Annotated in this window: 54 protein-coding genes and 2 pseudogenes (1 of these 56 cut by a window edge); 31 read left to right on the forward strand and 25 right to left on the reverse strand. The window is 53.7% G+C overall.

Annotated elements, in window-relative coordinates:
- The 6 genes from IM282_RS03665 to IM282_RS03695 all read right to left on the reverse strand — a co-directional run.
- Positions 1–1,162, reverse strand: partial view of an IS1182 family transposase gene (locus IM282_RS03665; RefSeq protein ID WP_192970129.1) — the 5' portion only. 281 nt of this gene lie to the left of the window's left edge; the window shows 1,162 of its 1,443 coding nt (coding positions 1–1,162); it begins with the start codon at positions 1,160–1,162; its stop codon lies off the left edge, out of view.
- A gap of 294 nt (positions 1,163–1,456) precedes the next feature.
- Positions 1,457–3,085, reverse strand: a complete 1,629-nt coding sequence (locus IM282_RS03675; RefSeq protein ID WP_192970131.1) for a type I restriction-modification system subunit M — start codon at positions 3,083–3,085, stop codon at positions 1,457–1,459.
- Positions 3,086–3,089: 4 nt separating this feature from the next.
- Positions 3,090–4,232, reverse strand: coding sequence for an AAA family ATPase (locus tag IM282_RS03680; protein WP_192970132.1), 1,143 nt, complete (start codon positions 4,230–4,232; stop codon positions 3,090–3,092).
- Complete coding sequence (locus IM282_RS03685) at positions 4,229–5,494, reverse strand: restriction endonuclease subunit S (protein WP_192970133.1); 1,266 nt, start codon at positions 5,492–5,494, stop codon at positions 4,229–4,231. Before IM282_RS03685 ends, IM282_RS03680 begins: the two co-directional genes overlap by 4 nt.
- Positions 5,487–8,570: a type I restriction endonuclease subunit R gene (locus tag IM282_RS03690; protein ID WP_192970134.1), complete on the reverse strand. Its 3,084-nt coding sequence runs from the start codon at positions 8,568–8,570 to the stop codon at positions 5,487–5,489. The genes IM282_RS03685 and IM282_RS03690 overlap by 8 nt, the downstream gene beginning before the upstream one ends.
- Before the next feature lie 59 nt (positions 8,571–8,629).
- Positions 8,630–8,833, reverse strand: a complete 204-nt coding sequence (locus tag IM282_RS03695) for a helix-turn-helix transcriptional regulator (RefSeq protein WP_026027839.1) — start codon at positions 8,831–8,833, stop codon at positions 8,630–8,632.
- A gap of 274 nt (positions 8,834–9,107) precedes the next feature.
- Between IM282_RS03695 and IM282_RS03700 the strand changes: the two are divergent.
- Positions 9,108–9,269: pseudogene (locus tag IM282_RS03700) on the forward strand (transposase); the annotation flags it as partial.
- 101 nt (positions 9,270–9,370) lie between these two features.
- On the opposite strand, the pseudogene IM282_RS03705 reads toward IM282_RS03700, so the two are convergent.
- Positions 9,371–9,826 (reverse strand): annotated as a pseudogene (locus IM282_RS03705) (IS3 family transposase); the annotation flags it as partial.
- An 83-nt stretch (positions 9,827–9,909) separates the two neighbouring features.
- Positions 9,910–11,418: a group II intron reverse transcriptase/maturase gene (gene ltrA, locus IM282_RS03710; RefSeq protein WP_192970160.1), complete on the reverse strand. Its 1,509-nt coding sequence runs from the start codon at positions 11,416–11,418 to the stop codon at positions 9,910–9,912.
- Between the two features lie 282 nt (positions 11,419–11,700).
- Between ltrA and IM282_RS03715 the strand changes: the two genes are divergently transcribed.
- Positions 11,701–12,228 (forward strand): YbaK/EbsC family protein, encoded by a 528-nt coding sequence (locus IM282_RS03715; RefSeq protein WP_123629013.1) that lies wholly within the window; start codon positions 11,701–11,703, stop codon positions 12,226–12,228.
- Here the strand turns inward: IM282_RS03715 and IM282_RS03720 are convergent.
- Positions 12,199–12,405, reverse strand: coding sequence for an AlpA family transcriptional regulator (locus tag IM282_RS03720; protein ID WP_024360482.1), 207 nt, complete (start codon positions 12,403–12,405; stop codon positions 12,199–12,201). The two genes, IM282_RS03715 and IM282_RS03720, sit on opposite strands and share 30 nt — an antisense overlap.
- A 107-nt stretch (positions 12,406–12,512) precedes the next feature.
- Positions 12,513–13,091: an inovirus-type Gp2 protein gene (locus IM282_RS03725; RefSeq protein WP_192970135.1), complete on the reverse strand. Its 579-nt coding sequence runs from the start codon at positions 13,089–13,091 to the stop codon at positions 12,513–12,515.
- A 416-nt stretch (positions 13,092–13,507) separates the two neighbouring features.
- Between IM282_RS03725 and IM282_RS03730 the strand changes: the two genes are divergently transcribed.
- A complete protein-coding gene (locus IM282_RS03730; RefSeq protein ID WP_192970136.1) occupies positions 13,508–14,425 on the forward strand; it encodes a hypothetical protein in 918 nt (305 codons plus the stop codon).
- 72 nt (positions 14,426–14,497) lie between these two features.
- Here IM282_RS03730 and IM282_RS03735 read toward each other — a convergent pair whose 3' ends face one another.
- From IM282_RS03735 to IM282_RS03745, 3 genes are all read right to left on the reverse strand, one after another.
- Positions 14,498–15,157: a Qnr family pentapeptide repeat protein gene (locus IM282_RS03735; protein ID WP_192970137.1), complete on the reverse strand. Its 660-nt coding sequence runs from the start codon at positions 15,155–15,157 to the stop codon at positions 14,498–14,500.
- A 175-nt stretch (positions 15,158–15,332) separates the two neighbouring features.
- Positions 15,333–15,719, reverse strand: a complete 387-nt coding sequence (locus tag IM282_RS03740; RefSeq protein ID WP_192970138.1) for an SH3 domain-containing protein — start codon at positions 15,717–15,719, stop codon at positions 15,333–15,335.
- A 45-nt stretch (positions 15,720–15,764) separates the two neighbouring features.
- Complete coding sequence (locus tag IM282_RS03745) at positions 15,765–16,199, reverse strand: VOC family protein (protein WP_192970139.1); 435 nt, start codon at positions 16,197–16,199, stop codon at positions 15,765–15,767.
- 522 nt (positions 16,200–16,721) lie between these two features.
- Here IM282_RS03745 and IM282_RS03750 point away from each other — a divergent pair.
- The 9 genes from IM282_RS03750 (at position 16,722) to IM282_RS03790 (ending at position 22,893) form a co-directional block, all read left to right on the forward strand.
- The gene (locus IM282_RS03750) at positions 16,722–17,597 is read left to right on the forward strand and encodes a GTPase family protein (protein ID WP_192970140.1); all 876 of its coding nucleotides are present in this window, start codon (positions 16,722–16,724) and stop codon (positions 17,595–17,597) included.
- A 308-nt stretch (positions 17,598–17,905) separates the two neighbouring features.
- Positions 17,906–18,370 carry a hypothetical protein gene (locus IM282_RS03755; RefSeq protein WP_192970141.1) on the forward strand — a complete coding sequence of 155 codons (465 nt, stop codon included), beginning with the start codon at positions 17,906–17,908 and terminating at the stop codon, positions 18,368–18,370.
- A 101-nt stretch (positions 18,371–18,471) separates the two neighbouring features.
- Positions 18,472–18,945, forward strand: coding sequence for a hypothetical protein (locus tag IM282_RS03760; RefSeq protein ID WP_192970142.1), 474 nt, complete (start codon positions 18,472–18,474; stop codon positions 18,943–18,945).
- Between the two features lie 120 nt (positions 18,946–19,065).
- Entirely contained in the window at positions 19,066–19,887 is an 822-nt protein-coding gene (locus IM282_RS03765; protein ID WP_125275975.1) for a DUF932 domain-containing protein, read from the forward strand.
- A gap of 30 nt (positions 19,888–19,917) precedes the next feature.
- On the forward strand, positions 19,918–20,358 hold the full coding sequence (locus IM282_RS03770; protein ID WP_192970143.1) for an antirestriction protein: 441 nt from the start codon (positions 19,918–19,920) through the stop codon (positions 20,356–20,358).
- Positions 20,359–20,370: 12 nt separating this feature from the next.
- Positions 20,371–20,913: a DNA repair protein RadC gene (gene radC / locus IM282_RS03775; protein WP_192970144.1), complete on the forward strand. Its 543-nt coding sequence runs from the start codon at positions 20,371–20,373 to the stop codon at positions 20,911–20,913.
- A 10-nt stretch (positions 20,914–20,923) separates the two neighbouring features.
- Complete coding sequence (locus tag IM282_RS03780; RefSeq protein ID WP_192970145.1) at positions 20,924–21,265, forward strand: type IV toxin-antitoxin system YeeU family antitoxin; 342 nt, start codon at positions 20,924–20,926, stop codon at positions 21,263–21,265.
- A gap of 20 nt (positions 21,266–21,285) precedes the next feature.
- A complete protein-coding gene (locus IM282_RS03785) occupies positions 21,286–21,627 on the forward strand; it encodes a TA system toxin CbtA family protein (protein WP_109220856.1) in 342 nt (113 codons plus the stop codon).
- 258 nt (positions 21,628–21,885) lie between these two features.
- Positions 21,886–22,893, forward strand: a complete 1,008-nt coding sequence (locus IM282_RS03790) for a restriction endonuclease (RefSeq protein WP_032439165.1) — start codon at positions 21,886–21,888, stop codon at positions 22,891–22,893.
- 180 nt (positions 22,894–23,073) lie between these two features.
- Here IM282_RS03790 and IM282_RS03795 read toward each other — a convergent pair whose 3' ends face one another.
- Positions 23,074–23,943: a phosphorothioated DNA-binding restriction endonuclease gene (locus tag IM282_RS03795; RefSeq protein ID WP_192970146.1), complete on the reverse strand. Its 870-nt coding sequence runs from the start codon at positions 23,941–23,943 to the stop codon at positions 23,074–23,076.
- 300 nt (positions 23,944–24,243) lie between these two features.
- On the opposite strand from IM282_RS03795, the gene IM282_RS03800 reads away from it, so the two are divergent.
- Positions 24,244–24,711, forward strand: a complete 468-nt coding sequence (locus tag IM282_RS03800) for a SymE family type I addiction module toxin (RefSeq protein WP_072201014.1) — start codon at positions 24,244–24,246, stop codon at positions 24,709–24,711.
- Positions 24,712–24,769: 58 nt separating this feature from the next.
- Here IM282_RS03800 and IM282_RS03805 read toward each other — a convergent pair whose 3' ends face one another.
- Together IM282_RS03805 and trpS are read right to left on the reverse strand one after the other, a co-directional pair.
- The gene (locus IM282_RS03805) at positions 24,770–25,141 is read right to left on the reverse strand and encodes a hypothetical protein (protein ID WP_192970147.1); all 372 of its coding nucleotides are present in this window, start codon (positions 25,139–25,141) and stop codon (positions 24,770–24,772) included.
- Between the two features lie 574 nt (positions 25,142–25,715).
- Complete coding sequence (gene trpS / locus IM282_RS03810; protein WP_192970148.1) at positions 25,716–26,720, reverse strand: tryptophan--tRNA ligase; 1,005 nt, start codon at positions 26,718–26,720, stop codon at positions 25,716–25,718.
- A 199-nt stretch (positions 26,721–26,919) separates the two neighbouring features.
- Here trpS and fosA point away from each other — a divergent pair, with 199 nt between their 5' ends.
- Positions 26,920–27,345, forward strand: a complete 426-nt coding sequence (fosA, locus tag IM282_RS03815; RefSeq protein ID WP_192970149.1) for a FosA/FosA2 family fosfomycin resistance glutathione transferase — start codon at positions 26,920–26,922, stop codon at positions 27,343–27,345.
- On the opposite strand, the gene IM282_RS03820 is transcribed toward fosA, so the two are convergent.
- Complete coding sequence (locus IM282_RS03820) at positions 27,331–28,338, reverse strand: LacI family DNA-binding transcriptional regulator (protein ID WP_150312277.1); 1,008 nt, start codon at positions 28,336–28,338, stop codon at positions 27,331–27,333. The genes fosA and IM282_RS03820 overlap by 15 nt on opposite strands.
- A 185-nt stretch (positions 28,339–28,523) precedes the next feature.
- Between IM282_RS03820 and IM282_RS03825 the strand changes: the two genes are divergently transcribed.
- Entirely contained in the window at positions 28,524–29,612 is a 1,089-nt protein-coding gene (locus tag IM282_RS03825; protein WP_192970150.1) for a cellulase family glycosylhydrolase, read from the forward strand.
- Between the two features lie 45 nt (positions 29,613–29,657).
- The gene (locus IM282_RS03830) at positions 29,658–31,052 is read left to right on the forward strand and encodes an MFS transporter (protein WP_192970151.1); all 1,395 of its coding nucleotides are present in this window, start codon (positions 29,658–29,660) and stop codon (positions 31,050–31,052) included.
- A 39-nt stretch (positions 31,053–31,091) separates the two neighbouring features.
- Here the strand turns inward: IM282_RS03830 and IM282_RS03835 are convergent, their stop codons facing one another.
- From IM282_RS03835 to IM282_RS03850, 4 genes are read right to left on the reverse strand one after another with little or no spacing between them, the layout of a single operon-like run.
- Positions 31,092–31,913 carry an alpha/beta fold hydrolase gene (locus tag IM282_RS03835; protein WP_192970152.1) on the reverse strand — a complete coding sequence of 274 codons (822 nt, stop codon included), beginning with the start codon at positions 31,911–31,913 and terminating at the stop codon, positions 31,092–31,094.
- Between the two features lie 30 nt (positions 31,914–31,943).
- On the reverse strand, positions 31,944–33,563 hold the full coding sequence (locus tag IM282_RS03840; RefSeq protein WP_192970153.1) for an MFS transporter: 1,620 nt from the start codon (positions 33,561–33,563) through the stop codon (positions 31,944–31,946).
- On the reverse strand, positions 33,560–33,967 hold the full coding sequence (locus IM282_RS03845) for a DoxX family protein (RefSeq protein WP_063163175.1): 408 nt from the start codon (positions 33,965–33,967) through the stop codon (positions 33,560–33,562). The genes IM282_RS03840 and IM282_RS03845 overlap by 4 nt, the downstream gene beginning before the upstream one ends.
- Entirely contained in the window at positions 33,967–35,838 is a 1,872-nt protein-coding gene (locus IM282_RS03850) for an amidohydrolase (RefSeq protein ID WP_192970154.1), read from the reverse strand. The genes IM282_RS03845 and IM282_RS03850 overlap by 1 nt, the downstream gene beginning before the upstream one ends.
- A gap of 220 nt (positions 35,839–36,058) precedes the next feature.
- Between IM282_RS03850 and IM282_RS03855 the strand changes: the two genes are divergently transcribed.
- The 5 genes from IM282_RS03855 to IM282_RS03875 all read left to right on the forward strand — a co-directional run bounded on the left by IM282_RS03855 (position 36,059) and on the right by IM282_RS03875 (position 43,284).
- Positions 36,059–36,745, forward strand: a complete 687-nt coding sequence (locus IM282_RS03855) for a hydrolase (protein WP_022646922.1) — start codon at positions 36,059–36,061, stop codon at positions 36,743–36,745.
- Between the two features lie 61 nt (positions 36,746–36,806).
- Complete coding sequence (locus IM282_RS03860; RefSeq protein ID WP_022646923.1) at positions 36,807–37,028, forward strand: DUF1427 family protein; 222 nt, start codon at positions 36,807–36,809, stop codon at positions 37,026–37,028.
- Complete coding sequence (locus IM282_RS03865; RefSeq protein ID WP_006810276.1) at positions 37,025–37,285, forward strand: XapX domain-containing protein; 261 nt, start codon at positions 37,025–37,027, stop codon at positions 37,283–37,285. Before IM282_RS03860 ends, IM282_RS03865 begins: the two co-directional genes overlap by 4 nt.
- A gap of 23 nt (positions 37,286–37,308) precedes the next feature.
- Complete coding sequence (locus IM282_RS03870; protein WP_022646924.1) at positions 37,309–37,689, forward strand: response regulator transcription factor; 381 nt, start codon at positions 37,309–37,311, stop codon at positions 37,687–37,689.
- A gap of 9 nt (positions 37,690–37,698) precedes the next feature.
- On the forward strand, positions 37,699–43,284 hold the full coding sequence (locus tag IM282_RS03875; protein ID WP_192970155.1) for an ATP-binding sensor histidine kinase: 5,586 nt from the start codon (positions 37,699–37,701) through the stop codon (positions 43,282–43,284).
- 3 nt (positions 43,285–43,287) lie between these two features.
- On the opposite strand, the gene IM282_RS03880 is transcribed toward IM282_RS03875, so the two are convergent.
- Entirely contained in the window at positions 43,288–43,905 is a 618-nt protein-coding gene (locus IM282_RS03880) for a response regulator transcription factor (protein ID WP_022646926.1), read from the reverse strand.
- Between the two features lie 318 nt (positions 43,906–44,223).
- On the opposite strand from IM282_RS03880, the gene IM282_RS03885 reads away from it, so the two are divergent.
- On the forward strand, positions 44,224–44,829 hold the full coding sequence (locus IM282_RS03885; protein WP_022646928.1) for an ATP-dependent Clp protease proteolytic subunit: 606 nt from the start codon (positions 44,224–44,226) through the stop codon (positions 44,827–44,829).
- 134 nt (positions 44,830–44,963) lie between these two features.
- Complete coding sequence (locus IM282_RS03890) at positions 44,964–46,085, forward strand: cupin domain-containing protein (protein ID WP_192970156.1); 1,122 nt, start codon at positions 44,964–44,966, stop codon at positions 46,083–46,085.
- Between the two features lie 38 nt (positions 46,086–46,123).
- Here IM282_RS03890 and IM282_RS03895 read toward each other — a convergent pair whose 3' ends face one another.
- Positions 46,124–46,309 carry a hypothetical protein gene (locus IM282_RS03895; protein ID WP_010427252.1) on the reverse strand — a complete coding sequence of 62 codons (186 nt, stop codon included), beginning with the start codon at positions 46,307–46,309 and terminating at the stop codon, positions 46,124–46,126.
- Positions 46,310–46,528: 219 nt separating this feature from the next.
- Between IM282_RS03895 and IM282_RS03900 the strand changes: the two genes are divergently transcribed.
- From IM282_RS03900 to foxA, 3 genes are all read left to right on the forward strand, one after another.
- On the forward strand, positions 46,529–46,762 hold the full coding sequence (locus IM282_RS03900; protein ID WP_003863067.1) for a DUF2171 domain-containing protein: 234 nt from the start codon (positions 46,529–46,531) through the stop codon (positions 46,760–46,762).
- A gap of 138 nt (positions 46,763–46,900) precedes the next feature.
- A complete protein-coding gene (locus IM282_RS03905; protein ID WP_022646930.1) occupies positions 46,901–47,854 on the forward strand; it encodes an AraC family transcriptional regulator in 954 nt (317 codons plus the stop codon).
- Between the two features lie 121 nt (positions 47,855–47,975).
- The gene (foxA, locus tag IM282_RS03910) at positions 47,976–50,084 is read left to right on the forward strand and encodes a ferrioxamine B receptor FoxA (RefSeq protein WP_192970161.1); all 2,109 of its coding nucleotides are present in this window, start codon (positions 47,976–47,978) and stop codon (positions 50,082–50,084) included.
- A gap of 102 nt (positions 50,085–50,186) precedes the next feature.
- On the opposite strand, the gene IM282_RS03915 is transcribed toward foxA, so the two are convergent.
- Positions 50,187–51,602, reverse strand: a complete 1,416-nt coding sequence (locus tag IM282_RS03915) for a PLP-dependent aminotransferase family protein (protein ID WP_023305386.1) — start codon at positions 51,600–51,602, stop codon at positions 50,187–50,189.
- Positions 51,603–51,778: 176 nt separating this feature from the next.
- Between IM282_RS03915 and IM282_RS03920 the strand changes: the two genes are divergently transcribed.
- Complete coding sequence (locus tag IM282_RS03920; protein WP_003863073.1) at positions 51,779–51,940, forward strand: DUF1127 domain-containing protein; 162 nt, start codon at positions 51,779–51,781, stop codon at positions 51,938–51,940.
- An 85-nt stretch (positions 51,941–52,025) separates the two neighbouring features.
- Here the strand turns inward: IM282_RS03920 and IM282_RS03925 are convergent, their stop codons facing one another.
- The gene (locus tag IM282_RS03925; protein WP_154051873.1) at positions 52,026–53,414 is read right to left on the reverse strand and encodes a PLP-dependent aminotransferase family protein; all 1,389 of its coding nucleotides are present in this window, start codon (positions 53,412–53,414) and stop codon (positions 52,026–52,028) included.
- A 101-nt stretch (positions 53,415–53,515) separates the two neighbouring features.
- Here IM282_RS03925 and IM282_RS03930 point away from each other — a divergent pair, with 101 nt between their 5' ends.
- The 4 genes from IM282_RS03930 to IM282_RS03945 all read left to right on the forward strand — a co-directional run bounded on the left by IM282_RS03930 (position 53,516) and on the right by IM282_RS03945 (position 55,620).
- Positions 53,516–53,995 (forward strand): carboxymuconolactone decarboxylase family protein, encoded by a 480-nt coding sequence (locus IM282_RS03930; RefSeq protein ID WP_022646934.1) that lies wholly within the window; start codon positions 53,516–53,518, stop codon positions 53,993–53,995.
- A 243-nt stretch (positions 53,996–54,238) separates the two neighbouring features.
- A complete protein-coding gene (locus IM282_RS03935) occupies positions 54,239–54,562 on the forward strand; it encodes an antibiotic biosynthesis monooxygenase (RefSeq protein WP_192970157.1) in 324 nt (107 codons plus the stop codon).
- Complete coding sequence (locus IM282_RS03940) at positions 54,555–54,950, forward strand: amino acid-binding protein (protein WP_048966087.1); 396 nt, start codon at positions 54,555–54,557, stop codon at positions 54,948–54,950. Before IM282_RS03935 ends, IM282_RS03940 begins: the two co-directional genes overlap by 8 nt.
- The gene (locus tag IM282_RS03945) at positions 54,925–55,620 is read left to right on the forward strand and encodes a helix-turn-helix transcriptional regulator (RefSeq protein ID WP_063202092.1); all 696 of its coding nucleotides are present in this window, start codon (positions 54,925–54,927) and stop codon (positions 55,618–55,620) included. The genes IM282_RS03940 and IM282_RS03945 overlap by 26 nt, the downstream gene beginning before the upstream one ends.
- The last annotated feature ends 119 nt before the right edge of the window (positions 55,621–55,739 follow it).

Below are 55,739 nucleotides of genomic sequence, written 5' to 3' on the forward strand. Positions count from 1 at the left end.
CGCGTTTTGATGTGGTACACTTGGAGCGCTGGCTGCAATCGCGACAGGCAATATTGTTAAAGTATAATTGTTGCTCCAGACCGTCCTCTATTGAGGTAAATCGATTCTGAAGCTCGTTGCCCATTGGGCATACATAAACATCTTTTTCCCTGTTATATCTGAACATTGAGCGGTTATAGAGCCCTTTACGTTCAGCACCAGAGGTATCTCCCTTTGGCACCAAAGCCACGGCTCCGCTATCCAGAACTGTTTTAATATCGCTGCGACTGTAATACCCTTTATCGGCAAGTACTGTTATGTCCTTCCGGCCAACAGCTTTCTGAGCCAGTGTTGCCACTGAACCAAGTTGCCCCCGATCTGTTGTATTGGTGACTTCATGCGCAACAATCAAATGGTTCTTCGTATCCACAGCTGTCTGAACGTTGTAGCAAACTTGCCGGTTCATATTATTTGTTTTCATCAACCGAGAGTCAGGGTCGGTTAAAGAGAGTTGTTTATCTGGCTGTTGTGCGACTGCGTGTTGGATTGCCTGAAGTTCACGTAAACGCTTTTGTAGCCAGGCCAGTTTAGTGGCTGTTAACTTTGTGCTTGCATCGGGCCCGGTATTCTTGTCGGCTTCATCCAGCTTGTTTAAATAATAAGTAATACTTTGCTCAACGCGCTCAATATGGTCTTTGGCTTTCTGGGATGTAAAGTTGTTCGGTTTGCTGTTTACTGCTTTGAATTTGCTGCCGTCAATAGCAACAACAACATCAGTGAACATTTGCATTTGCCGGCACAGGCCAATAAAGGCCCGACAAGCATTCCTGATACCTTCACCGTTATCTTTCCTAAAGTCTGCAATGGTTTTAAAGTCAGGCGTTAATCGTTCAAGTAACCACATCAGTTCAACGTTCCGATGGGCCTCTTTTTCCAGTCTTCGGGAGGACTGAATTCGGTTGAGATATCCGTAAATGTACAGCTTCAGTAGGGTGGCAGGGTGATATCCGGGCCGTCCGGTTCGCTTTGCGTTAACTCTTCTGAAACCAAGAGAATCAAGCTGTAACCCATCTACAAATATATCAACTACTCTGACTGGGTTATCTTCAGTGACAAAATCATCCAGTGCATCTGGGAGCAATGTCATCTGGTGCCTGCCATGTCCTTGAATGTGATTGGTCATGTCGGTACCCGCAGTGTTCACTTGTATGTTTATAATTTTAATAGAAAAGTAAGTCCGCGGCATGGGTTTATAAAGAATGGTTGATCGTATGAAACCATCGCTTAGACCAAAAAGTGCTCAGGTGTTTTCACACAGCCTGAGCGTGAAGCGGACGCTCATTCTTTACATAATATTGGCAGTACCTTTCTTGTGCAGATCAATAACATTGCCTTACTGAAGGCTAAATTGATAAAAAGAGCCCGAATACTGATGATTTGGGCTCTATATTTCACCTATAAGTTACATCACTCCAGATTAGTCTTTTTCGGCTAATGGAAGTGGTGGTAATCCTAGTTCTTCGAGGAAAGTGTTATGAGTGAGAGTTGCACTCTTAATACTTTCTTCTAATGACACTAGCTTACTGTGGATATCTTTCAGATCTATTCTTTTTTCTGCCTGTGCTGTACTGACATAACGTGAGATATTCAGATTGAAACCGTTTCTCTCAATCTCTTCCATCGACACACGACGGGAATATCGATCTTCTTCTTTGCGGAATTGATAGCTCTCAACGATTTTGTTGATGTGTTCTGGCAGCAGATAATTCTGGCGTTTGCCTTTCTCGAAGTGTTCTGCGGCATTGATAAACAATACGTCATCTGACTTCTTGCAGCGTTTGAGCACCAGAATACAAACAGGTATGCCAGTCGAGAAGAACAGATTGGCAGGAAGACCAATGACTGTATCGATATGTCCATCTTTTAACAATTTGGTACGGATACGCTCTTCTGCACCGCCACGGAACAAAACGCCGTGCGGCAGAATAATAGCCATAACGCCATCATCACTGAGGAAGTGAAATCCGTGCAGAAGGAAGGCGAAATCAGCCGCTGATTTAGGAGCAAGACCATAGTTCTTGAAGCGGAAATCTTCACCTAATGCCTCAGTAGGCTCCCAGCGTAAACTGAAAGGCGGATTGGCTACGATGGCGTCGAACTGCATTTTCTTTGCAGGATTCATCTCATTGAGAATATTCCAATCATTCTCTAACGTATCACCGTGATGGATTTCAAACTCGGTATCTTTTACCCCATGCAACAGCATGTTCATTCGCGCAAGGTTATAGGTAGTGATATTTTTCTCTTGGCCAAATATTTTACCTATAGAGCCTCCTTTATCACTTAACCTGTTTCGTACATTCAATAGCAACGAGCCTGAGCCACAGGCGAAGTCCATCACTTGTTTAATTTTTTTCTTTGAACCAGTCGTTGGGTCTTGGCTGTCTAATGTAACAATTGCTGACAAGATGGTAGAAACTTGTTGAGGCGTATAAAACTCACCAGCTTTTTTTCCTGAACCTGCAGCAAACTGACCAATCAAGTATTCGTAGGCATCACCCAGATCGTCCCTTGCATTACTAAAACCAGAAATACCTTCGGCGATTTTTTGAATAATGGTACAGAGCTTGGCATTACGATCAGCAGGCTTTTTGCCGAGCTTTTCAGAGTGTAGGTTTATTTCCGAGAACAAGCCCTGGAATGTGCTGTTGAAGGATTTCTCTTCAATATATTTGAACCCTTTCCATAGTGTATCCAGCAAATCCGTATGCTGAGTACGTGCCATTTCGGCCACACTGCTCCACAGAAACGCAGGTTCAATAACATAATGTGTTTTAAGACGCATCTGCTTTTCAAAATCGGCAATATCAGCTTGGTTGTTCTGATACCAGATTGCTAGCGGTGTGCGACGATCGTTATCGCCCGGTTCGGGGTAATCCCTGCCCAATTCCTTCTTAGCTGCCTGTTCATAGTTATCGGACAGATAACGCAAGAATAGAAATGACAGCATGTAATCACGAAAGTCATCGGCATTCATCGCGCCGCGTAATTGATCAGCAATATCCCAGAGGGTTTTACCAAGCTGATTAAGTTGTTCTTTGGTCATGTAGTTATCTACCTTTAGGCATGATATCAGGCAAATCGAAGGTGTATCGCTCCAGAAACCCATTCAGAATGCTGTTGAAAAGTTGTTTGTTGTCTTCGGTAAGTTCTTTAGGATCAAACAATGAGTAATCCCCATGACTTAACAGGTTTAGGGCTCGTGAGAAAAGCACCTCATCCTCAATGCCGTGAATACAGCCAGAAAAGTCCTTAAAACCGAAAAATGCGGAGGTTTTTTCTAACACTCCGCGTAACACATTAAAATGGTTTGCATAGAGCCTACCTGCATCTGCGGCTTTCTTTAGTTCACTGAGCATGGCCACATGATGAAAAAACGGCGTATCTGTTGTGGATTGAAGGCTATAACCGTCGCCATTACGGCTGTATATGAAATAAGATTTATGCGGCTGCTTTTTTAACTCATTACACATAACGTTAAAAAACAGGCTGTGGTGTGACGATATGACCGTTTTCACTTTGCCGATTGAGTGTCTTAAGAGCTTCGCTAGATCAGAGCCTACGGCAATGGCATTGTTGTCATCTAACGATGATATAGGATCGTCGATATAGAAATATTTCACCCAGTTGTAGGCTTCTGCTCCATCAATCACCAATTCGCATATAGCCAGAAACACACACCAGATAAAGATATTCTCTTCACCACGCGAAATCTTGATATTGTCTTGCTCAATAGTCTCAGACTCTTCGGAATCCGGACGAAATCGCGGATTCTTTACCTGCTTGCTAAAGGTTACACTCCAGTTATCGTAATCAATCTTAAAGTTGAAGTTACTGTAGCGAGCTAGGTAGACGAAGATCTTTTCTTCAAGGGCCAGTTCTTTGAAGCCTTCAAAAAACTTGGAGTCTGAATTGATCTGTAACACCCGGTTTGCGTCATTCTCCAAGTCGTTATCCCAATGAAACAAATCCTCAGTAAACGCATTAAAGTAAAGGGTGTCTCTGTCTTGTCCTCTCTTACGTTTTCCTGCGTCTTTAAACTCCATTGATAGTCGGGTCTTGCCTGTTCCGTTATAAGCATATAATAGAACGAAATCGACACCACCATTGTCGTTTTGGCGCAGATCGTCTCTTATACGAGTAATGACGTTTCTTAGGCTATTGAAATTATTAATCTTTGGCTTTCCCGTCATAAAATCACCTCGTCAATGATAGGGAAAAGCCTCTGAATTAAGGCTTGCTTATGATTTTTAAGTTGATCAACCTGAACGGACTGAGCCGAAATCATGTCATCTATAGACGATAGAACATCTGCTATTGCATCTTGTTCCTTCTCCGAATTTGGAACATAAAACTCATATTTTTTGAGTTGATTACCATTTATTGAATTGATTGTAGCGCCAAGATCCGCTGCAACCTGCCTCTCGTATGCATACGTCTGAAAAAGCTGATAAATAAATTTTGAGCGATTTGACCTAAAGACAGTCATAAACGCTCCATGAGTACATTTGGGTATATTCTCGGGAATTAATGCATTTTTCCCAATTAGCGCTTTCGAGCCATTTCGTACACAAATCAAAATGTCACCGGGTCTAGAATAGTTAGCCCCTTTAATATCACTTCTTACAAACACATTATCTTCCAAAGAAATTTGGCCATTTTGAACGTTTGAGGACCTTAAAACTAGCAAACCTTCCTCACATACGTCTACTGGGCTATAGGTTAAACCTGAAACCAACTCTCCGAGGCTACTTAAAGTTACTTTGCACCATTTTCCATATGTCTTAAACTTTGGAAAGCGCAGCTTGGGTACTGCCTCACCTTCAGCTGGGAAGAGTTGTTGCATCAAACCTTTTTTATGGCCTTTGAGGGATTTGAGCTTTTGAGTATGTAGCGCGATCAGCTCATCAATAGAGGCAAGGCAATCGGCGATTTTTTGTTGTTCCAACTCAGATGGATTTGGAACAGGCATGGCCATAAACTCACCACTAGTAATACTCATACGGTCATGACGAGCGCCACTATTCGATACAGTTTGCAAATAGGCATGCCATTTAGACGACTTGAAAAACTGCTCGAAGAAATCATTTGTCTTGCTATTAAACCTAAAGACAGTGTACAGCGGAGACATTATCCCTTTGCCAACCTTATTCTTCGAGATTGGCCCTACTGGTGCCGTGGATGATATCCTCGGGTTATAGACGTAATCGCCTTTATCAACGATGTAGTAGCTTTCAAGATTCCCTTTAACAGCAATATCCTTGTCGAAATAATCTCGCTGGTCTACGACTCCATCAACCGCAGAATTAGTCAGTACACGAGTGATTTTTTCTCCCTTGTTCTTACTTGTTGACCTTTTTGCCACGGCATTCAATCGCACACACGGCCAGTTAGGCTCCTTTTCAAAATCAGGAAACCGTAACTCAGGAACCAATCCTTTCTTTTGTTTATTCATACGCATCTAATCCCGAAATCTCACGTCCATCGGCCTGTTTTTGTAAGTACGGTACTAAATCTTCCATCAAGTCCAGCTCTGCCAAACGACGCGTTTTCCAACCCAACCCCAAGGGGGCAAGTAGGTCTGTTAGCTGTTCGCCATCAAAAATCATGCGATCCAGAATACCATCCACGAAAGCTTGCAGCGATTGGGGTTGCAGCCCATGTTTCTCGGCCATTTGCGTTAATGCCTGCGTTGCTTTCTGGACTTTAAAATCTTGGTAGCCTTCGCGGATTTGCTTTTCACTTAGCGCTTCACCAGCCTTGAGGCTATTGATGTAGGCAATAATATCCTCACGCTCTTCCATCAAGTTAGCATTGGCGCTGATCAGGTCAATCAGCTCCTGGCGCGTCATCTTCTGCTTGCCAGTTTTTTGAGTGGATTTGGCAATCAGCCCCATGATGTAGTCATAATCAATAATGCTGGAAGCAAAAAGCACTAGATCAAACTCAAGCTGCTCCACCGATTCTTCGTTGTCATCACTTTTACCTTGTTTACGCTTTAGCTCCATAGCTGTGTCGAGGTAAATGGCTTTAAAGCCCCGCAGAGTATCTGTTGGCAGTTTTTGTTCGATGGCGGCTTTACTTTCTTCGTCTAGTTCAGTGTATTGCTCTAGCTGGGTTTTCAGCTTCTGCACTTCCTTAAAGTGGTTGATAAACTCGGCCTTGGCCGTATCGCCTTTCAGGTTGTGCACCTCAGATGGCTCGCAGCTTAAGCCTTTGGACTCCATAAAGGTTTGCAATTCGTCCACCTTTTTCTGGAATGCCTCAACCACTTTGGACGCTGGATCGACCAGCCAGATTTCTCGGGCTTTATCTTTCGCCCCACCAGAAAACAGCTCAATTGCTGCGTTCACTTCGTTTTCCTGATAACGGAAGTCCAGAATGTTGCCCCACGGTTTTGTGTCGTTCAGAACACGATTGGTGCGCGAGAATGCCTGGATAAGGCCGTGATGCTTCAGGTTTTTATCCACATAAAGAGTATTGAGGTATTTTGAGTCAAAACCGGTTAACAGCATGTCCACCACAATGGTAATGTCGATTTTGTTTTTACGAGGGTAATCAGTATTGCTGTACTTTTGGTCTTTAATGCGCTGCTGCACATCCTGATAGTAAAGGTCAAATTCGTTAATGGTGTGATTGGTGCCGTATTGCGCGTTATAGTCGGCAATAATCGCCATCAGGGCTGCCTTTTTCTTTTCCGGCTCTACCTGGTTGTCGGCACTTTCTTGGGGCAGGTCTTCCTGAAGCTGCTTAATGTCTGCCGCATTCTTGTTGCCGTTTACACTGCCACTGCCACTGCCACTGCCACTGCCACTGCCATTGCCGTTACCCTCGTTCTCTTTAGCGATCTGAGCCGGGGGTGAGAATACACAGGCGATATTTAATGGCTCGAAATTTTCGTCTTCAGACTGCTTTTGTGCTTGAAGCGTTTTAAATAGCTCAAAGTAGTCGATGGCGTGATTGATCGATGCTGTTGCTAACACGGCATTAAAGCGGCGCTGATTTGTGGCGCTATCGTGTTTGTCGAGAATGGCTTTTATTACCGCTTCAGGTGGTGGCAGTTCTTTTTTCTTAGGCTTAGTTTGACCACCTTTACCACCGTCTTTCCCATAATAGTCAATGTGGAAACTCAGTACGTTTTTGTCCTCAATGGCGTGGGTGATGGTATAGGCGTGTAGCTCTTTTTCGAAAATATCTTCCGTGGTTTTGAAAGAGGCCAAGTTACCATTTACTTGCTGATAACTTGAATTTTCGTCAAAGATAGGTGTGCCGGTAAACCCAAACAATTGAGCTTTGGGGAAAAATTCTTTAATGGCTTTATGGTTCTCACCAAATTGAGAGCGGTGACATTCGTCGAAGATAAATACCACGCGCTTATCACGCAGCGGCTCCAAACGCTCTTTATAGGTCTGTTTGCCATTTTTCTGCTGAGCCTTGTTGCGTTTGCTATTTTCATCCAAGGCCAGACCAAGCTTTTGAATGGTAGTAACAATCACTTTATCGGCATAGTCTTCCGATAACATGCGGTGTACAAGCGCTTCTGTGTTAGTGTTTTGCTCTACACATCCTTCCTGGAATTTGTTGAATTCCTCTCGCGTTTGGCGATCGAGATCTTTGCGATCGACCACAAATAAGCATTTTTCAATATCGGGATTATCTTTCAATAGCGTAGAGGCTTTGAATGACGTTAGTGTTTTACCAGAGCCTGTGGTATGCCAGATATAGCCATTACCACGGTTCTGGTGAATAGCATCCACAATAGCTTTAACGGCATAGATTTGATACGGGCGCATGATGAGCATTTTTTGTTCGCTTTGCACTAGTACCATATAGCGGCTGATCAATTGACCCAAGGTACACTTTGACAAGAAGTCATTAGCAAATTCATGCAAATGAGCAATTTTCTTGTTGTTCTTATCTGCGTGCTGATAAATGGGCAGGAAACGCTCATCGGCATTAAAGCTGAAGTGCTCTTTGCGATTATTGGCGAAATAGCGCGTATCGTTACCATTACTGACGATAAATAACTGCATAAAGCAGAGTAGAGTATTAGTATACCCGTTGCCAATGTCGTTTTTATACTCAACAATTTGCTCCATCGCTCTGCGAGGACTGAGCTGTAGTGACTTCAGCTCAATCTGTACCAGTGGTAAGCCATTGAGCAATAGAATCACGTCATAGCGATGGTGACTGTTATCTGTGTTGATACGAAGCTGGCTAATTACTTCAAAGTCGTTTTTACACCAGTCTTTAAGATTAACCAGCATGTATTCCAACGGAGTGCCATCTTCACGGGTAAATTTCCCCTTTTCACGCAGCGCCTGGGCAGCCAAAAAGACATCCGCTGTGATGATCTCTTCACGGAGGCGGTTGAATTCTGCATCGGATAGGTTGACTCGGTTCAAAGCTTCGAACTTCTTACGGAAGTTCTGCTCCAAGCTAGCCTTGTCGCGAATGTCGCTGCGGTAGGTGTATTTGAGGTCTTGTAGCCTGGCGATTAAACCTTGCTCAATTTGTTGTTCTTTAGTCATGGGTTACGCCTAATGATTTTGACACGTCGTTGGCATAGGGTGTCTCTACAGGTGTCACGCTATTCATCCGTGAATTCAAGTATATCCGCCACTTCGCAAGCAAAGAGTTGACAGAGCTTATCCAATGCCTCAATGTCTATTTTTTGAGCTGTTTCCCTGTACATTAGGGTCACTGTATTGCGGCTAAGCCCTGTTTCTCGTAAAACGTCGGAAATCTTCATTTTCCGCTCCCCCATCAGGCGGGCGAGATGGCAACGTATCATATTTGTGCTCGGGGTTGGCGCTGTTTAAACTGATGTTAACCTTTTGAACTGTAAAAATTCAATTTAATCTTGAATTTTTATTGGTTGGGATGATTTTTAGACAGGAACTGGTCGAGGATGAGCTTTCACATGTGAAAGTAGGAATGTCACAGCTTGAAACCGTGGCTTGAGCCGTCTGGTAGTTCAACATGAACTTGGATTTTTCCTCCACATGATTCAACAATTTGTTTGAACTGCCGTAGACTATCGACCGTACAGCTATCAATTTGGTAACTTGCATCAGCAAAGCAGAATTTTCAAAATCGCCAAATGGCGTATCAACAACAGATCCCTGATTAACCGTAGCGACATCACTTTCTGGCTGGGTGATGAGGCGGTTCAGAGCTGGTATGTGTCAGCAACGCCTTCTTCACGGGGACGACCTCAGCGCTACTCGCTCTGGCATAGATACCTCGCGGTACGTTTTAGTTCTTACGTCCGATCTAGGTACATAGCTCTATTATGGACTGACCCCACGACAGTAGACAGATTCTGTCCTCACGATGAGGCCTGTTCGAAGGCCTCCGTACTGACGCCGCCGAGGTGACTGTGGCGCCGGGCCCTGTTGTAGAACACTTCAATGTAATCGAAGATATCCGCCCGGGCCAGATCCCGGGTTTTGTATATTCTCTTCCTGATGCGTTCTTTTTTCAGTGAACTGAAGAACGATTCGGCCACCGCATTATCCCAGCAGTTGCCACGCCGGCTCATGCTCGGTGCCAGGTTATTGGCCCGGCAGAAGCGCTGCCAGTCGTCACTGCCGTACTGACTACCTTGATCGCTATGTACGATGACTTCGCCGTCTGGTTTTCGGCGCCAGACCGCCATCATCAGCGCGTCGAGTGCCAGTTCGCGTGAGAGAGTGGGCTTCATCGACCAGCCGACCACGTTACGGGCGAAGAGATCGATAACCACCGCCAGATACAGCCAGCCCTGCCAGGTGCGGAGTAGAGTAAGAGACAGGACGTAGTCGAACTATTTCCCTGTCTCTCCTCTCCGAACCGGACGTGCACCTTTCAGCGCATCCGGCTCTCCGTCTAAACGCTGGCGATCGCCATTGCCACTTCCGGATAACGCGATGTGTATGTATTTCTGGCTTCAACCCTCAGATAAGGATTACCTTCAGGCAGGCGCCAGCGGAACAACTTCTTGCCTTGCCCTACCAACCGATAAAGTATTTCACCATTGAGCTTCCCGTGGTTGGTTTTACCAAATAAGACCCACGTTTTACTCTGACCCGGTTTCGGTGATTTACACCACCACCTCATCAGGTATGCGATACCTTTACGATATTTTCGGGCCAGCCAGTGAGCCAGCTTCCAGAACACCACACGATCGATATAACTGAATACTTTGGCCTTAAAATCAACGAACTGATAGAACGCAGCCCAGCCTTTCGGTTTCCGGTTGAGTGTCTCAACCATATCGATTTTGCTTTCACTATAATTACCTGATAATAAATCCGTTAGTGACGCAGCGAAGTTTCTGGTTTTCTCCTTCGGGATCGTCGAGACCACCCGCATCTCGCCGTAACGACTGCGTTTACGGATGATCCTGTGGCCCAGAAAGATAAAACCGTCATTAACATGGGAGATCCTGGTTTTGTCCATATTCAGCCTGAGTTTCAGACTGCCTTCAAGTACGCCCCGGCACTCTTCTCTGATGGTTTCCGCCTGCGCTTTGGTGCCTTTGACGATAAGCACGAAGTCATCGGCATACCGACAGTACGCCACAGCGGGTTTCCATTGCCAGTTTTCTCTGACCGCAGTACTTCTGCCCCGCTGGATACTATGATTCCAGTACCAGCGATCCTTTCGGGCTTTTCCGCTCAGGTAACGTTTATGCAGATACTGGTCGAACTCATTCAGCATGATATTCGACAGCAACGGCGAGATCACACCGCCCTGTGGCACACCTTCACTGGCCGCCCGGAAGAGACCGACATCAATATGCCCGGCCTTGATGGTTTTCCACAGCAGGTTCATAAAACGTGCGTCACTGATCCTGCGGCGGACGGCTTTCATCAGCAGCCGGTGATGTACTGTGTCGAAGTAGCTGGACAGGTCACCTTCAATAACCCAGCGCCCCCGTGTTTCACTACAGTCGGTGAGCTGTAATTTCACCGTGCGGATCGCGTGATGGACACTTCGTTCAGGCCGGAAGCCGTACGAAAGCGTATGAAAATCACTTTCCCAGATCGGCTCCATTGCCATCAGCATTGCCCGCTGAACGATACGATCACGCAACGCGGGGATACCCAGTGGTCGCAGTTTGTCGCTGCTTTTAGGGATATAAACCCGTCTGGCTGGCAGGGGCTGGTAGTGACCCGAGAGAAGTTCTTCTCTGAGTCTTTGCAACTCAGCAGACAGTCCGGCCTGTAGCTTTGCTTTGTTCACTCCATCAATGCCGGGAGTATGTGCTCCCTTTGATGAAAGGGTGATCCGAGCAGCTTCAGCCAGCCAGTCTGGTTGCGTTATCAGACGCAGCAGCCGTTCAATCCGTCTGGACGGATCAGTTGCTGCCCATGTGGCAAGCTTGCGTTGCATTTCGCTGATTATCAAAGGTCTTCACCTCATTGGGTCAGTTAATTCACTTCGCAAACACATTTAAACTGCTTCCCTTCGCCATGTGATGGGCTTTCCCCATCGCGGACTACTACGGAAGCTCCGCCAGCCAGCGCGTCATCGGAGCCATGCCCCCTTAACATCCGTCGCTGACCTTCCCCGGTTTACCTGTCTGGACTCAGACATACTGAGGAGGCTGCCCGTCGCACTCTTTACATTGCCTGTGACATAAGCTAAATGCAGTGATGAAACTTAGGGGGAAATATGAATGAGCATGCGGTTCTGAAATTGCTTAATGAGCTGGATATATCTTTTCAGTACATATCACATCCGGAAGTGAAGACGGTCGCTGACCATGCGAGTTTTGCTGTGGATTTTCCGGCACAGTTGCTGAAGAACCTGTTGCTGAAAAATAGTTCTGGTAAGCATTTCTATCTGTATATTCTGGATGGCAATAAAAAGGCAGATCTTCGCGAGTTAGCGCTCCAGCTTAATGAATCGCGTCTGTCTTTCGCTAAACCAGACGAGTTAATAGAAATACTCGGTGTGGAACCTGGCGGGGTTACGCCTTTCGCTATTGCACATAACAAGGAGAGGGATATTCGAATTGTTATCGATTCTTCTGTATCAGCGAGTCGTTCACTGGGCTTTCATCCTCTGATCAACACCGCTTCGGTTTGTATTTCTAAAAAAGACTTATTGCGGCTACTGACATTTTTCGGTTATTCCCCTCTAGATGTTCAGACCGATAACTTGCTCTTGCTACTCGCGCGAACAACGGATGCGTTCTAATAGCCAGTCTTCGACTTCACTCTGTCGCCAGCGGGAGCTGCGACCTAGCTTAATTGGCTTCGGGAATAGGCCATCTTTAATCAGCTTGTAGAACCACTTATCTGTCAGCCCCGTTAGCTTCGTGATGAACCGCATATCCACCAGTTGGTCATCAAGCAAAGAAATATGTTCTGTCATGATGCTGTCTTCCATTGTGGGATTATCCTGAGCTGGTAGTTGATTTCTTGTTACCACCAGCCCTTCCACATCAATGGATTGATACGTAAAAAAGTGCAGAATGTGCGTTACACCGTGCGAGGACGCCCCAGTCCGCTGGGCGGCGGTACCTCACTGGCTCCGTAATGATAATGACCGTGCTTTTGCTCTTCTTTGGCAAGGTAGCTGATGATGTAGCGCAGGTTATCGATGGCTTCGGTATCACCGTAGTTCACCGGCCTATTAATACTGACTTCATAAGTGGGTTTGTACTCGCAGCGGTTGTAATAGCCTTCTCGTTGCGTTATTTCCCGCCATATTGTTCCTACTCTCTCAGCTATTGGGTAGGTAGCCTGGTTAAGGTGCCTGTCGAGATAGAACACGATATGGGCATGGCATCCGTGGTCTACAGAGTTCTCGAGTACCCAGAAATACCCTGCCAGATTTGTGTGCTGCAGGGTGCGTTCAACCAGCATACGTACTTCTCGCTCGGTTTCATTCCATGAATGACGTTTATAACGCTCTGTACCTTTCTGATAGAACAGGTCGAGTCTGAGTGCCTGTATTCGTGAGTATCGGTTCAGTAGCTGATTCAGGTGGTTATTGAGTAGAGACAGTAGAAACCAGTTCATCGTGTATCTGGAATTGAAAGGGTAAGGTGTGTGCATTGATTTTTCCTTTGTGAGGTGGAGTACAAAGGATTGGGATGAGATGTAATTTTTAAGAGAAGCGGGGATGCAGCAGATAAAGGAAACTGTGTATCCAGCGGAAGACTGGCAGGGTTAATGATTGGGGGATGGAGCTATGAACAGAATAGTATAGAAACTGGGAGTTCCCCTTAATTATACTAAAAACCCAAATGTTCATATCTGCTGTTGAGCGATTCTAATGAGGTGATCAGAGGGGATTCATAGAGTAAAAACCACAGGAATAAAGCAGTAAAATGTCAGAGTATTATCACAATAAAATCAGCAGGATATCAGTTGAAAATCAGTCATTATTCAGGTCTGTGACCCGACTCCACCAACCAAAAAGGTGCTAATGCTAATCTGTTTTTGGGAGTCAGAAGCAGAGGGAAGAGACGATGTTGCATTACGATATGATCCGCCACGAGATAATGTACATAAAAACGCTGGATAGCTTTTTCAATACAGATCACTCGTTACTGTGCAGTACTTATGATACGCCGGATGATTTTAGACGCTTGATCTCTCAGATACTTGAACGACATTTTCTTGGCGATCAGGGCAGAATCAAAGTTGCGCGGAAAACACTTAAAGAATGGGCCGACCTGCAACTGATTGATAAAGATTATTTTGATTGTTTCAAAGGTACACCAAGAGCATCGTGGTTTGCTCACCATTATATTTTTGAATACCCAGCAAAATCTGCAGGGTTGACACTTGGTGGATTGGGGAATGATGTCGGTTGTTCAGGTGGTTTTAATTCTCTTTTAATGGACGATAATATCTTCACAAATCTTGATTTCTCTAAATTTAATTTCGACCTGGATGATATTGATTGGGACCTGATAACAAATCCACAGGCTACTGCTTCGAAAAAACCGAAACGTGTTTTCTCCCGATTTTATCTGAACGCGGGAGCAAGTACCGATCTGTACAACCCCACTCCGGTAACTGAGCGTGAACTGATCAACGGTGTGATGAGGTACATTGATGAAGCTCCATGCTCACTTGGAGATAAGATCTCTTATTTCAAAAAGCTGCATGAGCGCTGGCTTGAGCAATATGATTTTTTTCTAACAGATTTTGACTGGATGTCACGTGATGATGAAACTCAGTTAGTATATCTCTGGGACTATCTTAAAGGAAAAGGACGAATAGCGGGCTATCTTCGCCCTTATAATACGTCTATGCGTTATGACATGATTATTGCGGCTATGGATGTGTGGAACGTCCAACCTGAAGAGAAGCTGGAGTTTATTGAGAAGATGAAACATGCCTGGCAGTCATCAAAATCTTATCGGCGATCCGCCAAATAGCTTTTATCCTACTCAAAGTAGCGTCATTGCGTCAGAATTTCTTTGGCATAAATTTTTGACAAGTAAACATTTCTATTCAGTTACTGTGATATCAAGATAGGCCATCAAGGTTGTAACTTGCTCATAGTCAATTTTTACACCTTCCAGGTTAGTGCGACGGATATCAAGTTCGCCCAAAAAAGATCTTCTTAAATCGCAGTTTGTTACATCAGTAGACCGCCAGTTAAAGTTTGTAAAATCACTACCAGACAGATCTGAACCACTGAAATTGGCACCAGCGACAATAGTACCGTTCCAACAGTTCTCCCATAGTTCACATTCCTCAAGTGTCGCTCCTGATAAGTCGGCATAACTCAGGTTACTTTTAGTTATGAATGCATTACATAGCCAAAGTCGGGAGCTGATTTTTTTCATAAACCTTGCCCGTCGGAAATTACATCCCATTGCCCTGCATTCCCTGATTTCGATACCAAAAAGGTTGGCATTCATGAATGTGCACATCGTCAGATCACAGTTGACAAAACTTGCTTCCTTCAAATTAGCACCGCTAAAGTCGCACCCGAGTTGTTTATCTGGCTGCCAGAAATAACAATTGATGAATTGCGTTTCAGTCAGTTCTGTTTCCGAAAAGTCGCAAGCGTAAAATCTTACGCCTGTAATTTTTTTGCCGGTAAACTGATTGAAAGAAAATTTTTCTTCTTCATAAAGCTGTATTGGCCTGTTATTACACATTTTATTTAACCCCGGCTATTGTCATGATGGTGAACAATATTATTGTTAATGTTTACAACCTCTTTGCTACCGTCATTGAATATATAACCTACAAACTCTTCTCATGATTTATTTTATGTTGATGAACTGATTTGAATGAAATTCTCTATGGTTCTTTCACTAATAGCATTTCCTCTTAGAAAGGGGTTGTTGAACGCACGATTTTAGTTTCCTGTAAAAGTTTTTTTGGTACCCAACCAGCTTCCTTATCAGATAAACGCATGCACCATACCCAGCCATTTATCTCTCTGGTGCCTTTCAGGATATCGCCACTGTTCACATTCAGCTCACGAGCTGAATAATTTTCTTTGGATATCCCATGATGTTTGTCCTCAGCCCATTCAATTAATTGTTCAGGCACCCATCCACCGGAATGACCGGGAACTGTACAGAAAAACCAGTTATCCCAACCTTCATCACCCTCATACTTCTCATGGATTAGAAGATATGTTCCTTTAGAAAAGCTAATGGGATCAGGGTATTCGCTGATGTGTTCTCCTGCGGCAACAAATTGTTTTTCCATCCGTTACTCCTTTTAGAGCCGTTAATGTTTAAAGGCTTATTTTATTCAGAGACTGAAGCTAATTTCCACTGACTTTGCATTGCGCTCTGCCTCTCCATGATAAACAGCCTCAATATTGTTGCCATCCGGATCAAGGACAAAAGCAGCGTAGTAGCCATGGTGGTAGGTACGTTCGCCAGGTGTACCGTTGTCACGCCCTCCATGCGCCAGTGCCACATAGTAAAAAGCATCCACCATTTCACGATCTCTGGCCTGAAAAGCCAGATGTTGACGCCCTGTTGGTTCGCATAAACTGGCAGGGCTTTTTACTGATGAAACAACAAGTTCATCTGCCCAGATATAGTCGTTATCTGTTATTACGACTGGGATCTCAAGGATAGCCAGCACGGCTGTGTAAAATATTTTACTAGTTTCGAAATTATTTACCACAAGCTGGATATGATCTATCAGTCTGCCACGATGTATCAGATATTTCTCCATCTGGCACTAGCTCCTCAATTCTGCGGACTGATAAAGATAAGCTATATTTATATATGGTATCCTCTTTAACTTAGACTGCTTTCTTATCAGTTGACTCATTTTTTAATTATGTTCCTCCATGTTACATTTGGCTGTGCTGAGTAACTTGATCTCCAGGTCAATTTTTGAGATTTGTTGTTTTTTTTCTACTTTTCTGAGATGGTGTTCAAAGTTTTGTGCTTACATTTTATCTTTACATCAAATTAAATTAGCTCACCCTAAAATTCAGTTTTATGTATTTTTATTGTTGTTAAAGGTATGTTGAAAGATTATTAAAACATGAGGATGAGTAGCCATGTGATATTCTCGAAAAATTGAAGCAGAAATATTATGGATTCTCCTCCCAGAATATTTTATCCCATAGTAATTCTTAGGTAATGTAAAAATCATAATGAAAATATTTTCAGTTATATATTATCTTGGCGAATCACTCCGTATCCTTATTGGGTGCGGGGATCTTATTTTTCACGCTGAGGCTACTGTATGAATAAACCTGATGGCCTTCAAGCCTTTGAACAACCGCTCGCGTCGCTTCCGCGCACGCTTCGCCAGCTTATTCTTGAACGTATCCAGAAACTGACTCACTACGAGCCGGTGATTGGAATCATGGGCAAAAGTGGTACAGGTAAATCCTCTCTCTGCAACGAACTTTTCCGGGGTGAGGTGTCGCCGGTATGTGACGTGAACGCCTGTACTCGCGACGTACTGCGCTTCCGACTACGCAGTGGTAGTCACAGTCTGGTAATTGTCGATTTACCGGGGGTAGGTGAAAACGGGCGTCGGGATCATGAGTACCGAGCCTTGTACCGTCGTATGCTGCCGGAGCTGGACCTGGTGCTGTGGGTCATTAAGGCCGATGATCGGGCACTGACCGTGGACGAGCAGTTCTGGCACGGCGTGGTGCGACCTTACAGGCAAAAGGTACTGTTTGTGGTTAACCAGGCCGATAAAATCGAACCCTGTCATGAATGGGATAGCGCGATCGGCACGCCCTCGCCACAACAACAGGTAAATCTCAAAGCGAAGCAGGCTGCTATTATGGCAATGTTTAAACCGCATCATCCGGTCTGTGTGGTATCCGCCAGCACTGGATGGGGCATTGAGGAGATGGTGGCAAACATGATGTGTTGTCTGCCTGACTGCGCCACCAGCCCGGTGGTGACACAACTGCAAAGGAGACTCTGCACAGAGCCGGTAAAGTCGCAGGCCCGCGACAGTTTCGGTGACGCTGTGGGACGGGTTTTAGATACGGCTGAGTCATCGTCGTTCCTGCCTGCATCGCTGAAAACGGTGATTCGTACCGTGCGTGATGTGGTGGTGTCCGTCGCCCGTGCCGTCTGGGACTGGATTTTCTTCTGAAACCAAACTTTATACTCCTCCCGGTCATCCGTGGGCATAAGCCTCATTCACAGACCCACTACTTTTAATCAGAACACCCGTTGCTCCCGCTTCGTGGCACTGAATACCTGAGTCGCTGTTCTGTCACACATTTTCCCCGAAAGGGATGACAAGTCTCGCTCTTATTAATAGAATGTAACGATCGATATCTATTTTATCGATCGTTATTATCGATCGATAAATAAATGCATCTGCTCCACCTGCTGCGCGCCAGGTACGCCGTTGCGGGCGCTGACTCCGGATTTTCTGAAATGGCTAAGGAATGAAAAATGAAAATGAGGTTTGCAGTTTTTGCGCTGGTCTTCAGCGTCAGTCTCAGCACCGCGGCCCGGGAACGGGCCGATATTCCGGCGAACACTATCTGGTCGTTTAAGGACCCTGGTGGTCGGGTTTTATGGGATGTCTGTGGCGGAAAACAAAGCTCCTGCACCATTGTGTTGGCGGCAACGAACAGGGTGGCCATCGTTAATCGTAAATCTACTAACGGCTGCGCCCTGGGGGATTTTTACGTGGTGGGCAAACCCGAAAAATTCTGGAACCAGTACGACACGGGGACCTGCAGCAGCAATGCTTACTTCAGTCAGGGGACCATGAACAACGGGCAGTACCGGACTATCGATGTCCGTCTCAACGGGGAACTGGTAAAACGATTCCCGGTGGAATATTGGTCGCTGGTGAAATCCTTTTCGGGTAGCAACCGGCCAAAATGGAAGGACAAAACGACAGACAGATAAGAGCGTTGATGAAGTTAAATAAGGTCACCCGGGGCCCCGGAGCGCTTCAGTGCGCCCTGACGGATGCCCCTCCCTCTGATGTTAATGAAAGGAAATCACTTATGCGTTTATCTCATGCAGCCCTGGCGGTCGTTATGCTGGCCTCAGCCTCCGTTGCACAGGCCATCCCCAATATGTGGAGCAGCGGCTTCGCTCAGGGTGTGACCGAATACATCATCACCAGTCCGGAGAAAGTGGTCTTTAATCTTAACTGCACTACCAGCCCCGATGAGCAGAATGTGCTGCAGCACAGCGTATACCTGACTCTGCCCGACGGTACCTTGCTGAATTCTCACGATGACGGAACCGACATCACCACGGTGATGGATGACAGCCAGTATCCGTTACCGTCATCCCTGGGCTGGCGAAACGGTGATAATGCCTGGGTGTCATTTATTGACGCGCTGGGGCAGGCAGCAGATTTCGATGTTTATGTCAGCGATAAAAAAGTAGGCACTTTCAGTCCGGGTCTGAAGAATACGCAAAAAGAGCTGTCTGACCTCAGTGAGTGCCGGACCACACACTACAGCGATTAGTTACTTACATTTCAGACCTCTCTACCCCGCAACACACCAACACCAGATAGCAACAGGCCATGCTCCTTCGGGAACATGGCCTTTTTTGTTTTTAATTCATTATCAGATAAGGAGTTAGCTATGCGATTAGCCAGCCGCTTTGGTCGTATAAACCAGATACGCCGTGACCGGCCTCTGACCCATGAAGAGCTGATGAGTCATGTACCCAGCGTGTTCGGGAGTGACAAGCATGAATCTCGTTCAGACAGGTACACCTACATCCCGACCATCACCATCCTCGAAAACCTGCAGCGTGAAGGCTTTGAGCCGTTCTTTGCCTGCCAGACAAAGGTTCGCGACCAGAGCAAGCGGGAACACACCAAACATATGCTTCGCCTGCGTCGTGCCGGTCAACTGACCGGACATCAGGTGCCGGAAATCATTCTGCTTAACAGCCATGACGGCTCATCAAGCTACCAGATGCTGCCGGGACTGTTTCGTGGCGTCTGTACTAATGGTCTGGTCTGCGGTCAGTCATTCGGCGAAGTGCGGGTACCACATAAAGGGAATGTTGTTGAGAAGGTGATTGAAGGGGCTTACGAAGTGCTCGGTGTGTTTGACCGGGTGGAGGAGAAGCGCGATGCAATGCAGTCACTGGCACTGCCAGAACCAGCCCGTAACGCCCTGGCGAATGCTGCGCTGAAGTATCGCTTTGGTGAAGACCACCAGCCGGTCACGGTATCGCAGTTGCTTACCCCACGTCGTCGGGAGGACTACAGCGATGACCTGTGGACCGTATACCAGCGCGTGCAGGAGAACCTGATGAAAGGGGGATTGTCAGGGCGAACCGCTCAGGGGAAAAGCAGCCGCACCCGTGCTGTTACCGGTATTGATGGCGATGTGAAGCTCAATCGCGCCCTGTGGGTAATGGCAGAAAACATGCTCGATTTTTTCGGGCGTTAAACAACTGTTCCGGCATAAGGAGATAGTTTAATGAATACACAAAATCATCAGTTCGCGGAGCATACCGCAATTACTGCCTCGGTGGTCCCGGACGAGTTACGCATCGGCTTCTGGCCGCAGCACTTTGGCTCTATCCCACAATGGATAACCCTTGAACCTCGCATTTTCGCCTGGATGGATCACCTGTGTGCTGATTACAGCGGCGGCGTCTGGAGTTTTTATACACTCAGCAACGGCGGCGCATTTATGGTTCCGGAGCCCGAGGGTGAGAAATGGACGTTGTTCAACCCGATGAATGGCAACGGCGTGGAGATGAGCGGAGAGGCTGCCGGCATTGCGATCTGCCTGGTGGCATACAGCCACCACGCCTGCTGCACCGAGTGTGACGCGATGACTGAGCACTATTATCGTCTACGTGACTTCGCGCTGAACCATCCAGAGTGCAGCGCCATTATACATCTCATCGACTGAGGAATGCCTGACATGAATACTGCATTATCGCTGGTGTCACCACAGCCTGAACTTTTCCCACTGACAGTTATGGCCCAGCGTGATTGCCTGTTACCGGCGACATCCGGATTGACACCCTATGCCCAACGCACCATTCGTCGAGCCATCAACCTGCTGGATAAATATCTGCGCCAGCCTGGAATAGCCTTTACCTCAAGTACTGCTGCCCGTGACTGGCTTCGGTTACAGCTGGCAGGACAAGAACGGGAAGTGTTTATGGTGCTCTATCTCGATAACCAACACCGTTTACTGGAGAGCGAAACGCTATTTGCCGGTTCGGTTAACCATGTCCAGGTCCATCCCCGTGAGGTAGTGAAGTCAGCGCTTCGCTTCAATGCTGCAGCAGTCGTGCTGGTGCATAACCATCCATCCGGTGATCCGGAGCGCAGCCAAAGCGATCGCAACATTACGGGCAGGCTTAAAGATGCCCTGGCACTAGTTGATGTGAACACGCTCGATCATCTGGTTATCGGATCAGATGGCATTGTGTCGTTTGCTGAGCGAGGCTGGATATGAGGGCACTTCAATGAAATCTACTGATTCAGAGAGCGATTCATTTCTCCAGTGGGGGCTGAATCGTAATGTGACACCTTGCTTTGGCGCTCGTCTGGTACAGGAGGGAAACCGACTGCACTATTTGGCTGACCGGGCCAGTATCACCGGTAAGTTCAGCGAAGCAGAATGTCTTAAGCTGGATGCGGCATTCCCGCATTTTATCTGCCAGATGGAATCGATGCTGACTACTGGTGAAATGAATCCTCGCCATGCCCACTGTGTCACCCAGTACCACAATGGTTTCACCTGCGAAGCCGATACCCTTGGCAGTTGCGGCTACGTATACATCGCCGTTTACCCCACTCATCGTTAACTACTTTCACCAGAGCAAATATGAAAACTCTACCTGCAACAAATCCGCAGGCGGCGACGCTATGTCTGTCACCCGTGGCAGTCTGGCAAATGCTGCTTGCACGCCTGCTGGAACAACATTATGGCCTGACACTCAACGACACACCATTCAGTGATGAAACGGTAATTCAGGAACATATCGATGCCGGTATATCTTTGGCCGATGCTGTTAATTTTCTGGTGGAAAAGTACGGGCTGGTTCGTATTGATCGCAGGGGATTCGACTGGCAAGAACAGTCCCCATATCTGCGGGCAGTCGATATTCTGCGGGCGCGACAGGCAACTGGTTTATTGAAAAGAAATCGTATTAGCGCGGCACGGTGAACATTGGGAATAGCCTTCCTGATTCACACTGCAGCTTTCCTTACATATTTACTCATTCCAAAAAGCACCTGCCGATGCTGGTTGGTGCTTTTACTTATATGGACGAAATATCATGCAAATAGAAGCTGTAATTTTAACTGGGCACATTATCACAAGTACAATCCGGGAATGCTGGGCCATCGTTGTTGATGGTTTTGACGCATGCGGCGAACAAGCTTATGATCCAGCTTAATTTCTTTTCCTCATGAAGGGACTGGTATGGGCAACAGAATGTGGATGATCCGCGGTGACGGCGGCAAGCTCTATGACGATTTTCGCGATAAGCAAATTGTAGGCATCGGTTGGTCTCAGCTGGCTCCATTAGTCAAACCCGGCCTGTCCCGAGCCCAGTTGCTCGCCTTATACCAGGAGGCAGATCCCTTAACAAAGCTGGGAACTGCGCGTTCTGGTGCATCGCAGGTCTGGCGTTTTGTGAATGAGATCCAAAAGGGTGATTGGGTTATTACCTATTCGCCAGCCAACCGTACTTATTTGCTAGGCAAAGTCACTTCAGAATTCCAATATCATCCTGAATGGGTGGAAGAGGGGATGGGGATCGCTCGGCAGGTTAAATGGAATACTCAAGAAATCGACCGCGATAGACTGTCTGTTGCTACCAAAAACACATTGGGTTCTACGCTGACGGTTTTCCAGCTTCCAGAATATGCGCTAGAAGAGCTTTTGCAGGATAAGAAACCCACTGCAGATGTAATTACTCAGAATCCAATTGCGATGGATGAAGATGAGGTTGTTTCTGATCCGCTTCGCGATATGGAAATGCTGGCGTTTGAGGGTATCAAAGATCGTATCAACTCTCTTGACTGGGACGAGATGCAAAATCTGGTTGCCGGAGTTTTACGCAGTATGGGCTATAAAACGCAGGTGTCACCTGCGGGAGCCGATCGGGGTAAAGATATCATTGCCTCACCTGATGGATTCGGTTTTGAAAATCCACGTATTATCGTTGAGGTAAAACATCGCAGGGAGCAAATGGGAAGCCAACAGATCCGCAGCTTTATCGGAGGTCGCCATAAAGACGATCGCGGGCTTTATGTCAGTACCGGTGGTTTTACAAAAGATGCTCGATATGAAGCCGACCGTTCGACGATACCACTAACGCTCTGGACGCTTGATGATCTCGTCCGTGCGCTTATTGAGAACTATGAGCAAGTGGATATTGAGACCAAACTTTTGGTACCTCTGAAGAAAACTTTCCTGCCTGCCTGAATCTTGCTTTGATAGCCATATCGGTGTTCTACTGGTATGGCTTTATACCCACTCGTAGTGTCTATTTTTTGTACGGATTTTAACTTGTGGGTACAAGTGTGGGTATAAATAATTATTCCTGCTTATAAACTACATTGATATCAGTCTATTGGGTGTGAAATTCGAGTCCGGCCTTCGCACTCATCCTCTAAACACCTCCCTCCGATGCCACTCCACAAACCCCTCCCTTGGATAATTCCCTTTCACCATCGGTAGCGCAATCTGCTTCTCGGCAAAATCCCAGAATAGCCGCCCAACGATCCCACTCCCATTCACCGCCTCGGACACAAGCACTCGCATACTCTCATCCAGCCCAATCGATCCCATATCAAATGCCTTATGATGAATCGCACACAACGCCAGTCCGTTCGGGATCTCACAAGGTCCGCCAAACTGCTTCCACTTGATATGTGCGGCTTCAAGTCCAACAGAGGCGTTATCATGCCGCATGTTAAATCCGCAGATGGCACATTCATAATTATATGCACGCAGCACCTGCTGACGGAACAGCGGATCGCGAACCTTACGGATCTGTTGAATATCAAAACCCATCTCATCCGCGATCTCCTCCTGAATGCTTTCAGGAAAGTGCGCTTCAAGGATCTGCTGCGCCAGCGAGCCGATCAGGTTTTTGTTCTTACTCAGCAATGCAAAGTGTTCTTCATCAAACCCACCTGCGACATTATGTTCCACAAGTTCTTTGACGGGCGGTTGCTTACTGCCGGTGGTCGAACAGAACTCAGTGTTCTGAAGATCCCAAAATCCGTCCCTCTTGAGCCGCCAGAAGGGCATATTCGGGTAATGCGCCTTCCGCTGTGGGCCAAAGCGTTCTAACAGGCTAAGCAGTTGCTCGTGGACCTCGGTTCCGTAATCAAACAGTCTCACATGCCCCTGCTGATAGTTCGCCAGCACGTACAGAAGCAATAAGGGCTTATGCGGCGCACGCTGTTCGCCTTTGCGCCAGATGGTGATGTCGGCAATTGCCTGTTCGAGAGTTTTGCTGGAAGCCATCGCGTTACGGAAGAAGGTAAATAATTGCGATGATGCTCGCAAAACCCAGACCAATCAACCCGCAACTAACAAAAACATGACCTTACCGCACAGAACTCTATTTTCTGAATCCCCCTCGCAAATTCCAAATTTCCCCCACCCAAAACCGCTGTATTTATATTCAGCCCTGTATAATGAGCACCAGGAATTACGCCGAACGGCGAAAGAAGTATCAAAGAATATTTAAAGAGGAATTCGCGATATGAAGGTGCTGCAACACCCCCATACCGCTAACCACTACCAACTACTGAGGAGTTGAAAATGGCTGCGACGAATTTTAAGCCAGAGTTTACTGTTTGCAAAACAGAATCAGACGCTTTCACCAGCATGATTGAAAACCGCGAGCTGGTACGCAAAAACAGCGCCCGCCGTCTGCACGGCAACCCGCCCAACGCGGCGCCCGTCCACCCTCGCGCGGAAACGCCGCAGGACAGTGCAGCCTGCTGCGAACTGTATGCGCGCATAGACATGAAATATCTTCTTCTGGGCGGCGACTGGTTAAAACGCGCGGGTTTCATCAACGGCATGCCGGTAAAAATCCGCGCCATGAAAGACTGCATCGTGATTACGCCACAGCATACAAGAGAATTATGGGGATGCCTGGAAGGTATGAGCGTGGTGAATATAAATAAAAAGAAAGTGGCGCAGTGGTTGAAGACGTTTCCAGGAGCGTTGAATGATACAGGTGATATGCCGGTGATTAAGCGTGGGAGTGGGAAGGCTGTTTAAACTTCAAGCCAGTCTGCACGGGCATGTGAGGACATGCCCGCACTATGCTAAAAATAACTCAAACATCATGTCTTTGTTCTCTGACAGCCTTAACCAGTACAGCATGGAGTTCGCCAACGGTTAAATCGCGTATCACAGGTTCAGGTATGCCACGTATCCTGCGAATCAAACGGCAGATACCAAAGTAATCTATGCCCTCGGTGCTAAAAAGAAACTCGTTTTCAGCGAGAGAAAAAGTTTTCTCATAGCCATCTTCTTCAGTGACGAGCGTAACGCCAAACGCTACCTCGCAGTCTTCAATCAGGGCATCGCCATCCATGCCGCATATATGAAGGTCGGCTTCGATTAGGGTGTTCTCATCAATGTGATTGCGATGATGTCCAGAGGACTGACGTACAACCTCAATGACCTGCGAAAGAGTGGGGTACATTATGTTGGATTCCGTGGGTGAAGAAATGACGTAGACATTCATTAATAGACCGAGTTAACGCCTGGGACTTATTATTGAAGGTACAAAGAAAATCAAAACAATCCACGCAAACATCCCAATGATTTTTAGCGGCCAGGGTTCGAATATATCAAAGCACACAATTGCGCCTATCACTAATAGTGGTCCTCCCACTAATTCCACTATCCCATCGAAAATATTTAACTTATGAGGTAATACACGATTCAGTAAAACGGCCATGAAATGTGCGCATCCTAAAGTGATGATTATAGCTATAGTGCATTCTTTCCAGTTATCAGTGACGCCCACGCATATGAGGCATAACACAATCAAAAAAACACAAAGTAACGTATTCAGCATGGAAATAATAAACTTACTCATAATAGTTGCCACGACGTTTAAAAATATAAAGAGCCTATGAATATCGTGCACCTGGTAGGATGACAAACGACATTCACTAATAATGCATTTAAGAGGCTCTTGCGCTTTAACTATTATTTAATCGGCTACAAAGCGGCTTCGTGCTCTTCCCCCGCACTCCACCGCTAAACCTACTTTAACTAAACACCGGCACCCCCAGCCCAACCTTCACCTCCCTCAACGTCTCCTGCGTCACCCCCTGCGCCCGTTCTGTCCCGCGCTTCAGCATCGCCATCAATTCCCCCTTATCCCGCATATACATCGCCCTCCGCTCCCGCATCGGCGCAATCAGTTCCTGCAAACACCCCTCCAGCTCGTTCTTACATACCCGATCCCCCAGCCCGCCCGCCTGATAGTGCGCCTTCATCGCCGCCACTTTCTCCTTGTCCGGATGAAACGCGTCGAGGTACGTAAACACCACGTTCCCCTCAATCTGCCCCGGGTCGCTCACCTTCAGGTGGTTCGGGTCGGTGTACATGGCGCTGACCGCACGGTGGATCGTCTCTTCGCTGGCCGAAAGGTGCAGCGTGTTGCCCAGCGATTTCGACATCTTGGCGCTGCCGTCGATGCCGGGCAGGCGGCTGGTGTCGCTCAGCATCGCCTTGCAGTGGCGCAGCACCGGGGCGGGCAGCAGGCTGTTCATCTTGTGCACAATCTCGTTGGTCTGCTCAATCATCGGCAGCTGGTCGTCGCCGACGGGCACGCACTCGGCCTTAAACGCGGTGATGTCCGCCGCCTGGCTGATGGGATAGGCCATAAACCCGACCGGCAGCGAGCGGGCAAAACCCTTCTGCGCAATCTCGTTTTTCACCGTCGGGTTACGCTCCACGCGGGCGACGGTGACGATGTTCATATACAGCATCGTCAGCTCGGCGAGGGCGGGCAGGGCAGACTGCAGGCAGATCGTGGTCAGGTTCGGATCGATGCCCGCGGCGAGGTAGTCGGCCAGCACTTCGGGGATGTTGTCGCGGATCTTCTGCGGGTTGCTGCCGTTGTCGGTCAGCCCCTGCAGGTCGGCAATCAGCACAAACTGGCTGTGCGTTTGCTGGAGCGCCACGCGCTGGCGCAGCGATCCGACGAAGTGTCCAAGGTGCAGCGGGCCGGTTGGACGGTCGCCGGTGAGGATGGTTTGCGGGTTCATAAAGACTCCTTAACGTTGTAATGCCGAAAGGGGTCTTGGATGTGAGAAAGCCGCCTTTCGGCGGCTATCTGAAAATGGGAAAAACTACTCCGTGCCGCCTTTAAGAAGGCAGCCACCAGCGGTTTACGGTGAGCACGGCGTGGTTTATGTTCATCTCTTTACCGTACCACGTCCGGCGCGAAAAACAAAAGGGCACGTCATGCTGCAATCACTCAACCATCTGACCCTCGCGGTCAGCGACCTGCAAAAAAGCGTCACCTTCTGGCACGAGCTGCTGGGGCTTGCGCTGCACGCCCGCTGGAATACCGGGGCTTATCTCACCTGCGGCGATCTGTGGGTCTGCCTGTCGTACGACGAGGCGCGCCAGTACGTGCCGCCGCAGGAGAGCGACTACACCCACTACGCGTTTACCGTGGCGGAAGAGGATTTTGAACCGCTCTCGCAAAGGCTTAAGCAGGCGGGCGTCACCGTCTGGAAGCAGAACAAAAGCGAGGGGGCGTCGTTCTATTTTCTCGACCCGGACGGGCACAAGCTGGAGCTGCACGTGGGCAGCCTCGCCGCGCGGCTGGCGGCGTGTCGCGAGAAGCCCTATGCGGGCATGGTATTTACTTCAGACGGGGCTTGAGGCGCGCACCTTCAGCCTGCCCGCCAGCGTCACGTGCGTGGCGGCATCTTCCTGATTGCACAGGTACTCCACCGCCAGCCGTCCCAGCTCGCTGTAGGGCAGCTGGATACTGGTCAGCGGTGGGGTTAGCTGTTCGGAAATCTTCTGGTCGTCGTAGCCCGCCAGCAGCATGTCCTGCGGGATACGCACGCCATTCACCGCCAGCGCCTGGTAGCAGCCAATCGCCAGCCAGTCGCTGGCACAGAAAATGGCGTCCGGGCGTTCGGTCAGTTCCAGCAGGGACGTGGTGGCGGTAAAGGACTCGCTGAACTGCCAGTTGGTCTGGCGCACCAGGCTCTCGTCACACGTTAAACCGGCCTGCTTCAATGCCGCCTGGTAGCCCGCCAGACGCTGGCGCGAGGCCTCCATCCAGCTCTCGCCGGTGATGTGGGCGATGCGCGTGGCGCCGCAGGCGATGAGGTGTTTAGTCACCTGGAAGGCGTTGGCGTAGTCGTCCGGGATAAACGACGGCAGCAGCGGCGAGCCAGGGTCGCGCTGATTAAGTAGCACCAGCGGGATGCGGGTACAGTCCTGAAATGGCGTCATATCGACAACGTTCGTGACCGGAGAGGCAAGGATAATCCCGATGCAGTTGCGCTTGTCCAGCTGGCGGATGATGTTCAGGGCCAGCTCCACGTCGTCGCCGTAGTCGTAGACGGTGAGCAACGTCTCGTTGCGCCACGCCGCTTCCCGCGCCTGGCTGATGGCGTCGATAAACGGGTCGAAGCTCTGCAACGAGCTGACCAGCAGGGCGATCTCCTCCTGGTTGCGCGGAGCGTGAATGGCAGGAAGACGGTCGTAGCCGAGCTCGGTAGCGACGCTAATCACCCGCTGACGGGTGTCGTCGCTGAGCTTGATGTTGCGGGACTGGTTAAGCACCAGCGATACCGTCGCCTGCGACACGCCCGCCGCCCGCGCAATATCGTTCATCGTCACTTTCGTTTTTCGCTTCATCCGTCCTCTCCCTTTCGCGAATTTGCATCATACCCTAACCGCACGCTTTAGCGCCGCCGATCACGTTTCTCATTCATCGAAGCGTGAACTTTGTGAGAGGCGTCGCTTTTCTTTGCACCGCGATTTGCGCATTTATCCCGCAGCTAATATTTATTAGCTAAACATTATCAGCAAGAGGATGCGTAATGAAAGAGCAGTGGAGTAAAGAACAGGCACAGGCGTGGTATCAGCAAAAAGGCTGGCTGTGCGGGTTCAACTATCTGCCGTCGACAGCGGTGAACTGGACCGATATCTGGCAGGAAGAGACCTTCGATGCCGCCACTATCGACCGCGAGCTGGGCTGGGCGGCGGACGCGGGCTATAACACCCTGCGCATCAACCTGCCGTTCATCGTCTGGGAGCACGACCGCGACGGGCTGATGGCGCGCATCGACCGCTTTTTGACGATTGCCGACGACCAAGGGTTCAGCACCATGCTGACCCTGATGGACGACTGCGGTTTCTCCGGCGACGAACCGTACCTCGGCCCGCAAAAGCCGCCCGTGCCGGGCAAGCACAACAGCCAGGCGGCGGCGAGCCCGGGGCGCGACAGGGTGTGCGATCCCGGCTGCTGGCCACAGATTGAGCGCTATATCCGCGACGTTGTGCGCCAGTTCCGCGAAGACAGGCGCGTGCTGCTCTGGGATCTGTATAACGAGCCGGGCAACCGCGGCATTTTCGCGACGGGCACGGAAGAGGTGCTGTACGACGAGAAGCTGGAGACCTGCGCGCACGAGTTGATGAAGCTGGCGTTCCGCTGGGTGCGTGAGGAAGATCCGACCCAGCCGCTCACCGTCTGCGCGTGGCGTCTGCCGGCGGAAGAGGAGGGCGAGACGTTTTATCAGCACCCGCTGGACCAGACCGCGCTGGAACTGTCGGACGTGGTGAGCTATCACGCCTACACCAATACCGGGCGCATGACGGCGATTATCCAGCAACTTCAGGCGCTGGGCCGCCCAATCTTCTGCACCGAATGGCTGGCGCGTCACGTGGGCGGCACCATCGAAGAGCAGCTCCCGCTGATGTACATGGCAAAGGTCGCGCCGTATCAGTGGGGGCTGGTGCGCGGTAAAACCCAGACCTGGCTGCCGTGGCCGGTGGTGATGAAGGAGTCCACGGACTACTGCCGCCTGTGGTTCCACGACGTGTTCGAGGAGAACGGTATCCCGTTTTCACGCGCTGAAATCGCGCTGATGAAGAAGCTGCGCAATATCGCCCCGGATCCGCAGGGCTAATAATAACGACCCGGCGCGCTGTCGCCGGGCAACCAGGTACGCACTATGGCAATGACAATGAAAATACCGTCTCGCGAGTTATGGTCCTACTTTGGCTATGGTTTAGGTCAGTGTTTTAGCTTTGGTTTAGTGGGTTCGTTTATAAACTATTTTTACACCGACGTGCTGGGGATCTCGGCGCTGGCGGCAAGTACCATCTTCCTGATTGCCCGCGCGTGGGACGCGGTTCACGATCCGCTGTTTGCCAGCATTATGGACACCATTAACAGCCGGTTCGGCAAGTTTCGCCACTTTTTACTGATTGCGCCGCTGCTGATTACCGGCGTCACCCTGCTGGCGTTCTATAAAATCGAAGCGGACATGACCACCAAAATCCTCTACGCCGGGGTGACGTATATCCTGTGGGGGACGCTGTACGCCATCTCCGATATCCCGTTCTGGTCGATGTCGTCGGTGATGACCAATGACTCCGGCCAGCGCACCCGCGCGGTGACGGCGGCAATGCTCGGGGTGAACGCCGGGATTGCCTGCGCCAATATCTTCTTCCCGAAGCTGGCGGCGTTCTTTGCCCAGTACAGCAACGATAAAGGCTACTTTATGGCGGCGCTGGTGATGATGCTGGTGGGCCTGCCGCTGATGCTCAACGGCTTTATGCAGATCAAAGAGCGCGTCCCGCCCAGCCCGGAAAAGGTGACGATGCGCGACACCTTCCACAACCTGCGCCAGAACAAGCCGCTGTTTATCGTCCTGCTGTCGTTCTTTTTCTGCGTGTTCCATAACGTGGCGGGTGGACTCTATATCTACTTCTTTATCAACAACATGGGCGACGGCAGCCTGCAAATGGCAATTGGCGTGATGGGGATAGTGGCGGCGGTGCTGTGCCTGGTCGCCCCGCTGCTGACGCGCCGGATGCAGAAGCGGAAGCTGTTTATGATCCTCTGCGGGCTGGACGTGGCGGTGCGCGTGGTGATGTGGTTCACGGGCTATCAGCACACGGCGCTGCTGTTTATCCTGCTCGGCCTGAGCACGCTGTTCGTGATGATGACCAACATCCTCACCTCGTCGATGATTGCCGACACCATCGAGTACGCGGAGTACCACACTAACAAGCGCTGCGCAGCGATCACCTTCTCCGGGCAGACCTTTACCGGCAAGATGTCGGTGGCGGTGGGCGGCGGGCTCATCGGCGTGTTTCTGACGATGATCAACTATGTGCCGCAGGCGCAGGCCCAGAGCGACAGTGTGCTGTCGGGGCTGTTCTTCGGCATTTGTTTGTTACCGGCGATTGGGTCGCTGATCCGCATGGGCTTTATGTCGCGCTTTACCTTTACCGAAGAGAAGCATGCGGAGATTTGTCGGCTGCTGGCGGAGCGGAATGCGTCTGCGAAAGCGCCGGGTGGCGGCTGCGCCTTACCCGGCCTACAGGACCAGCCCTTGTAGGCCTGATAAGCGAAGCGCCATCAGGCTTCGCGTAATGACTTACAGCGACTTCAGAAACGCCAGCAGATCTTCGTTGAGCTGGTCCTGGTGGGTCAGCGCGAAGCCGTGCGGCGCGTTGTCGTACACCTTCAGCGTGGCGTTTTTGATCATCTCCGCCGCCAGCTTGCCGGTGCTTTCAAACGGCACGATCTGGTCGTTGCTGCCGTGGATCACCAGCGTCGGCACGTCGATTTTCGCCATATCCGGACGGAAGTCGGTTTCGGCGAAGGCGGTCACGCAATCGATGGTGCCCTTGAGGGACGCCAGCAGAGCGATGTTCAGCGTCTGCGTCAGGGCACCCGCGGAAACGGTCTGTCCGGCGTTGGTGCCGTAGAACGGGGTGGCGAAGTCGCTGATGAACTGGGCGCGATCTTTACGCAGTCCGTCTCGGATGCCGTCGAACACGCTCTGATCCACACCCTGCGGGAAGGAGTCAGATTTGCCGAAGATTGGAGTGACCGCGCCCAGCAGCGCCAGACCAGCCACGCGTTCGCTGCCGTAGTTGTTGATGTAGCGGGTCACGTCGCCGCCGCCCATGGAGAAGCCCACCAGCGTTACGTCGCGCAGATCCAGGGTAGTAATCAGGTCGTTAATGTCGGACGCAAAGGTGTCGTAGTCATAGCCGTTCCACGGCTGATCCGAACGCCCAAAGCCGCGACGGTCAAAGGCGATGGCGCGGAAGCCGCGCTCGGCCAGGTAGTTCAGCTGGCTGTCCCACATGTCGCCGTCCAGCGGCCAGCCGTGGCTGAAGAGGATCGGTTTGCCCGCGCCGCAGTCTTTGTAGTAAATCTGCGTGCCGTCTTTTGCCTTAAACAGTGCCATAGTGTGTTCCTGTGCAGGTGATTGTTATGGTTATACCGGCGCGACCAGATAGCGAATTGCCGGTGATGTTGTGCCCTGATGAAAAGCCAGAACGCGGCTCTGCAACAGGAGGTCATTCATGGTGTGGCGTTCCTGCTGGCGCAAATGCTCAATCCAGGAACCCATCAGGAAGGTCTCGATAAACAGCCCTGGACGTTCGATATCCTCGTACACCGCCCAGCTCATCGCTCCGGCGCGGCGGCGCACCCGGCGTAGCTCGTGCACGGCCTGCAAAAACGCTTTCGCGTCCTGTGGGTCGATGATGTACTCGTGCGACACCAGCACCGGGCCGCGCTCGTTCGGGAGTTCAATCTCCACGCCGTCCAGCGGCTGCCCGCTCAGGTCGAGATTTAAATTCGGATCTTTCTCCAGCTTCCAGCGGAATGCCGTCGCGCTTGCCAGCACCATCCCCAGCGTGGCAACCACCAGCGAGGTTGGGGTGCCGAACTGCGAGGCGATCTGCCCCCAGACGGCGCTGCCTGCGGTCATCGAGCCGAAGAACACCGTCAGATACACAGCCAGCGCCCGGGCTTTTACCCAGCGGGCGGCGCTGCGCTGTGCGCCAAGGTTGAGGGTGGAGAGCACCGCAATCCACGCGAAGCCGGTGAAGAACTCAAACAGGTTCAGCAGCCAGAAGTGGCGCACGAACGCCAGCGCCAGCATGGTGATTGCAAACGTCAGGCTGGCGGCCACCATCAGGCGGTCGGCATTCAGCCGCTGACGCAGGCGCGGCAGCAGGATCGCCCCGGCAATCGCCCCCAGGCCAATGCACGCCAGCATCACGCCGTAGCCCGCCGGGCCTAAGCCCAGCTCGCGGCGCGCCACCAGCGGCAGTAACGCCCAGCCCGCGCTGCCGAAAACGAAGAACGCCACGGTACGCACCAGCACGTTGCGCAGCACCGGGGCGGCGTGCACGTAGCGAATGCCGGACCGCACCGCCGAGAAGAAGTGCTCCGGCGGCAGCCGCTGCACGGAAGGCGCCGGACGCCAGCGCCACAGCACCCACGCCACGCCGACCACGGATAGCGCGTTAAGCGCAAACACCATCCACGGCCCAGCCAGCGACAGCAGGAAACCGCCCAGCGCCGGGCCAATCGCCCGGCTGATGTTGACCCCGAGCGAGTTAAGCGCCACGGCGGAACCCAGCTCGGGCTTGCTCACCAGGTCAGGCACAATCGCCTGAAACGGCGGCGAACTCATGGCCGCGCCCACGCTCAGCAGAAACGTTGCCGCCAGCAGAACGGTGGGGGTGACGTGTCCGGTAAAAGAGAGCAGCGTCAGCCCGGCAGCGGCGATGAATACCCATAGCTGGGAGAAGAGCAGGTATTTTCGTCGGTCAACGATGTCCGCCATCACCCCGGACGGCAGGGCGAAGAGGAACATCGGCAGGCTGCTGGCCGCCTGCACCAGCGCGATATCCAGCGGATCGGCGCTGAGCGTCAGCATGCTCCAGTTGATACCGACGTCGCTCATCCATGAGCCGACGTTAGAGACCACCGTGGCGATCCACAGCATGCGGAACACCGGCTGGCTCAGCGGCTGCCAGGGCGAAGCCGCCGATGCGGGCGTCGTCTCGGCGTGTGCGTCGCGAACGTCGTTAACCTGGGTCATGCGAACCTCTCCATCGTCTTACGCTGCAGCCGCCACTGTCCCGGTCCGGTGAGGGCGAGGGTGGTGAAGATAATCAGCAGCAGCCAGCCAAACTGCCCTTCGGCAATCGACCAGTCCGGGTGCACCGCCAGCATCGCCACCAGCAGCACGGCGATAATCGGCAGGCACGCCAGGCGGGTGTAAACCCCTGCAATGATAAACAGCGGGCAGATGACCTCGGCGACGATCGCCGGGATCAGGCTCGCGTAAGGTCCGAAACCAAACGGATCTTCGATGCGCGTCAGCTCTTCGCTGAAGTGGAGCACCTTAGGCAGGCCATGCACGTAAAGCAGCAGCAGGCTGCCGGTCAGGCGCAGGAAGAACAGCCCCGGATCGATCCGGGGTGAAGCGTCATTTTGTTTCATCAGAATGCAAAGCAGCTGCAGCCCAGCGCCCCCCAGAAAGCGTTATCGTCTGACACCGGCATCTCTGACGTGCGGGCGAAATCATGCTGGTGGCTATGAACCCCGCACGGGCCGCTGCAGTGGTGGACGGCGCTCATGCCGACGCGTGCGGCCTGCGGCGGCGCGCTGCGGTAGTGGCCCGGCACTTTCACCACCGGGGACCACTCGGGCAGGACCGGAATGGCGGGCGGCGCGAGCGGGCCAAAGCTGCCAGCGGCGTAGACGATATCGCCGTTGACCACGGTGAGGACGGACTCGATGCCCTTGATCTCCTCTTCCGGCACGCGGAAGTAATCTTTGCTGAGCACCGCCAGATCCGCGAGCTGGCCCGTTTTGATCTGCCCCTTCTGGTTCTGCTCGCTGGAAAACCACGCGCTGCCCTGGGTCCAGAGCATCAGGGCGGTATCGCGATCCAGACGGGCGCTGTGATCGTACATCTGCATCCCGCCAACGGTGCGGCCGGAGACCAGCCAGTAGAGCGCGGTCCACGGGTTATAGCTCGCCACGCGGGTGGCGTCGGTGCCTAAGCCCACCGGCACGCCGGTCTCCAGCATTTTCGCCACCGGCGGCGTGTGGCGGGTGGCTTCGATGCCGTAGCGCTCGGCGAAGTATTCCCCCTGGAAGGCCATGCGGTGCTGCACGGCAATGCCGCCGCCCAGTTCTTTGATGCGGTCGATGTTGGCCTGTGACACGGTTTCGGCGTGGTCGAAGAACCAGTGCAGCCCGTTGAACGGAATGTCGCGGTTCACCTTCTCGAACACATCCAGCATGCGGCTGATGGATTCGTTATAGGTGGCGTGCAGGCGGAACGGCCAGCGGTGTTCGACCAGATGGCGCACCACGCGCTCCAGCTCGTCCTCCATGCCCGGCGCGAGATCCGGGCGCGGCTCGAGGAAGTCTTCAAAATCGGCGGCGGAGAAGACCAGCATCTCGCCCGCGCCGTTGTGGCGGAAGAAGTCGCTGCCCTGGCCCGGCGTGAGCATGTCGGTCCATTTTTCAAAGTCTTCCAGCTCGTGGCCCGGACGCTGGGTAAACAGGTTGTAGGCGATGCGGATGGTCATCTGCTTTTTCTCGTGCAGCTCGGCAATTACCTCGTAATCTTCCGGGTAATTCTGGAAGCCGCCGCCCGCGTCGATGGCACTGGTCAGCCCCAGGCGGTTCAGCTCGCGCATGAACTGGCGCGTGGAGTTGACCTGCTGCTCCAGCGGCAACTTCGGCCCTTTGGCGAGGGTTGAGTACAGGATCATGGCGTTAGGACGGGCGATCAGCATCCCGGTCGGGTTACCGTTGGCGTCGCGCTGGATCTCCCCGCCCGGCGGGTTTGGCGTGTCTTTGGTGTAGCCGACCACCTTCAGCGCGGCGCGGTTGAGCAGGGCGCGGTCGTACAGGTGAAGGATAAACACCGGCGTATCCGGCGCGGCGTCGTTAATTTCATCCAGCGTCGGCATACGGCGCTCGGCAAACTGGAACTCGCTCCAGCCGCCCACCACGCGCACCCACTGGGGCGACGGCGTGCGCAGGGCCTGCTCTTTCAGCATGCGCAGGGCATCTGCCAGGGACGGTACGCCTTCCCAGCGCAGCTCGAGGTTGTAGTTCAGCCCGCCGCGGATCAGGTGCAGGTGCGAGTCGTTCAGGCCGGGGATGGCGGTGTGGCCTTTTAAGTCGACCATCTTAGTGCCGTCGCAGTGGTGTTGCATCACCTCGGCGACGGTGCCCACTTCCAGGAATTTCCCGTCGCGCACGGCAACGGCTTCCGCGAGAGGGTTCTCGCGATCGACGGTGTGAAACTGGCCGTTAACCAGAATGAGATCGGCTTTACCGAGGGTAACCATAACTGCTCCAGACTGAGAGGGGAATGGTCAGGATTATGGGAACCGGTTTCGGGAAAGATCCAGTTATACAATAGGATAGGTATACCAAAGTATAACTATACCTTAGGTTAACTATACGAAGAGATAATTACGCGCCAGCGGCGTGGGTCATAGGATGAATGCGATTTTATCGGCGTGCTGTTCGCGGCGATTTTAACCTTTAACCTCACTGGATAATCTTATGACCACTACAAAGCTCGAAGTCTTAACCCCAGCCAACTGTCAGATCATCTTCATCGACCACCAGCCGCAGATGGCGTTTGGCGTGCAGTCTATTGACCGCCAGGTGCTGAAAAACAACACCGTGGCGCTGGCGAAAGCGGCAAAAGTGTTCAACATCCCGACCATTATCACCACCGTTGAAACCGAAAGCTTCTCCGGTAACACCTATCCGGAGCTGCTGGACGTGTTCCCGGGTCAGGACATTCTGGAGCGTACCTCCATGAACTCCTGGGACGACCAGAAGGTGCGTGACGCGCTGAAGGCTAACGGCAAGAAGAAGGTGGTTGTCGCGGGCCTGTGGACCGAAGTGTGCAACAACAGCTTTGCCCTGTGCGCGATGCTGGAAGGGGACTACGAAATTTATATGGTGGCGGACGCGTCCGGCGGCACCTCCAAAGAAGCCCACGACTTCGCGATGCAGCGCATGATCCAGGCGGGCGTGATCCCGGTGACCTGGCAGCAGGTGATGCTGGAGTGGCAGCGTGACTGGGCACATAAAGAGACCTATACCGCGGTGATGGATATCGTGCGCGAGCACTCCGGCGCCTACGGCATGGGCGTGGATTATGCCTACACCATGGTGCACAAAGCGCCGTCTCGCCAGAAGAGCGAGCACCGTACCTTAGCGCCGGTTCCGGCACGCTAAATCCCGGCGGCGGGCTGGTCCCTCATCCGGCTCGTCACTGCCTTTTTCTCTGGAGTTCACAATGAGTACAGGGTTGATATCCCTCGCGGCAGGCGTGCTGATTGGCCTGATGTATGCCGTGCTGAAGGTGCGTTCCCCCGCGCCGCCCGCGCTGGCGCTGATTGGCCTGCTGGGGATGCTGGCAGGGGAACAGGCGATGCGTCATCTTTTATCCCGCGATAATCCCGCTGGCGTGCAGGTGACGGTTCCCCACGTTCAGCACCTGACCGGAGCGTCATCATGAAGGCCTGGATTATTTCGCTGGTGTGCGGGGTCGCGGCTGGGGTAATTTACGCCCTGCTCGACGTGCATTCCCCGGCGCCGCCGGTCGTCGCGCTGCTTGGCCTGTTCGGCATGCTGGTGGGTGAACAACTGATCCCCATCGGACGGCGTCTGGTGAGCCGCGAACCGCTGACCCTGGCCTGGTTTCGTCATGAATGCGTACCGAAAATCAGCGGTACCGCGCCCCCAGCGCCCGCGAAGGAAAGCCGCGACGCGTAACGAATTGTTTGAGGAAAGACAGCATGACGCTGCCGTGGCGCATTGCCATCATTGATGACGAACGCTCTGTTCGCAGCGGGCTCAGTAACCTGCTGCAATCGGAAGGGTATGCTACCGATACCTTCGATTCGGCAGAGGTGTTTTTGAGCCACCCTCTCGCCCTGTCCGGCGCGTCGCTGGTGATCACCGACATCAAGCTGCGCGGCATGAACGGGATCGAGCTGTTTGAGAAGCTGCGGTTGCTGGCCTCGCCGCCGCCGCCAATACTGTTTATCTCCGGCCATGCGGATGAAAATATGCAGCGGTATGCACTCAGCCTGGGCGCCGCTGCATTTTTGCGTAAGCCGATTAACATCGATATTCTGCTGGATCATATTCAGCGGGAGCTGACCCGCCGACAATAAGGATCGCGGATGAACGAACAAACGTCGCCTGCATTTTGGCCCGCCCGGGGAAGTCTCCATGAAGGGCGGGCTTTTGTTCTGAAAGAGGATGTTATTTTTACCGTGCTGGCGCAGGAGGGCGGCATCTCCTGGATGAACGGGCGGCATCCCCAGTCCGGCGGTTCGTTTATTATTGCCACCGCGGTCAGCGATGAAGAAGAGGAGCGGGCAACGCGGCTGCTTAAAAACGAGTTTGCCCTGCGCGATCGACTTCATGACGGCTGGGCTATCCGGCCCGTCGCTTCAACCCAGTACCGCGGACGTTTTGCGCTGGTCTACGCGCCGTTCTGCTTTGAACTGCTGGCGTGCCGGGCAGGTAAGGCGATTTCCGGGATCGCCCGCTTTATCGAGATGGCGATCCGCATCTGCGGTCCCCTGCGCCAGATGCATCTGCACAACCTGATCCACGGCGATATCAAACCCGGGTCGATCTTCGTTCATCACGACGCCACCAGCCGTCTGTGCAGCTTTGGTCTTTCCTGCGCCACTTCCGACGCATTCTCCCAGTCCCGGCTTGCCGCGTCTGGTGGCACGCCCGCCTACATGTCACCGGAACACACCACGCGTACCCGGCGCGCCGTCGACAGCCGGAGCGATCTCTACAGTCTGGGTATCGTGCTTTATGAACTTCTGACCGGGCGATTGCCGTTTGAACTGAGCGCTGATGACCAGACTAACTGGGCGCATTACCACATTGCTTCTGAGCCGCTTGCGCCGGGCCGGGTGCGTCCGGACGTACCCGGCATGCTCTCGACCATTATCCTTAAGTTGCTGGAGAAGAATCCGGAGAATCGCTATCAGACCGTCGACGGGCTGATTGCCGACCTCAGGCGCTGCCAGGCGACGCTGACCGCCGAAGGTGAGATCGTCGACTTTATTCCCGGCCAGCAGGATCGCTCTCCGGCGATCCATCTTGCCGATTCGCTTTTCTCTGCGCATCCGCAGGCCAGCGACGTCATCGCCGCGTTTGAGCGGGTCAGCCAGAGCGGTGCGCCGGAACTGGTGACGATTGGCGGTCCGTCGGGGATCGGCAAATCTTCCGTGATCGCCACCACGCTGAAATCGCTGCAACAGCGCAAGGTGCTGCTGGCGGTGGGCAAGGTCGATCAATACTCCCCCACGCTGCCCTACGGCGTGCTGAGTTCGGCGTTTCGGACGCTCACGCTGCACCTGCTCGGGCTGCCAGCCGGGGAGGTGGCGACGTGGAAAATCCGTCTGTCGCGCGCGCTGGAAGGCTTCGAGGAGCTGGCTGTCAGCCTGGTGCCGGAGCTGAATTTATTTCTTGAGAACAAACCGCGTTTCTCTGCGGATACATTTTCCATCGACGCGCGGGCGCGCTTCAGCCATATGGTGCTGGCGCTGGTGAAAACCTTCGCCACCCAGGGCGCGCCGCTGGTGCTGCTGCTGGATGATGTGCAGTGGATCGACGCCGCCAGCCTGCAAACGCTCGATTACCTGCTGCGCGCCTGCGGCGCCATCCCGTTGCTGGTGGTGGTGGCGCACCGCGATCTCAGTTCGCTTTCTGATCCCAGCTTGCAGACCGCGCTGGCGAGCCTGCCGGAGGCGGCGCAGCATGCCATGACGATCGTGCCGCAGCCGCTGTCGGTGAAGGCCGTGGCACGCTGGCTCGGGGGGATTTTTCATGCCCGCAGTACCGGTACCTCCGATCTTGCCACGCTGATCCATGAAAAAACCGGCGGCAACCCGCTGTTCGTTCAGGAATTTTTCCGCCGCATCGTCGATGACGGACTGGTGGTGCACAACAAATATCAGGGGAAATGGCATTACGATCTCCAGGCCATCCGCGCCCGGCATTACACCGAGAACGTGGTGACGCTGGTGCTTGAACAGCTCAAGGAGATGCCCGACGAGACGCGCCGCCTGCTGGGCAGCATCGCCTGCCTCGGCTGCACGGGCGAGCTGGAGATGCTGTGCCGCGTGGTGGGGCAGTCGGCGGCGGAAATCCGCTACGCCCTTCATCCGGCGGTTACCGCTCAGCTGATTGTGCTGACGGAGAAAGCGTACGCTTTTACCCACGATCGGGTGCAGGAAGCCGCCTTTGCCCTGCTGGATGAGGGCGAGAAAAGCCATCTGCACCTGACCACCGCCAGCCTGCTGGCGGATGCCGCGCGGCAGACGGCGGGTAACGAACTGCTGTTCCGCGCGGTTCACCACGTCAGCGCCGCGCTGGACTGCATCCAGCCTGCGCCGCAGCGCCAGAGATTCCGTGAGCTGAGCCTCCAGGCCGCGCGGCGTGCGAAGCGTACCGGCGATTACCTTTCCGCCTTAAGTTACATCCAGACCGCCAGAGCGCTGGGGAACGCGGGTCCGGTCTCGGACTTTATGCTGGATATCGAAGAGGCGGGCTGTGAGTTCGCGCTCGGGCACCTGGAGCGCACGCGCGCGCTGTGCGATACGATCCTCGGCTCACCGGGCGGGCTGACGGAGAAAGCGCTGGCCGCTAACCTGCTGGCGGAAGTCTATATGCGCCAGTCGGAGATCCGCCTGGCGCTGGAGGCGTCGTTATGCTGGCTGGGCGTGTTCGGGATCCAGATCAGCCGCTACCCGGAAAATGCCGAATGTGACGAGGCCTGGCAGCAGTTCTGTCAACGCACCGCCGACGCGCCGCAGAACCCGTTTACTCAACTTAAGCTGATGGAGAGCGCGGAGACCGAAGCGGTAATGAACCTGCTTTACAGCGCCAGTATTTTCGCCAGCTTTACCTGCCCGCGCCTGCACTTTTTACTCCTGTGCCGGATGATGCACCTCACGCTCGATCGCGGCATAACCGGCGCATCCACCACGGCGATGGCCTGGTTTGGCGTGCTGATTGGCCACCGCTATGCCGAATACCGTCTCGGGTTTGAGTACGGCACGCTGGCTCGCGAGCTGGTGAACCGCCACGGCTATGATGCCTATGAAGCTAAAACTCTGCTGCCGCTCGACCAGCTCAGCGTCTGGACCCAGCCGCTGTCGTACACTATCGAGTGCGCCAAGGCCTGCTTTACCTCGGCGGTGACCCACGGCGACATGACGATGGCCTGCTTCGCGGCCTGTCATCAGATCATTAACTTCCTCTCCCGGGGCGATCATCTGGACGGCGTGTTGACCAGCATCGATCGCGGTCTGGCTTTTGTGCGTAAAACGGATTATCAGGACATTGAAACCGTTCTGCACATTCAGCGCCGCTACGTGGAGTTTTTACGCACGCCGGTGACGGGCACATGGAGCGCCGCCCAGGCGCTTCCTGACGATCTGCTGCCCGCACCGCCGGAGCAGGCGCCCGAGCAGACCTCGACCATGCTGTTCTGGTACTGGCTCTATCGCGGGATGGCGCACTTTACCTGCGGCGAATACGCCGACGCGCAGGCGGATTTAGAGAGGGCGGGCTGGTATGCGTGGTCCGCGCCGGGCCATATCCATCTGCTGGATTACCATTTTTACAGCGCGCTGGCGCTCTCCCGCCAGCTCACGCCGGAGACCTTCTCGGCGGATTATCGCCGCAGTATTCATCACCATTACGACAAAATTGCCCTCTGGGCGCGGATCAATCCGGGCACGTTTGCCGATAAAGAGGCGCTGATTTATGCCGAAATCGTCCGTCTGGACGGCATGAACAGCATCGCGCTGGAGCAGTATGAAAAGGCGGTGCGGCTCTCGCGGGAGGGCGGGTTTAACCCGATCAATGCCCTGGCCCACGAGCTGGCAGGGCGTTTCTCGCTGGCCTGCGGCTACCCGACCGCCTCCGACGCCCATTTCCGCGGTTCGATTGCCGCCTGGGGCCGCGCCGGGGCGCAGGCCAAGGTGCGTCAGCTGGAGCAGGATTTCCCGCATCTGCTGGCCTCCGGGCAGAGCCGCGCGTACGACACCGTGGCATTTGCCCAGAACGAGGTGATCCGCGATTTACAGAGCGTCATCAAAGCCTCACGCGCCTTGTCCGAAGAAATCAACCTCGAGCGTTTAATTGAAAACCTGATGACGCTGCTGCTTGAACGGGCCGGGGCGCAGCGTGGCCTGCTGCTTCGCGTCAGCGATAATCACATCCCGGAGATCGAAGCCAGCGCCTGGACCAGCACCGACGGGGTGCGGGTTCACATCCTGAAAGAGACACCGATGGCGACGGACATGCCGCTGTCGGTGCTGGCCGCGGTGATCCGCACCGGGCAGGAGATCCGCACCGGCAAACCGGAGGAATTTCACCCGTTCAGCCAGGATCCTTATCTGGTGACGTCCGGCGCCGCCGTGATGTGCGTGCCGATGTTCAAACAGGCGCGACTGGTGGGGGTGCTGTATCTGGAAAACCGCCTGATGCCGGAAGTGTTTACCGCCGAACATTCGCGCGTGGTCAGCCTGCTGGGCGCGCAGGCGGCGGTTTCGCTGGAGACGGCGCGGCTTTACGCCGAGCTGCTGGCGGAAAACATCCACCGCCGACGGGTGGAGAAAGAGCTGCGCGCCAGCCAGACCTCGCTGATGCTGGGTGAGCAGATCAGCCATACCGGCAGCTGGCGCTGGGAGCTGGTGCAGGATCTGATGTTTATGTCCGAAGAGTACGCCCGTATTCTTGGCCTGCCGGAGCAGCAAAAGATGATCTCAATGGCGGAGTTTTTGACCTTCGTGCATGAGGATGATTATGGCCGGATCGGTAACCTCGTTAATCAGAGCGTGCGTGACGGGCTGTCGATGCGCGCGGAGTTTCGCATTATCCGCACCGACGGCTCCGTTCGCTACATCCTCGGGATTGGCGATCCGGTGGGCGTGGGCAGCGAGGTGAATGAGTATTACGGCATCATTACCGACATCACCAGCCAGCGGGCGGCGGAAGATGCGATGCGGGTGGCGCAGGCGGATCTGGCGCGAGTCTCACGGGCCACCACCGTCGGGCAACTCACCTCCTCGATCGCGCACGAGATCAACCAGCCGCTGATGTCGATTGTCTCGAACGCCGGCGCGAGCCTGCGCTGGCTCAACCGCGATCCGGCGCGGCTGGACAAAGTGCGAGAGGGGCTGGAGGAGATCGCCGCCGAGGGCGAGCGGGCAGGGGAGATCATCCGCAGCATTCAATCTCTGACGCGCAAACAGGACCCCACGTTTACGCGCATCGATCTGCACTTCCTGATCCACCACATTATTATGCTCTCCCGCAGCGAACTTGAGCTGCGACACATAAGCGTTGATTATCTCCTGAACGCTGGCGACAGCTTTATCATCGGCGACAGCGTGCAGATCCAGCAGGTGCTGCTTAACCTGGTGATGAATGCGATGGAAGCGATGGCGGAAGTGACGGATCGCCCGTGCTGCATCACGATCGCCACCGCGAACTGCGCCGAAGGGAAGGTGATCTTTGAGATCGCCGATACCGGCAGCGGCATTGAGCCGGAGCTCACCGAGCGGATCTTTGACTCGTTCTATTCGACCAAAGCGCAGGGAATGGGGATGGGGCTGACCATCAGCGCCAGCATCATTGAACGGCACCGGGGAAAACTGAGCGCGCGCCGCAGAGAGCCGTACGGGACGGTGTTTACCTTCGCGTTGCCGCTTGCCGGACAGGAGGCGTAACGGTTATTCCGCTGGCTGATGTTTTGTCAGGCGCTCGACGGCCCTGACCAGCTCGGCCACGGAGCGGACCTGCATTTTCTCCATCACCCGGCGGCGGTGTACTTTCACCGTAATCTCACTGACGCCCAACTCGGCGGCGATCTGCTTGTTGAGCTTGCCGCTGATGGCAAGCTCAAGCACCTCATGCTCGCGCGGCGTGAGGGACATGTGGCGCTGTTTCAGGGCGTAGTGCTCTTTGACGCGGGCGGCGTTGTGCTGTGCCAGCCTGAGCGCGGATTCGATAGAGCCAATGAGGGCGCTGGATTCAACGGGTTTAGTGAGAAATTCGTAGGCCCCGCCTTTGATCGCCCGGACGGACATAGGGATAGTGCCGTGACCGGTGAGAAAAATGATCGGTATTTCTCGCCCGTTGGCTTTCAGCGCATCTGCGACATCAAACCCGGTGATCGTGGGCATCTGCATATCGAGGATCACGCAGGAGGGCAAATCCTCAAAGGGATGGCTGAGAAAGGCTTCTGCTGAGGAAAAGCCAAGGGCGTGTATATCCGCTGATTCCAGCAGCCCAACAACGGACTGCCTGACTGCGTCATCGTCATCAACCACATAAACAATGTGTTCCATTCACCGCCCCGGTGTGATCAGTAAACCATCGAGAATAAAATGCGCCTTTTTGAACGTAAGCGACTGTTTGCTATCCTCATTCATACTAACACATTAATAATTATTATCATTCGGCAATATGAAGATGATATGAAAGTGTAATAAAAATGTGGCGAATTGGTTAGGATCGGAACGCTGTTTTTAGAGACCTTTCCTGCTGCGAAGCCAGAGCGTGACACAGGCGATATTCATCCTGAGCCACGATGTTTTGTGTGAGGACGCCGACGGGTAAAACAGGCTACACTCTGATTTTGAGCGCGACAAGCTGAGGACATAACGATGCACTACACACTGAAAAGCAGTGACGATAAAGAAAAAGCGGAAGGAACAAGCGGCGCGGGCGCTCTACAGCAAAAACTGCTGGAATCCCGTTCGATTGTCATCTCCGGTGAGATCAACCAGGAGCTGGCCCAGAAAGTCATCACTCAGATGATCCTGCTGCAAAGCGTCAGCAACGATCCGATCAAGCTGTACATCAACAGCCAGGGCGGCCACGTGGAAGCGGGCGACACCATCCACGACTTCATTAAGTTTATCCGACCGGAAGTGCACGTCATTGGCACCGGCTGGGTGGCAAGCGCCGGGATCACCATCTTCCTGGCGGCGAAAAAAGAGCACCGCTACTCGCTGCCGAATACCCGCTTTATGATCCACCAGCCGCTGGGCGGCGTGCGCGGTCAGGCAACGGATATCGAAATCGAAGCGCGCGAGATTATCCGCATGCTGGAACGCGTAAACAAACTGATTGCTGACGCCACCGGCCAGCCGCTGGAGAAAGTGAAGAAGGACACCGACCGTAACTTCTGGATGTCACCGGCGGAAGCGCTGGACTACGGCATCGTGGGCAAACTGATCACCCATTATGACGAGCTGAACCTGGATTAAGTTTTAGCCCGCGCGTGCGTCGGGTGACGGCTTCGCCTTACCCGACCTACGCGCGCTCGATTGACCCATGACAAGTTCCCCCCTGGCTGTCTCTTCTATAATCGCGCCTGTCTCCCCTCTCACTGGTGCTAACCATGGCGTATCAACTGAACCTCGACTGGCCGGAATTTCTTGAGAAATACTGGCAAAAACAACCCGTTGTGCTGAAAAATGCCTTCCCGAATTTTGTCGACCCCATTACCCCTGATGAACTGGCGGGTCTGGCGATGGAGCCGGAAGTCGATAGCCGCCTGGTAAGCCATGCTAACGGCAAGTGGCAGGCGAGCAATGGCCCGTTTGAGCATTTCGATAACCTCGGTGAAACCGGCTGGTCTCTGCTGGCGCAGGCGGTGAACCACTGGCATATGCCCGCCGCAGAGCTGGTGTGTCCGTTCCGCGTCCTGCCGGACTGGCGTCTCGATGACCTGATGATCTCCTTCTCCGTCCCGGGCGGCGGCGTTGGGCCGCATATCGATCAGTACGATGTGTTTATTATTCAGGGGATGGGTAGCCGTCGCTGGCGCGTGGGTGACAAGCTGCCGATGCGTCAGTTCTGTCCGCATCCGGCCCTGCTGCACGTCGATCCGTTTGAGCCAATCATTGACGAAGATCTGGCCCCGGGCGATATCCTTTATATTCCGCCTGGATTCCCGCATGACGGCTTCACCCATGAAACCGCGCTCAACTACTCTGTCGGTTTCCGCGGGCCGAACGGTCGCGATCTGATTAGCAGCTTTGCCGATTACGCGCTGGAAAACGATCTGGGTGGCGAGCACTACAGCGATCCGGATCTGACCTGCCGCGAACACCCGGGCCGCGTGGAGCAGTACGAGCTCGATCGCATTCGCCAGATGATGATCGACATGATTAGCAAGCCGGATGATTTTACAAAATGGTTCGGCAGCTTCGTCTCCACGCCGCGTCACGAGCTGGATATTGCCGCCGCCGAGCCGCCGTATTCCGCAGACGAGGTGCTCGACGCGCTGCAAGGGGGCGAAACGCTTTCACGCCTGAGCGGGCTGCGCGTGCTGAACGTCAACGGCAGCTTCTTTATCAACAGCGAACAGCTGGAGACGGCGGATGTGAACGGGGCGGACGCGCTGTCCCGCTACACCCAGCTCGGCCAGGCCGAGCTGGGTGTAGCGCTGAATAATCCGGCGTTTGTGGAAGAGTTGACCGGATTGATTAACCAGGGATACTGGTACTTCGACGAGTAACAGACAGCGGCGTTTAGTCAGACTAAACGCCGCTACGTTCAAACCAGCATATTACAGGCCTTCCAGTAGTTCAGAAGCCGCTCATCGTCGCGCTCTTTTTCCGCTTTGATTTTCATCGCCTGGGCGAGATTTTCTCGCGATACCTCATGGCCTTTTTGCACGATGTCTAAGACCGCTTCACCAAGAGCCAGCGAAATTTCTGTCCGATTGTTGCGAATCGTCATAAATACCTCCTCGTTGGTTGCGATACTTTAATTATGAACGGGAAATAATCAGTCGCTAATAATTAATCTTATTCTTATTTTTTCAATTCGGCGCTAAATAGACATAGTATTCGGTTCTGTCAATGATGTTTCAAAATGCTAATACGCATTTCAGGTCCGAATTTATGCGCTACAGTTAATTTCGTGCAACAGGCAAATAACCGAAACAGGAGAATGAATATGGTAGATAAAAGCGCAATTAAGGATCACACTCAGGTTGTCGCCAGCTGCGGAACGCATGTCGGGGTTGTGGACCATCTTGATGGTGAGCGTATCAAGCTTGCAAAGAGCGACCCGGAATCAGGCGGCAAGCACCACTTTATTCCTCTCGGCTGGGTCGATAAGGTCGAAGATAATAAAGTTGTCCTGACCAAAAACCATAAAGAGGTTTTTGCTGAGTGGCAGGAAGCATAAATATATTTCTCGTAAAGAAATATACGCCTTCGCTCCGGCTTCGTCCGGAGCGTAATAGTGTCTGCGCCCGGTGATTGCTGCCATGGCAAATGAATGGTACTGTTTTGCCTGTCCTTTCCCCGATGCAGGCTCCGAATTATGCTCCAGAGTGAAAATACATCAGCGAAGCGCATATTTTTTGTTGAGGATTTTCAAATATTCGGCGAGCGCTACGGCATCGACTACCGTTTCCCGCAGCTAAAAGATGAGCAGGTCAGCGGCAGCCCCGTGTTGCAGGGGAATGTTGAAGAGATGACGCTCTCGTCCGGCATTTCACTGACCCATTCCGACGTACGTGTATTACAGCCCTATGAAACCACCTCTCGCCACAGCAGCCCGCTTTATATGCTGGTGGTGCTGGAAGGGTGCGTGACGCTCACGCTCAATGGTATCGATTATCCCGTCCGCCCGGGCATGGCGTTCAGCTCCCGTCTGAGTGAAGATCAGGTGATGAGCGCGCGTCACGATGCTGACAGCACGCTGAAAACGCTCTCGTTTGGCGTGTACCCGCACGATGCCGGACGTGAAGCCCTGCTTGAGTCGCTGCTGCTGGAATGGCAAAGCCTGAATACCCCCGCGTTTGTCTGGCACGTTCCCGAGTTTGTGATGTCAGGCATTCAGCATGCACAGCGGCAGGGGGGAAGCGTGCTCTCGCGTAAGCTGTTGCTGGAGGGGCTCATGTACCAGCTGCTCGGCCACGGCCTGAACCAGTGCCAGCTGCCCTGCCCGAGCCGCCCTGAGCATGCGCGTCTGGAACGCGTCCGGTGCCTGCTGGAACAGTCTCCTGAACGTGACCATACACTCGCGCAGCTGGCAGCCCTTGCTGCCATGAGCCCAAGCAGCCTGCGCAGCAAGTTCCGTCAACGCTACGGCTGCACACTCTTCGATTATCTCCGCGACTGTCGCCTTGCGCTGGCGCGTCGCTATCTGCTGGAAGGCCATAGCGTACAGCAGGCCGCCTGGATGTGCGGGTATCAGCATGCCACCAACTTCGCCACCGCGTTTCGTCGTCATTACGGGATTTCACCGGGTGACGTGCGCAAACTCCGCTAACGTAATTTTGTCCATCGCGCGAACGTATCCCGTGCGGTTTAGCATCGCGCATACATAACCTGGCGGCGCGCATAGCTGTTTGCACCCTCAAAAAGGTAATAATTCTTATTAACAATAAGAAATATCTCTGGAGAGGGTTATGTTTGCTAAATCGCGTCTGGCACTGCTGGTGGGATGGGTTACCGGTAGCGTCGCTTTTCCTTTACTGGCGCAGGATGCCCAAAAAACTGACACCGTGGTGGTGACCTCGCAGATGCAGTCTGCGGCCACCAAGCTTGAAACGCCGGATATTGAAACCCCGCAATCGGTCTCTATCGTCACCCGCGAGCAGTTCGAAGAGCAGGGCGCAACCAGCGTGCGTCAGGCCGTGAGCTACACGCCGGGGGTCTACAGCAACCAGATCGGGGCATCAAACCGCTTCGACTACATGGTGCTGCGCGGCTTCTCGGACGGCAGCCTGGACAACGTCTACCTCGACGGACTGAAGATGATGGGCGACACCAATTCCCACAGCTCGCTGGTGGTTGATCCGTGGTTCCTGGACAGTATCGAAGTCGTGCGCGGCCCGGCCTCCGTGCTGTACGGTCGCTCATCGCCGGGCGGCATCGTGGCGCTCACCTCCCGTAAGCCATCGTTCGATCCGGGCGGGGAGATCAAGCTCTTCGCCGGTAACAATAACCAGCGCGGGGCGATGTTCGACGTGACCGGCCCGGTTGATGATAACGACCGCGTGGCGGTGCGCCTCAGCGGGATGACCCGCTATGCTGATTCCCAGTTCGATCCGCTCAAAGAAGAGCGTTACGCGCTGATGCCGAGCCTGACCTGGCGTATCACCGACAGCACCCGTCTGGATCTGATGGCCTACCTGCACCGCGATCCGGAAGGCGGCAGCCACTCCGGCCTGCCATATGAGGGCACCGTTGTACCGCACAGCGGTAAGAAAATCTCCAACACCTTCTTCGAGGGCGAGGACGATTACGACAAGTACGATCGTCGGGAAAACATGGTCGGCTATAACATTGAGCACCTGTTTGACAGCGGCTGGGCCGTGCGTCAGAAGCTGCGCTACCTGCACACCAAAGTCGAGCTGAACCAGGTGTATGCCGCAGGCTGGCTGAACGACACCGAGCTGAACCGCGGCTATTCCGGCTCCGACGAGAAGATGAACGCCATCACCCTGGATAACCAGGTCGACGGCAGCTTCGATACCGGCGAGGTGAACCACCGCGTGCTGATCGGCATGGACTACCAGGACCGCACCAACAACGTCACCGGCTACTACGGCGGCTTCCCGCCGATTGACGCTTTCCATCCTGCTTATGGCGCGAAGCCGGACTACATCACCCAGTACAGCAGGGAAAAGCATAAGCTGCGCCAGACCGGCTACTACCTGCAGGATCAGATGTCCATTGACCGCTGGCGCCTCACGCTGGGTGGGCGTTACGACCAGGTAAGCGTGTCGAACGTCGACAACTTCAACCATACCCGCAGCGATCTGGATAAAAACAACTTCAGCAGCCGCGCGGCGCTGCTGTATCTGTTTGATAACGGCGTCGCGCCGTACGTCAGTTACTCCACCGCCTTTACGCCGACCAGCTTTGCCGACGAGCAGGGGAATATCCTGGATCCGATGAAGGGCAAGCAGTGGGAAGCGGGCGTGAAGTATGAGCCGGAGGGGATGAACAGCCAGTTCAGCGCCTCGGTGTTCCGCATCAACCAGAAGAACATTGCCACTAAAGAGGAGCCGACCGATCCGTACCGTTCCATCGGTGAAATCGAATCCGAAGGCGTTGAGCTGGAGGCGATTGGACAGCTGACCGACAGCCTGCGCATGCAGGCGGCCTACACCTATACGGATATTCGCTACAAGAAGAGCAGCCCGGAAGAGGAGGGCAAGCGCGCCGTCTATGCCCCGCGTAACATGGCCAGCGCCTGGCTGAGCTACGACGTCAAAAGCGGCCCGCTGGACGGCCTGACCGTCGGCTCCGGCGTGCGCTATGTCAACGGGATCGCCAGCGATCGTCAGAACACCCATACGCTACCGTCATACACCCTGGTGGATATGGTCGTGGGGTATGACCTGTCGAAAGTGGGGCTCACGGGCGTGAGCGCGCAGTTGAACGTCAATAACCTGACGGACAAAAGCTACGTTGCGGCGTGTAACTCGCTCTCTTACTGCTACTTCGGTGCAGAGCGCAGCATTGTCGGCAGCGTTTCGTGGACATTCTGAGTCGTTAGCCAATGCCCGGTGGCGCTGCGCTTACCGGGCCTACGGGATCGGTTTTCACCCTCTCCCTGTGGGAGAGGGCCGGGGTGAGGGCAACAGGCCGCACTACCCCTCCATCGCAATCACAATCGCCTCACCCATCTTTTTCAACGCCTCGCGATGTTTATCCGTCGGCGGCAGCGCCACGTTGATCCGCAGACAGTTGCGGTACTTACCGGAGGCGGAAAACAGCGACCCGGCCGCAGCCTGGATCTTCAGACGGCACAGCTGCTTGCTGACGCACACCATGTCGACCATCTCCGGCAGCTCGACCCACAGCAGGAAGCTGCCCTGCGGGCGGGTAACGCATATTTCTGCCGGAAAATACTGCCGCACCCAGCAGGTGTAGGTCTCCATATTCTGCTGATAAATCTGGCGCATGCGCCGCACGTGGCGATGGTAATGACCGTCGCGAATAAACGCCGCCACCGCCATCTGCGTGCCCGGCACGTTAAACCCGCCCGCGGCGTATTTCATGTGCATCACCCGGTCGTAATAGCGCCCCGGCACAATCCAGCCGACGCGCAGCCCGGGCGCCACGGTTTTGGTAAAGGAGCTGCAGAGGATCACGCGGCCATCAATGTCCATCGAGTGAATGGTGCGCGGGCGCGGGTACTCTGCGGCCAGCTCGCCGTAGATATCATCCTCCACAATCACAATATCGTGCCGCTGGGCGAGCGCCAGCACCTGCTTTTTACGCGCTTCCGGCATGATAAACCCGAGCGGGTTATTGCAGTTGGGGACCAGGATCACCGCTTTGATCGGCCACTGCTCCAGCGCCAGCTCTAACGCCTCGATGCTGATCCCGGTCTCGGGATCGGTAGGTATTTCAATCGCCTTGATGTCGAAGCCGCGCAGCATCTGCATGGTGCCATGAAACGACGGCGACTCGACCGCCACGATGTCCCCCGGCTTGCACACCGAGAGCAGGGCGATCGACAGCGCGCCGTGGCAGCCGTTGGTGATCACAATCTCGTTTGCCGCCACGGTGGAGCCGCCGTCCAGCATCAGGCGGGCGATCTGCTCGCGCAGCTCCAGACGACCATCGAGCACGTCATAGCTCAGCATTTCGCCGGGGTTATGCTGCGCAATGCGGCTCATCTCGCGCCACAGCGGCTTCAGGCTCGGCTGGTTGATGTCCGGCGAGCCGCCGCCAAAGGAGATCATCTCTTTGTCGGCGCGGGCGTCCAGCAGCATCATCACCTCATCCCACTGGGTGACGTCCACGGGGCGCTGCACCGGGCGCGTCATCGCCGGTACGGGCGGCTGCGCTTTGCGTTTCGAGACAAAATAGCCGGAGCGCGGCTGGGGCGTGATCAGCTGGAGATTTTCGAGGATCTGGTAGGCCTGCTGTATGGTGCTGATACTCACGCCGTGTTCCTGGCTCAGCGTGCGTACCGACGGCAGACGTTCGCCGCTGCGATACAGCCCTTGTTCGATACGTTCCGCCAGTAGGTTGGCCAGATGTTGATAGCGCGTCATGCTGTATCCTTTGTTTTCACCATACAGATTATTAAACCAGTACAGACTGGGGGGTAAAACGCCATGCAGATACCGTTTTAGCGGATCTGTATGGTAAACAAAAGCAGTTTTTGAATCTGTATTGTACTGGCCGTTTTCCATGATGATAACCCCACTGGCACAGCGAGGAGAGCATCATGGAATTCTACGAGAATCGTTCAAAACGTCCGTTTATCGCGTTTGTCTGGGTAGCGAAAACGCTGCGTAACTGGTATCGCATCAACCGTACCCGCCGCATTCTGAGCCAGATGAGCGACGAGCAGCTCAAGGACGTTGGGTTATCACGATATGATGTGTAAGCATAGGGTTGCCCGGTGGCGCTACGCTTACCGGGCCTACAGGAGACCGTAGGCCGGGTAAGGCGCAGCCGCCACCCGGCGGTTTTCAACTCAACAGCGCAAGCGTCTGCCGTTTCGGCCTTTCCAGCAGCTCAACCGCCTCCTGATATGACCGCACGTTGTTATAGCCCATCACCAGCCCGTAGCGTTTGCCCGACCCGCGATACCACTCCGACAGCGCATTAACCTGTAGTTGCTGTTCCTGCCAGCAGCGGGCAATCTCCCGGTCAGCGCTTCCCTTTGCGAGGAACGCGACAATATGCATTCCACCGTCGTTTTGCTCGGTGAAGAACAGGTCACCATAGACCTCACCCAGGGCGGCAATCATCCAGTCGCGGCGGATCTGATACAGGGCGCGCATCTTTTTCAGATGACGAAAAAAATGCCCTTCGTTGAGAAATGCGGTGAGGATTTTTTGCGTCAGCACCGGCTGGCCGCTGGTGGTAATGTCCGCGCAGTCGGTAAAGGTCCCGACGGTGCTGGCGGGCATCACCACGTAGCCCATGCGCAGTGAAGGCATGATGGTTTTGCTGAAGGTGCCCATAAAGATCACCCTGTCATGCTGGTCGAGGCTTTTCATCGACGGCAGCACTTTGCGGGTATAGTGAAATTCCCCGTCGTAATCGTCTTCGATAATCCACGCCTCGTTTTGTGACGCCCAGTCGAGCAGCTGCTGCTTGCGCGGCAGTGAGAGCGTCACCGCCAGCGGACTCTGATGCGACGGGGTAACGATGGCAAAACGCGCGTCGCGATGATGACGGAGCAGGTAGTCCGTATCGATGCCGCAGCGATCAACCGGCACGGTGTGCAGGCGGGGCACGATCCGCTTGAGCAGCTGCTGGCCCATAAAATAGCCCGGATCCTCAAACACCACCTTGTCGCTGCGGCTGGCAAGCGTGTCAAGGATCAGGCGCAGGCTGCCGCTGTAGCCGCTGGTGATCAGTACCTGTTCGGCGGTGCAGGATAACCCGCGCGAGATATTGAGATAGCGGGCAATCGCCTCGCGCAGCGGATACCAGCCCAGCACCGGCGGGTTGAGCATTTCATCCTGACGCATGGCGCGCGTCGCCTGGCCCGCCAGCAGCAGCCATTTTTTATAGGGGAAGCTGTCGAGCGCCGGAATGCCGGGGCGCAGAAAACCGGCCCGTTCGCGCTGGCTAATCAACGACGCCGGCAGCGTGCCGGTCGCTTGTTCTGTGGGGGCGTGTTGCGCGGGCAGCAGAAGATCCGGGTTCACCCGCGTCCCGCGCGCGCCCTGGCTTACCAGATACCCTTCGCCCGTCAGAATGGCATAGGCTGTTTCAACGGTTTTACGCGCCACCTTCAGTTCTTCGGCCAGCACGCGGATGGCAGGCACTTTATCGCCCGGCTTCAGCACGCCGCGCGTGATGTTGTCGCGATAGCGGGAATAAATCTCATGATAGCCCGGCTTCATGTCCTACCTCATTTCACGCTTTTTGTGTCTTTTTACTATGTCATTAACGGCGTAGATTTGCCTTATCGCATGAAAAAAACGGCACAAAAAGAGGAAAGACAATGAGCACCCGCGTAAACCACCACAAAGCCACACCTGCACTTGCCAACGCGCTTTCTGCCCTGAGCATGGAGGTGGCGAAAACCTCCATCGACCCGGCGCTTAAGCACCTTATCGACATTCGCGTATCGCAGCTGAACGGCTGCACCTTCTGTCTGGATATGCACTCGAAAGAGGCTAAAATCGCCGGTGAGCGCGAGCTGCGCCTGTACCATCTGGCGGCCTGGCGCGAGTCCCCGCTGTTTAGCGCCCGTGAAAAAGCGGCGCTGGCCTTCACCGAAGCGCTGACCCAGATTGGCGTACATGGCGTGAGCGATGCGCTGTACCGCAGCGTGGCGGAGCACTTCTCGGATGTCGAGATTTCAGAGCTGAACTTCGCCATCGTAGCGATCAACGCCTGGAACCGTCTGGGCATTACCTCCCGCATGGAGCCGGGCGCGCTGGATGCGGCTTACGGTCTGAACAAGGCTAACCTGGAATAATTCCGCGCTCGCGGATCATCGCCACCAGCGCCCGTAATCCAGGCGAGTGGGGGATTGGGGCGTTTATGGAGTCGAAGTCGATGGTGGGTTAAACCCTGCCCGGTGGCGCTACGCTTACCGGGCCTACATGAGCCCGTAGGCCGGATAAGCGCAGCGCCATCCGGCAAACACTTCGCTCCATACCGAAGCATTGTGGTTTTTCCTCCTGCATTCTCTCCACACCCTCACAACGGAGAGACACCCATGATCGCAGTCCTTTTTGAAGCCAAAGCGGAGCCTCATCATCAGGCGCGCTATCTGCAGCTTGCCGCTGAACTCAAGCCTTTGCTGGCGGACATCGACGGCTTTATTGATATAGAACGTTTTAAGAGCCTGAGCATCGACGGCAAAATCCTGTCCCTTTCCTGGTGGCGGGATGAAGAGGCCGTCCGCCGCTGGAAGCAGAATGTCTTCCATCAGGCCGCGCAGGCCGAAGGCCGGGAGTCGATTTTTTCTTTCTACCGTATTCGCGTGGCGCAGCTGGTGCGGGAGTACAGCTCCGAAACGGGAGGGCACGCGGATGTATGACGTTCACGTGATTTTTAGCGACAGGCCCGGCGAGCTGGCGCGCTTTGGACAGCTGTTAGGCCGCAACGGCGTGGGGCTGGAGGGGGGCGGCGTTTTCGGTACGGATGCCCATTTCCTGGTGGAGGACGGGGAAAAAGCCCGCCTTGTGCTGCTCGACGCCGGGTTTACCGTGCAGGCGCTGCGAAAGCCGGTGATCAGAAAGCTTAAGCAGGAGCGTCCTGGCGAGCTGGGCGAGATAGCGGCGGCGCTGGCCGCAAAGGGCGTGTCTATCCTGACTCAGTACAGCGACCACGCGAATCACCTTATTCTGCTGACGGATGATGATAAGCTGGCCGCTGAGATCACCACACCCTGGGCGACAAATGTTAAAGACGAGCTTACCCTCTGATAACAGCGCGATGCTGGAAAAGGCCATTGCCGCTGTAGCGGCTGCAATGGCCGATCCGTCGCGCGTGAAAATGCTCTGTGCACTAATGGACGGGCGAGCGTGGACGGCCACCGAACTGAGTGCGGCGGCAGACGTTGCGCCGTCGACCGCCAGCGGGCATCTTGCCCGGCTGGTTGAAGGGCAGCTAATTACCTGCCTGTCGCAAGGGCGGCATCGTTATTATCGTCTTGCCGGGCACGACGTGGCGGCGCTGGTGGAACAGATGATGGGGCTCTCCTGGCGCCGCATTACCCCGCCGGAAACTACCGCGCCGAAAGCCATGCGGGAGGCGCGGACCTGCTATGACCATCTGGCGGGCGCGGTGGCGGTGCAGATCTACGATTTCATGCAGGCAGCAGGCTGGCTGGAGGCAGACGGTTCAGCGCTCACGCCGTATGGTCGGGAGCAGTTTCTGAAGCTCGGCGTTTCGTTAAGCGCTCATTCGCGCCGAAAAGCGTGCTGCGCCTGCCTGGACTGGAGCGAGCGGCGGTTTCATCTCGGAGGCGAAGCCGGCGCAGCGCTGCTTCTTTATCTGGAAAGCAAAGGGTGGATCCAGCGGGTGGCGGGGTACAGGGAGGTGGTTGTGACGGCTTCAGGACAGGGCGCCATCTCCAGACATTTTAGCCGCTAAACTCCGCTGCGGGCTGTGCCCTCACTCTGCCCCTCTCCCTGTGGGCTGAGGGATCCCCAGTAATTTTTTTATGCAGAAGCAATAAAGTTGCTTTCTAAATGACTGAGGGCTGTCAGCGA

It is taken from the genome of Enterobacter cloacae complex sp. P29RS, assembly GCF_014893445.1.
In the GTDB taxonomy this organism is placed as follows: domain Bacteria; phylum Pseudomonadota; class Gammaproteobacteria; order Enterobacterales; family Enterobacteriaceae; genus Enterobacter; species Enterobacter intestinihominis.

What these genes read in the sequence shown, in the direction of transcription:
- IM282_RS03675 (WP_192970131.1), bottom strand. Translation starts at nt 3,085, where the DNA reads ATGACCAAAGAACAACTTAATCAGCTTGGTAAAACCCTCTGGGATATT.
- IM282_RS03680 (WP_192970132.1), bottom strand. Translation starts at nt 4,232, where the DNA reads ATGACGGGAAAGCCAAAGATTAATAATTTCAATAGCCTAAGAAACGTC.
- IM282_RS03685 (WP_192970133.1), bottom strand. Translation starts at nt 5,494, where the DNA reads ATGAATAAACAAAAGAAAGGATTGGTTCCTGAGTTACGGTTTCCTGAT.
- IM282_RS03690 (WP_192970134.1), bottom strand. Translation starts at nt 8,570, where the DNA reads ATGACTAAAGAACAACAAATTGAGCAAGGTTTAATCGCCAGGCTACAA.
- IM282_RS03695 (WP_026027839.1), bottom strand. Translation starts at nt 8,833, where the DNA reads ATGATACGTTGCCATCTCGCCCGCCTGATGGGGGAGCGGAAAATGAAG.
- ltrA (WP_192970160.1), bottom strand. Translation starts at nt 11,418, where the DNA reads ATGCAACGCAAGCTTGCCACATGGGCAGCAACTGATCCGTCCAGACGG.
- IM282_RS03715 (WP_123629013.1), top strand. Translation starts at nt 11,701, where the DNA reads ATGAATGAGCATGCGGTTCTGAAATTGCTTAATGAGCTGGATATATCT.
- IM282_RS03720 (WP_024360482.1), bottom strand. Translation starts at nt 12,405, where the DNA reads ATGACAGAACATATTTCTTTGCTTGATGACCAACTGGTGGATATGCGG.
- IM282_RS03725 (WP_192970135.1), bottom strand. Translation starts at nt 13,091, where the DNA reads ATGCACACACCTTACCCTTTCAATTCCAGATACACGATGAACTGGTTT.
- IM282_RS03730 (WP_192970136.1), top strand. Translation starts at nt 13,508, where the DNA reads ATGTTGCATTACGATATGATCCGCCACGAGATAATGTACATAAAAACG.
- IM282_RS03735 (WP_192970137.1), bottom strand. Translation starts at nt 15,157, where the DNA reads ATGTGTAATAACAGGCCAATACAGCTTTATGAAGAAGAAAAATTTTCT.
- IM282_RS03740 (WP_192970138.1), bottom strand. Translation starts at nt 15,719, where the DNA reads ATGGAAAAACAATTTGTTGCCGCAGGAGAACACATCAGCGAATACCCT.
- IM282_RS03745 (WP_192970139.1), bottom strand. Translation starts at nt 16,199, where the DNA reads ATGGAGAAATATCTGATACATCGTGGCAGACTGATAGATCATATCCAG.
- IM282_RS03750 (WP_192970140.1), top strand. Translation starts at nt 16,722, where the DNA reads ATGAATAAACCTGATGGCCTTCAAGCCTTTGAACAACCGCTCGCGTCG.
- IM282_RS03755 (WP_192970141.1), top strand. Translation starts at nt 17,906, where the DNA reads ATGAAAATGAGGTTTGCAGTTTTTGCGCTGGTCTTCAGCGTCAGTCTC.
- IM282_RS03760 (WP_192970142.1), top strand. Translation starts at nt 18,472, where the DNA reads ATGCGTTTATCTCATGCAGCCCTGGCGGTCGTTATGCTGGCCTCAGCC.
- IM282_RS03765 (WP_125275975.1), top strand. Translation starts at nt 19,066, where the DNA reads ATGCGATTAGCCAGCCGCTTTGGTCGTATAAACCAGATACGCCGTGAC.
- IM282_RS03770 (WP_192970143.1), top strand. Translation starts at nt 19,918, where the DNA reads ATGAATACACAAAATCATCAGTTCGCGGAGCATACCGCAATTACTGCC.
- radC (WP_192970144.1), top strand. Translation starts at nt 20,371, where the DNA reads ATGAATACTGCATTATCGCTGGTGTCACCACAGCCTGAACTTTTCCCA.
- IM282_RS03780 (WP_192970145.1), top strand. Translation starts at nt 20,924, where the DNA reads ATGAAATCTACTGATTCAGAGAGCGATTCATTTCTCCAGTGGGGGCTG.
- IM282_RS03785 (WP_109220856.1), top strand. Translation starts at nt 21,286, where the DNA reads ATGAAAACTCTACCTGCAACAAATCCGCAGGCGGCGACGCTATGTCTG.
- IM282_RS03790 (WP_032439165.1), top strand. Translation starts at nt 21,886, where the DNA reads ATGGGCAACAGAATGTGGATGATCCGCGGTGACGGCGGCAAGCTCTAT.
- IM282_RS03795 (WP_192970146.1), bottom strand. Translation starts at nt 23,943, where the DNA reads ATGGCTTCCAGCAAAACTCTCGAACAGGCAATTGCCGACATCACCATC.
- IM282_RS03800 (WP_072201014.1), top strand. Translation starts at nt 24,244, where the DNA reads ATGGCTGCGACGAATTTTAAGCCAGAGTTTACTGTTTGCAAAACAGAA.
- IM282_RS03805 (WP_192970147.1), bottom strand. Translation starts at nt 25,141, where the DNA reads ATGTACCCCACTCTTTCGCAGGTCATTGAGGTTGTACGTCAGTCCTCT.
- trpS (WP_192970148.1), bottom strand. Translation starts at nt 26,720, where the DNA reads ATGAACCCGCAAACCATCCTCACCGGCGACCGTCCAACCGGCCCGCTG.
- fosA (WP_192970149.1), top strand. Translation starts at nt 26,920, where the DNA reads ATGCTGCAATCACTCAACCATCTGACCCTCGCGGTCAGCGACCTGCAA.
- IM282_RS03820 (WP_150312277.1), bottom strand. Translation starts at nt 28,338, where the DNA reads ATGAAGCGAAAAACGAAAGTGACGATGAACGATATTGCGCGGGCGGCG.
- IM282_RS03825 (WP_192970150.1), top strand. Translation starts at nt 28,524, where the DNA reads ATGAAAGAGCAGTGGAGTAAAGAACAGGCACAGGCGTGGTATCAGCAA.
- IM282_RS03830 (WP_192970151.1), top strand. Translation starts at nt 29,658, where the DNA reads ATGGCAATGACAATGAAAATACCGTCTCGCGAGTTATGGTCCTACTTT.
- IM282_RS03835 (WP_192970152.1), bottom strand. Translation starts at nt 31,913, where the DNA reads ATGGCACTGTTTAAGGCAAAAGACGGCACGCAGATTTACTACAAAGAC.
- IM282_RS03840 (WP_192970153.1), bottom strand. Translation starts at nt 33,563, where the DNA reads ATGACCCAGGTTAACGACGTTCGCGACGCACACGCCGAGACGACGCCC.
- IM282_RS03845 (WP_063163175.1), bottom strand. Translation starts at nt 33,967, where the DNA reads ATGAAACAAAATGACGCTTCACCCCGGATCGATCCGGGGCTGTTCTTC.
- IM282_RS03850 (WP_192970154.1), bottom strand. Translation starts at nt 35,838, where the DNA reads ATGGTTACCCTCGGTAAAGCCGATCTCATTCTGGTTAACGGCCAGTTT.
- IM282_RS03855 (WP_022646922.1), top strand. Translation starts at nt 36,059, where the DNA reads ATGACCACTACAAAGCTCGAAGTCTTAACCCCAGCCAACTGTCAGATC.
- IM282_RS03860 (WP_022646923.1), top strand. Translation starts at nt 36,807, where the DNA reads ATGAGTACAGGGTTGATATCCCTCGCGGCAGGCGTGCTGATTGGCCTG.
- IM282_RS03865 (WP_006810276.1), top strand. Translation starts at nt 37,025, where the DNA reads ATGAAGGCCTGGATTATTTCGCTGGTGTGCGGGGTCGCGGCTGGGGTA.
- IM282_RS03870 (WP_022646924.1), top strand. Translation starts at nt 37,309, where the DNA reads ATGACGCTGCCGTGGCGCATTGCCATCATTGATGACGAACGCTCTGTT.
- IM282_RS03875 (WP_192970155.1), top strand. Translation starts at nt 37,699, where the DNA reads ATGAACGAACAAACGTCGCCTGCATTTTGGCCCGCCCGGGGAAGTCTC.
- IM282_RS03880 (WP_022646926.1), bottom strand. Translation starts at nt 43,905, where the DNA reads ATGGAACACATTGTTTATGTGGTTGATGACGATGACGCAGTCAGGCAG.
- IM282_RS03885 (WP_022646928.1), top strand. Translation starts at nt 44,224, where the DNA reads ATGCACTACACACTGAAAAGCAGTGACGATAAAGAAAAAGCGGAAGGA.
- IM282_RS03890 (WP_192970156.1), top strand. Translation starts at nt 44,964, where the DNA reads ATGGCGTATCAACTGAACCTCGACTGGCCGGAATTTCTTGAGAAATAC.
- IM282_RS03895 (WP_010427252.1), bottom strand. Translation starts at nt 46,309, where the DNA reads ATGACGATTCGCAACAATCGGACAGAAATTTCGCTGGCTCTTGGTGAA.
- IM282_RS03900 (WP_003863067.1), top strand. Translation starts at nt 46,529, where the DNA reads ATGGTAGATAAAAGCGCAATTAAGGATCACACTCAGGTTGTCGCCAGC.
- IM282_RS03905 (WP_022646930.1), top strand. Translation starts at nt 46,901, where the DNA reads ATGCTCCAGAGTGAAAATACATCAGCGAAGCGCATATTTTTTGTTGAG.
- IM282_RS03915 (WP_023305386.1), bottom strand. Translation starts at nt 51,602, where the DNA reads ATGACGCGCTATCAACATCTGGCCAACCTACTGGCGGAACGTATCGAA.
- IM282_RS03920 (WP_003863073.1), top strand. Translation starts at nt 51,779, where the DNA reads ATGGAATTCTACGAGAATCGTTCAAAACGTCCGTTTATCGCGTTTGTC.
- IM282_RS03925 (WP_154051873.1), bottom strand. Translation starts at nt 53,414, where the DNA reads ATGAAGCCGGGCTATCATGAGATTTATTCCCGCTATCGCGACAACATC.
- IM282_RS03930 (WP_022646934.1), top strand. Translation starts at nt 53,516, where the DNA reads ATGAGCACCCGCGTAAACCACCACAAAGCCACACCTGCACTTGCCAAC.
- IM282_RS03935 (WP_192970157.1), top strand. Translation starts at nt 54,239, where the DNA reads ATGATCGCAGTCCTTTTTGAAGCCAAAGCGGAGCCTCATCATCAGGCG.
- IM282_RS03940 (WP_048966087.1), top strand. Translation starts at nt 54,555, where the DNA reads ATGTATGACGTTCACGTGATTTTTAGCGACAGGCCCGGCGAGCTGGCG.
- IM282_RS03945 (WP_063202092.1), top strand. Translation starts at nt 54,925, where the DNA reads ATGTTAAAGACGAGCTTACCCTCTGATAACAGCGCGATGCTGGAAAAG.